The sequence below is a fragment of the Escherichia sp. WS3063 genome, from assembly GCF_046486595.1.
Taxonomy (GTDB): domain Bacteria; phylum Pseudomonadota; class Gammaproteobacteria; order Enterobacterales; family Enterobacteriaceae; genus Escherichia; species Escherichia coli.
The window spans coordinates 171387-229057 of the sequence record NZ_JBJQKY010000001.1; the positions used below are offsets into that span (position 1 = coordinate 171387).

A 57671-nucleotide genomic window follows, 5' to 3' on the forward strand; every position below is an offset into this window, starting at 1 on the left:
GGTGTTTGAGTCTGTTTATATTTATCAGCAAGAGCAGTAATTAACGTGGTGGCTTCCAGAATACCGCCGCCAGCGCCTAACACACAAAGTGTTGCTTCGTCGGGAATATAATTCACCGCTTCCTGTGCCGACAGGACCGGCACTCGTCCATTAATACGAGGTGGTTTTACAGGTTTCATTGTTAATTCCTGATTCAGGTGTGATTTTCCCTACGCCAGATGGAGAATTAGCGCACAGAGACTCACGAAATATTTTTATTAAATACGGTTAAAAATACTTTTTTTAGTTCGGCGGGGGAGGGTATTCCCGCCGAAATATTATTGCTTATGCCTGATGTAAAATAGTTAATACCGTACGCAAATCATTTACCGAGATTTGCCCTGGCGCAGAGGCTTTTTTTACCGCACCAAAAGTTGCCGCCGACCCAAATACTTCACCAGCCAGACGAGAAATTACGCCAGTTTTTGCCATCGACATCGTGATGATTGGACGATCGGCATACTGCTCCTGCATCTCCAGGGTCGCGGCAAGCAACGTCAGCACATCGCTGGTACTTTGCGGCATCAGCGCAATCTTAGGAATATCGGCGTCGAAGGACTGCATTTTGCGCAGACGGGCAATGATTTCTTCGGCTTCCGGCGTTTTATGGAAGTCATGGTTGGACATGACAACTTTCACATCATGCGCGTGGGCGTAGGCGACGGTTTCTTTAACCTGATCATCGCCGGTAAATAACTCCAGATCGATCATATCAACCAGGCCACTGTCGATGGCTGCACGATTGAGTGCAATATAAGCCTCGGTGGAAATCGCCTGCTCGCCGCCTTCTTTGGCACTGCGGAAGGTAAACAGCAGCGGTTTTTCTGGCATGGTTTCACGGAGAATTTTTGCTGCCGCCATGACAGACTCCACATTGGAGAGGTCGGCATAGTGGTCCACACGCCATTCCAGAATATCAAAGTCCGCTTCACGATAGGCGAGAGCTTCGGATTTCACGCTGGCGATATCTTTCGCCATCAGCGAGACGATGATTTTAGGTGCGCCCGTACCAATGACGAGATCTTTTACAGTTACGGTTTTCATTTTTTACCCTTTCTGCACGCGGTCAGCCTGTCAGGCACCGAACCCCATGACCTGTTTAACATATTCCAGAGGGAAATCTTTGCCAGTCCATAACGTGAACTGTTCAGCCCCTTGCCACAACAACATGCCGTATCCATCAATCGTTTTGCAACCCGCTTGTTGCGCCTGCTGCAATAACTTCGTCATATGCGGGTTATACACGCATTCAGTGACCAGAAGTCCCGGATGTAACAGACTGATATCATTAACCAATGATTCATTCTCAAGGGGTTTCATACCCACTTTGGTGCCATTGGTTAAAATGTCGGCGGAAGCCAGGGCTTCAGCAAAGGCTTGCTGATCGGCGAGATCGGTGACTGTCACGACGCAATCGGTGTTTTCGTTAACCCGCTGCGCGAAGGCGAGGGCTTTATCGAAGAACTCATCCCGACGGTTAAAGAGTTTAATTTCTTTTAAACCTTCAATTGCCCCCTGCGCGCCAATTGCCGTTGAGGCACCACCGGCCCCTAATAGCACCATCGTTTTGCCTTTGATATCAAAACCGCTCTCTTTAATGGCGCGAATATGACCCGTGCCGTCGGTGTTATAGCCACGCAGATAGCCATCATCATTAACGATGGTGTTGATTGCACCCACCAGTTTGGCCGCTGGCGTTAATTCATCAACATATTCACACGCCAGTTGTTTGTTCGGCATCGACACACCAGTTCCACGCATTTTGAGGGCTTTTAATCCTTCAATTGCTGCGGGAAAAGTATCGTTATCCACTTCAAAGGCCATATAGGTAAATGGCAATCCCGCTTTTTCTAAGGCTTTATTCTGCATTTCAGGCGATAAACTGTGGCGGATGGGATAGGCCATCAACCCAATCAATTCGTATTTTGCGGTAACATCCATAATTAACTCCTTTAACCTCTATGCTTAATTGTGTTTAACCGGGTGCTAAATTTATGCTCGCCAAACCGCACATCATTTTCAGGAATAATGAAAACGCGGTAATAGCGGATAAAAACAATAATTGCGGTAATCAGGGCCAGCAGCGCGAAAGTAAAATCGAGAACAATGATATATTGCAGGCCGATGTTCGACAGATAACCGGTAATCAGCGGAATAACAAAGTTAGCCAGTCCACCCATCATCATATATATACTGGTGACTTTGGCTTTGCTTTTGGGGAAAAACTCTGACATGACCGAAACGCCGAGCTGTAAAATGCCGCCAGCTGCTGAGAAACCGATAACAAAGGCTCCGGCATTACACACCAATGGAGAAGGGTACAGGTAGATAATGGCAGCTGTTATTGTTGCCAGTGCAGAGTTAAATACATTAGCCCAGATGGGCCGGACCATTTTTTTCAGCAGTGCGGCAAAAATAAAGACACAGACCAGCGAACCCATACTGTAATAAGAGATGGTTTTTAATGCCTCAGCTTCTGACATACCAGCAAAAGCCATCGCATATTTGGGCATCCACACCACAATCACATAAAAGGTCGAGAATGCGGCTACACCGAACAGTACTGATGAAACACCTTCCAGCCAGACTAACGGTTTGCTGTTCATTTGCGGTAATTCATTAGCTACGCTGGCGTCCACCAACTGGCTGGGGAATTTGCTTTTCAACAGCATCAGTGTGATCAGTACAAACAGAATACCCGGAATAATCAGCCCATAGCCGTACCAGATGTTATTGAGCAACATATAGCTCACCAGCATTGGGTAGAACATTTGCCCGAATGACACCATCGCTTTAACCAGTATGACCGCCGAACCAGAGGCTTTCGGAAAGCATTCCATGAGCGCGGGGTAGCCACCCGTATCCAGCGCTGAGTTAGCGATACCTACGCACACTGCCAGACAGTAGGCGAGAGTTAAATTCGGGCAAGCAGGGATACCAAAGAAGAATAGCAGATACATTATTACTGCCATTAATATCACCGCCCGACGACCAAACTTATCGGAGATCACACCGAAGAATAAAATACTGATCAATCGCCCCAAACCGATACCGGAAATTAAATAGGCAATGCCCGCGTTGTCAGTGGAAAACTTTTCTGCCAGAGATGTCATATTTTGGGCAAGCGTAATAACACTAATACCGTGCAGGAAATAGCTGAAGTAAATACAAAGAACAGCCAGGATAAATGGCGTGCTGAAAGCCTTATTTTGAGACATTTTCACAGCTCCTTGCTGAAAGATAATTTCGTTACCGTACGTATTGTTCTCCGACGGTTTACATAATTACTATACTGAAGATGATTTTCCCTGGGTACATGGCATAAAGTTTATGTTTCCAGGAATATTGCATGTCATAGTTTGTTTTTGATCGCGATTTTCCTTAGTTAGCGCAGAAAGAGTTATTTATCCATAAGATCTTACATGACCTGAAAAGAATATTGCATTACCCACCCGGAGCGATATTTTCCTTTAGCGTGTGATGCCGCGTTTCTTTGCGACTGCGTAAGCCAATAAACAGTGCCAGTATAAAGCCGATAGCCGCGATGGCGGTATCGAACCACATAATATCGGCAATACTTCTTTGCGAAAGATGAGCCGTAATCAACGGAATGGTAAATGTTGCAATGCTGCCCGCACTGTAATAGATCCCCGTTGCTTTTCCTTTAGCGTAGGGAAAACGTTCCGCCATTAATGTCAGGCCAATTTGTACAACACCGCCTGCGGAGGTAAAACCGATGACGAAAGCAAATATTATCACCACATAAAATGTGGGATGCAGGCAGACGGTGAGCAGGGCGATAAATGAGATAAAGGTGTACAGCATCAGTAATGTTGTTGGGCGAACGGTATTACGAATGAGTGGAGCAGTAATAAATACACACAGCAGCGAACCCACGGTGTAGATACTGAGTAATTTGATCGACATGGTGTATGACATGCCAGCGACAAATTGTCCGTATTGTGCCAGCCACTGGCTAACCAGATAAAACGTTGCCATTGAGATATAGCCATATAGGGAATAACTGGCTAAATCGATAATTGAACAGCGATGTTCCGTAGAGCTGGTGGTTTTCTTTATGACAGGTAAGTGACGACCCGGATGGGGTGGGAACGTACAACGGTATAAAAACAGAGCGTTAATAAACATAATGCCTGCGGCAATCATAAAGGACCAACCGAACCACAGTTCAGCCCACACTAACAGGCTGATAATTAGCGGTAATAAAAATTGTCCGCTGGAAACAAATGCTTTAATTAAAATATTGGCTGTACCCGGTGAGCGTGGAAAAGCTTCCATCAAACTGGGATAGGTGCCTGCATCGAGAAAACTGTTTGCCATTCCCGCCAGAAAGCCAAAAACATAAGCGATAATGATGTTATTGGTGTGCAGGATGCCAAAAAAGAAGGCCATATAGCAGCACATCCCGAGCATGATAAAAGGGCGGCGACCAAAGCGATCGGATAATAATCCTGCAAAAAGCAAGACACTTAATCGACCAATGCCCAGTGATGAGATAACTATCGAGACGCCCGCGGCATTAGTCTGCCAAAGCGTCTCCAGCGAGGCCATATTCAGGCTCATCAAAATGACGCCCATACCATGCACCAGGTAATTAAAATACAACCCAAGTGCGGTAGGGTAATAGGGATTTTTCATAGGTTCTACTTAGCAAAGGTGCTTTAAAAAGTGTAGCGATGTTGTGTCAGTATCCGTTCATTATTGTTGTAACAACGACAATTCCTTTCTGTGGAGAAATTAACAAAGCCGCTCCAGATCGTGTGCATATAATTCAGCGGCTACCGATTGATAGATCTTCCAGTCAATAAAATTGCCATCAGGGTAGACTTGTTGAAACGCGGTTAAGTCGGGGAAAAAACGCATGGTGTTGTTGCCGATGCGGTTATTTATTTTCTCTATGATGGCATGAAGATGTTTTTTTCGTTGCTGACGCATAGCCAACAGTTGCTCGACTACACAATCAGGAATGGCGCATTTGCCATTTTCCCACTGACGCCAGCTTTCACTGTTACCGGTCTGGGCAATCCAGGTAGCGCATTCATCAATAGTCATGGCAAAAATATGGCGAAGTGCCTGGAGTTCATAAGCGTTCATCGTGTAATGGCTGCATGAAATAAACAATAAAATATAAATAACATTATCAGCCTGCTGACGGCTTGAAGAGAGTCACAGTATCTTGTGCAACATTATTGGAAAGAGTGAGGGGCGAGATAGCAAAGCGGAAAAATGTTAAAAAAAAGCCCATCGTGGGAGATGGGCAAAGACTACACACAGCAATTCGTTGTTTCACTCAGGGGATTTCCATGCTTATAAATCAATATGTTGATTTATAACCGTGAGCTAATAGTAGGCATACGGACTTTTTGCGTCGATCAGATTCGTCTCATTAGTTTAAAAACTGTAAAGAATTTGCGACAGGTACTACCAGCTGAATGGCGGTAAGCAGGAAAATATGGGGAAGAGCAAGCAAATATCAATTAGCAGGGGTTAACAATCAGGCGGCAGAGCCGCCTGATGAGAAATTACTTATTCGATTTCTCGATTTCGCCAAGTTCTTCGAGAATTTCTTCCGGTTGGTCCGTCGGCGGTGGGACTTCTTCCACCCACGCGGCAAAAAGACGCCAGGAAACGGCTAACAGAACCGGACCAATAAACAGGCCGATCATCCCGAAAGCAATCAAACCACCAATAACACCAGAGAGGATCAGGATCAGCGGTAAATCGGCACCCATGCGAATTAACATTGGGCGGATGACGTTATCCAGCGTGCCAACCACACCGCTCCACACTAACAATACCGTTCCCCAGGTGGTATCACCGGTCCAGTAGAGCCAGATAATCGCCGGAATCAGTACCGGCAACGGTCCAAGCTGGACAAGGCAGGAGAGGATCATTAACACCGTGAGCAAAGTTGCATAAGGTACGCCGGATACGGCGAGGCCGATACCGCCAAGCACTGCCTGTACTAACGCCGTCACCACCACACCCAGCGCCACCGCGCGGATAGCCTGTGCCGCCAGTAGCACAGCAGCATCACCGCGAACGCCTGCCAGACGGGTTGCAAAATGGCGAATGCCTTGTGCCACCTGTTCACCGCGCCAGTACAGCAGGGCACTGAAGAGAAGCATCAGCGCACAATGCACCATAAAGCGCCCGATATGCGCCGCCTGCCCAACGAACCAGGTGGTGGTGGTGCCAATATAAGGACGGACTTTCGCCATGATCGCCGTCCCCCCCATATCCAGCAAGTTGTGCCAGCCTGCATACAGCTTCGCGCCAATCACCGGAATGGTATTAAGCCACGCCAGATCGGGTAACGTCATGTCACCGCTGGAAATGGCTTTAATTAGCGGGCCGCTGCCGTCGACGATACTGTTAACCAGCAAGGCAATAGGGATGATAAACACCATCACTAATAACAGCGTCATCACCAGAACGGCGAGAGAGCGGCGACCAAACATGAACTTTTGCAAACGTAACAATACCGGCCAGGTGGCGATAACCACCGTACCAGCCCATGCAAAGCCGAGAATAAAGGGTTGTACAATCCACAGACATGCCACAATCATGATGGCTAAAAAGAGCACCGAAAGCAGAATTTGTGCGACATCCCTGGGCTGACGAACATTTACCATAACTACTTTTCACCTTTTTTGTGCGTCAAATCGTCGACGCGACGTGAACACGCGAAACTCACCTGCATAATGATGAGCAATTTCAGCGGTTTTTAACAGGCCGATTCTGCCCTTAATTCTGATGGGCGTGTTAGAAAAAAATGTGGTACAACAACTCAGGCAACACGCAAACGATTTACTCGTCGTATTTCAAATTGCATGTGCTGCGGCTACGTTCGTTCACCCCAGTCACTTACTATTGTAAGCTCCTGGAGTTCACTCGCTTGCCGCCTTCCTGCAACACGAAATCCATAGAGTAAACAAACATCACCTTTCAGTGCGCTATTGCAGCAGCCTGAAAGAACAGTGTATCGACCTACATCACAGACCGCAGGAAAGGGTCAATATAATGATTCCACAGATTTCCCAGGCACCCGGCGTCGTTCAACTGGTGCTTAATTTTTTGCAAGAGCTGGAGCAACAAGGTTTTACCGGCGATACGGCGACAAGTTATGCCGATCGTTTGACAATGTCGACCGACAACAGTATTTACCAACTTCTCCCCGATGCGGTGGTATTTCCGCGTTCAACCGCAGATGTGGCGCTGATCGCCCGTCTTGCCGCGCAGGAACGCTATTCATCGCTGATCTTTACCCCCCGAGGCGGCGGCACCGGCACTAACGGTCAGGCGCTCAACCAGGGGATTATTGTTGATATGTCCCGCCATATGAACCGCATCATCGAAATTAACCCTGAAGAGGGCTGGGTGCGCGTTGAGGCAGGGGTGATAAAAGACCAACTCAATCAGTACCTGAAACCGTTCGGCTACTTTTTTGCGCCGGAGCTTTCGACCAGCAACCGGGCAACGCTCGGCGGGATGATCAATACCGATGCATCCGGTCAGGGATCGCTGGTCTATGGCAAAACGTCAGATCACGTACTTGGCGTACGCGCGGTGTTGTTGGGGGGCGATATTCTCGATACGCAACCTTTACCCGTCGAACTGGCGGAAACGCTGGGTAAATCCAATACCACAATCGGGCGAATTTATAACACGGTTTATCAACGTTGCCGTCAGCAACGCCAGTTAATCATCGACAACTTCCCCAAACTTAACCGCTTTCTTACCGGTTACGATCTGCGTCATGTCTTTAACGATGAGATGACCGAGTTCGATCTGACGCGCATTCTGACGGGTTCAGAAGGGACGCTGGCCTTTATTACCGAAGCGCGGCTGGATATTACGCGCTTGCCTAAAGTGCGGCGTCTGGTGAACGTCAAATATGACTCTTTTGACTCTGCGCTGCGTAACGCGCCGTTTATGGTTGAGGCGCGGGCGCTTTCGGTAGAGACGGTGGACTCAAAAGTGCTGAATCTGGCGCGGGAAGATATTGTCTGGCATTCCGTCAGCGAGTTGATTACCGATGTACCTGACAAAGAAATGCTCGGGCTGAACATTGTGGAATTTGCTGGTGATGATGAGGCGCTGATTGACGAGCGAGTTAATGCACTCTGTGTGCGGCTTGATGAGCTGATTGCCAGCCAACAGGCAGGTGTGATCGGCTGGCAGGTATGCAGTGAGCTGGCAGGTGTTGAACGTATCTATGCGATGCGCAAAAAAGCTGTCGGCCTGCTCGGTAATGCCAAAGGAGCAGCCAAGCCAATTCCGTTTGCTGAGGATACCTGCGTACCGCCGGAACATCTGGCCGATTATATTGCTGAATTTCGCGCGCTGCTCGACAGCCACGGCTTAAGCTACGGTATGTTCGGTCACGTCGATGCAGGTGTCTTGCACGTCCGTCCGGCGCTGGATATGTGCGATCCACAACAAGAGATTTTGATGAAGCAAATCTCTGATGATGTAGTGGCGTTGACTGCGAAATACGGTGGTTTGTTGTGGGGCGAGCACGGCAAAGGTTTTCGCGCCGAATACAGCCCGGCGTTTTTCGGTGAGGAACTTTTTGCAGAACTGCGTAAAGTGAAAGCGGCATTTGACCCGCATAACCGACTCAACCCCGGGAAGATTTGCCCGCCAGAAGGTCTCGATGCGCCGATGATGAAAGTGGACGCGGTGAAGCGTGGCACATATGACCGACAGATCCCCATCGCGGTACGCCAGCAGTGGCGCGGGGCAATGGAGTGTAACGGCAACGGTTTATGCTTCAACTTTGATGCCCGTAGTCCGATGTGTCCGTCGATGAAGATCACCCAGAACCGGATTCATTCACCGAAAGGGCGCGCAACGCTGGTGCGTGAATGGCTGCGTTTGTTGGCGGATCGCGGCGTTGACCCACTCAAACTGGAACAAGAACTGCCTGAATCCGGCGTCAGTTTACGGACGTTAATTGCCCGCACGCGCAATAGCTGGCATGCGAATAAAGGCGAATACGACTTCTCACACGAAGTCAAAGAGGCAATGTCGGGCTGTCTGGCCTGTAAAGCGTGTTCGACCCAGTGCCCCATCAAAATTGATGTGCCGGAGTTTCGCTCTCGTTTTCTGCAGCTCTATCACACCCGTTATTTACGCCCGCTTCGTGACCACCTCGTTGCTACGGTCGAGAGCTACGCACCGCTGATGGCACGCGCGCCGAAAACCTTTAACTTCTTCATTAACCAGCCGCTGGTGCGCAAACTCTCGGAAAAACATATCGGCATGGTTGATTTGCCACTGCTGTCAGTCCCCTCGCTACAACAACAAATGGTGGGGCATCGCTCGGCGAATATGACGCTGGAACAGCTTGAAGCTCTCAATGCAGAGCAGAAAGCGCGCACAGTGTTGGTGGTGCAGGACCCCTTTACCAGCTATTACGATGCGCAAGTGGTGGCGGATTTTGTCCGTCTGGTTGAAAAATTAGGTTTCCAGCCTGTGTTACTGCCATTTTCGCCAAATGGCAAAGCCCAGCATATCAAAGGCTTTCTTAATCGTTTTGCGAAGACGGCGAAAAAGACGGCGGATTTCCTCAACCGTATGGCGAAGCTGGGGATGCCAATGGTGGGCGTCGATCCGGCGCTGGTACTTTGTTATCGCGATGAATATAAACTGGCGCTGGGCGAGGAACGTGGCGAGTTTAACGTCTTACTGGCGAATGAATGGCTGGCAAGCGCACTTGACTCACAGCCAGTGGCTACAGTCAGCGGTGAATCATGGTATTTCTTTGGTCACTGTACCGAAGTTACCGCTTTGCCGGGCGCGCCAGCACAATGGGCCGCGATATTTGCCCGTTTTGGCGCGAAACTGGAAAATGTCAGCGTGGGTTGCTGTGGCATGGCAGGGACTTACGGACATGAAGCGAAAAACCATAAAAATTCGCTCGGGATCTATGAGTTATCCTGGCATCAGGCGATGCAGCGACTGCCGCGTAATCGCTGTCTGGCGACCGGATATTCCTGCCGTAGCCAGGTAAAACGGGTCGAAGGCACGGGGGTACGCCATCCTGTGCAGGCTTTACTGGAGATTATTAAATGATATGGAAACGAAAAATCACCCTGGAAGCACTGAATGCCATGGGTGAAGGAAACATGGTGGGGTTGCTGGATATTCGCTTTGAACATATTGGTGATGACACCCTTGAAGCGACAATGCCAGTAGACTCGCGGACAAAGCAGCCTTTCGGGTTGCTGCATGGAGGCGCGTCTGTGGTGCTGGCCGAAAGTATCGGTTCCGTTGCCGGTTATTTATGTACCGAAGGTGAGCAAAAGGTGGTTGGTCTGGAAATCAATGCTAACCACGTCCGCTCGGCACGAGAAGGGCGGGTGCGCGGCGTATGCAAACCGTTGCATCTCGGTTCGCGTCACCAGGTCTGGCAGATTGAAATCTTCGATGAGAAAGGGCGTTTGTGCTGTTCGTCACGATTAACGACCGCCATTTTGTGACGTTGTCACCAGAAAAGTGTGACGCATATTGCTTTTGGTCATTATCTGCACAGTAAACGGTGGTATACTGTGCAGGTCTTGTCTAAAAGCGAGGATGCTATGTCTACTCAACTTGATCCCACCCAGCTGGCCATTGAATTTTTACGCCGTGACCAGAGCAATCTTTCACCTGCCCAATATCTCAAACGTCTGAAACAACTAGAACTTGAATTTGCTGACCTGCTTACTCTCTCTTCTGCTGAATTAAAAGAAGAAATCTACTTTGCCTGGCGTCTGGGCGTGCATTGATCCTGACTTAATGCCGCAATTTCGCCAAATCGACCTGGATTAACCTCCGTCCAGGTTCGATAACCTTCTTAATACTGCTTATCTACCCGCCTGATATTGTTCAAAAATAATACTAATCGCAGTTTGTGTTAAAACGGCGGGTTAGCTTTATGAGATTATTCTTATCGCCCCTTCAAGAGCTAAGCCACTGAGAGTGCCGGAGATAAGCGCCGGATGGGGTAGAAACCCTTAAGTCTGTGTCGCACAGACTTAAGGGTTTTCTTATTTCTGAACGCTGCACTTTTTTACCTATCTCTTAAATAGTCATTTTCAATACAACTTTTTCTTTTTCATCACAGCCTTAATGCTCCTTAGATAATAATCATTATCTAACAATGAGATACCTAATTCTTAGCGTGCCTGTTAACCCACACATCAGGGTCTATGCTTATTAAAAGCAGGAAAAAAGCATGTTTTACGGTAAAGCCCCTGCGTTTGCTGGGTTGAAGTGATAATCATTATCACTAACATGCTGTTATACGCTGAAAGCGATGAAGTGAGGTAAATCGATGGACATGCATTCAGGAACCTTTAATCCACAGGATTTCGCCTGGCAGGGCTTAACGCTGACACCCGCAGCCGCTGTCCACATCCGCGAGCTGGTGGCAAAGCAGCCGGGTATGGTCGGCGTGCGCTTAGGCGTGAAGCAAACGGGCTGCGCGGGCTTTGGCTATGTGCTCGACAGTGTTAGCGAGCCGGACAAAGACGATCTGCTGTTTGAACACGACGGCGCGAAGCTGTTTGTCCCGCTGCAAGCGATGCCGTTTATTGATGGCACGGAAGTCGATTTCGTTCGTGAAGGACTTAATCAGATATTCAAATTTCACAACCCTAAAGCCCAGAATGAATGTGGCTGTGGCGAAAGCTTTGGGGTATAGGCGGTACTATGTCTCGTAATACTGAAGCAACTGACGATGTCAAAACCTGGACCGGCGGCCCGCTGAATTATAAAGAAGGATTCTTCACCCAGTTAGCCACCGATGAGCTGGCAAAGGGGATAAACGAAGAGGTGGTGCGCGCAATTTCGGCGAAGCGTAATGAGCCGGAGTGGATGCTGGAGTTTCGTCTCAACGCCTATCGCGCATGGCTGGAGATGGAAGAACCGCACTGGTTGAAAGCGCACTACGACAAGCTGAATTATCAGGATTACAGCTACTACTCAGCACCATCGTGCGGTAATTGTGACGACAACTGCGCGTCTGAACCCGGCGCGGTGCAGCAAACTGGCGCGAACGCCTTTTTAAGTAAAGAGGTGGAGGCGGCGTTTGAGCAGTTGGGCGTTCCCGTGCGGGAAGGCAAAGAGGTGGCGGTGGATGCCATTTTCGACTCTGTTTCGGTTGCCACCACTTATCGCGAAAAACTGGCGGAGCAGGGAATTATTTTCTGTTCCTTTGGCGAGGCGATCCACGATCACCCGGAACTGGTGCGTAAATATCTCGGCACCGTGGTGCCGGGGAATGACAACTTCTTTGCCGCACTTAATGCGGCGGTAGCCTCTGACGGTACGTTTATTTATGTGCCTAAAGGCGTGCGCTGCCCGATGGAACTTTCCACCTATTTTCGTATTAACGCGGAAAAAACCGGGCAGTTTGAGCGCACCATTCTGGTGGCCGACGAAGACAGCTACGTCAGCTACATTGAAGGCTGTTCCGCTCCGGTGCGTGACAGCTATCAGTTACACGCGGCGGTGGTGGAAGTCATCATCCATAAAAACGCCGAGGTGAAATATTCCACGGTACAAAACTGGTTCCCTGGTGATAACAACACCGGCGGTATTCTCAACTTCGTCACCAAGCGTGCTTTGTGCGAAGGCGAAAACAGCAAAATGTCATGGACGCAATCAGAAACCGGGTCAGCGATTACGTGGAAATATCCCAGCTGCATTTTGCGCGGCGATAACTCCATTGGTGAGTTTTACTCAGTGGCACTGACCAGCGGTCATCAGCAAGCGGATACCGGCACCAAGATGATCCACATCGGTAAAAACACCAAATCGACCATTATCTCGAAAGGGATCTCTGCCGGACATAGTCAGAACAGTTATCGCGGCTTAGTGAAAATCATGCCGACGGCAACCAATGCGCGCAATTTCACTCAGTGCGACTCAATGCTGATTGGCGCTAATTGTGGGGCGCATACCTTCCCGTATGTCGAATGTCGCAATAACAGCGCACAACTGGAGCACGAGGCAACGACATCACGTATTGGTGAAGATCAACTGTTTTACTGCCTGCAACGCGGGATCAGCGAAGAAGACGCCATCTCGATGATTGTTAACGGTTTCTGCAAAGACGTGTTCTCAGAACTGCCGCTGGAATTTGCCGTTGAAGCACAAAAACTCCTCGCCATCAGTCTTGAACACAGCGTCGGATAAGGAATAAACATGTTAAGTATTAAAGATTTACACGTCAGCGTGGAAGATAAAGCTATCCTGCGTGGATTAAGCCTCGACGTTCGTCCCGGCGAAGTTCACGCCATTATGGGGCCAAACGGTTCTGGCAAAAGTACCTTATCGGCAACGCTTGCCGGGCGAGAAGATTATGAGGTGACGGGCGGCACGGTTGAGTTCAAAGGCAAAGATTTGCTTGCGCTGTCGCCGGAAGATCGTGCAGGTGAAGGCATCTTTATGGCCTTCCAGTATCCGGTGGAAATTCCCGGCGTCAGTAACCAGTTTTTCCTGCAAACGGCACTTAATGCGGTGCGCAGCTATCGCGGCCAGGAAACGCTCGACCGCTTTGATTTTCAGGATTTGATGGAAGAGAAAATCGCTCTCCTGAAGATGCCGGAGGATTTATTAACCCGTTCGGTAAACGTTGGTTTTTCCGGCGGCGAGAAAAAGCGCAACGATATTTTGCAAATGGCGGTGCTGGAACCGGAGTTATGCATTCTTGATGAGTCGGACTCCGGGCTGGATATTGACGCATTAAAAGTGGTTGCCGATGGCGTGAACTCGCTGCGTGACGGCAAGCGTTCATTCATCATTGTTACGCACTACCAACGCATTCTCGACTACATCAAGCCTGATTACGTCCATGTGCTGTATCAGGGACGAATTGTGAAATCCGGTGATTTCACGTTGGTCAAACAACTGGAGGAGCAGGGTTATGGCTGGCTTACCGAACAGCAGTAACGCGCTGCAACAGTGGCATCATTTGTTTGAAGCCGAGGGTGCAAAACGCTCCCCGCAAGCACAGCAGCATTTACAACAATTGCTGCGTACCGGACTGCCGACACGTAAACATGAAAACTGGAAATATACGCCGCTGGAAGGGCTGACCAATAGCCGGTTTGTCAGCAATGCGGGAGAGATATCCCCACAGCAGCGTGATGCCTTAGCGTTAACGTTAGACGCCGTGCGGCTGGTGTTTGTCGATGGACGTTACGTGCCTGCGCTGAGCGATGCAACTGAAGGCAGCGGATATGAAGTGAGCATTAACGACGACCGTCAGGGGTTACCCGACGCTATTCAGGCGGAAGTGTTTCTGCATTTGACGGAAAGCCTGGCACAAAGCGTGACGCATATCGCCGTGAAGCGCGGTCAACGGCCGGCAAAGCCATTGCTGTTAATGCATATCACCCAGGGCGTGGCAGGTGAAGAGGTGAACACAGCTCATTACCGGCATCATCTGGATCTGGCGGAAGGTGCCGAAGCGACGGTGATTGAGCATTTCGTTAGCCTGAATGACGCTCGTCACTTCACCGGCGCACGGTTCACTATCAACGTCGCAGCGAACGCCCACTTGCAGCATATCAAGCTGGCGTTTGAAAACCCGGTCAGTCACCACTTTGCCCATAACGATTTGTTGCTGGCTGACGATGCCACCGCATTTAGCCACAGTTTCCTGCTGGGTGGCGCAGTGTTACGACACAACACCAGTACGCAACTCAATGGCGAAAACAGCACGCTGCGGATCAATAGCCTGGCGATGCCGGTGAAAAACGAGGTGTGTGATACCCGTACCTGGCTGGAACACAATAAAGGTTTTTGTAACAGTCGACAGTTGCATAAAACTATCGTCAGCGACAAAGGCCGCGCGGTATTTAACGGTTTGATCAACGTCGCGCAGCACGCCATCAAAACGGATGGTCAGATGACCAACAATAATCTGCTGATGGGCAAACTGGCGGAAGTGGATACGAAACCGCAGCTGGAAATCTATGCAGATGATGTGAAATGCAGCCACGGCGCGACGGTGGGGCGTATTGATGATGAACAGATGTTCTATCTGCGCTCGCGCGGGATCAATCAGCAGGATGCCCAGCAGATGATCATTTACGCCTTTGCTGCTGAACTGACGGAAGCACTGCGTGATGAGGGGCTTAAACAGCAGGTGCTGGCCCGAATCGGTCAACGGCTGCCAGGAGGTGCAAGATGACTTATTCCGTCGACAAAGTGCGGGCCGACTTTCCGGTGCTTTCGCGTGAGGTAAACGGTTTGCCGCTGGCTTATCTCGACAGCGCCGCCAGTGCGCAGAAACCGAGCCAGGTGATTGATGCCGAGGCTGAGTTTTATCGTCATGGCTACGCGGCGGTGCATCGCGGTATTCATACCTTAAGCGCCCAGGCGACCGAGAAAATGGAGAACGTGCGCAAGCGGGCATCGCTGTTTATTAATGCCCGTTCGGCGGAAGAGCTGGTGTTCGTCCGCGGCACGACGGAAGGGATCAATCTGGTCGCCAATAGCTGGGGTAACAGCAATGTGCGGGCGGGCGATAACATCATCATCAGTCAGATGGAGCACCACGCTAACATTGTCCCCTGGCAGATGCTTTGCGCACGGGTTGGCGCAGAGCTGCGTGTGATCCCTCTCAACCCCGACGGTACGCTGCAACTGGAGATGCTACCTAATCTGTTCGATGAGAAAACTCGCCTGCTGGCAATTACTCATGTCTCCAACGTGCTGGGAACGGAAAATCCGCTGGCGGAAATGATCACACTTGCGCATCAACATGGCGCAAAAGTGCTGGTGGATGGCGCTCAGGCGGTGATGCATCATCCGGTGGATGTTCAGGCGCTGGATTGCGATTTTTACGTGTTTTCCGGGCATAAACTGTATGGCCCTACCGGAATTGGCATTCTTTATGTCAAAGAAGCCTTGTTGCAGGAGATGCCGCCGTGGGAAGGGGGCGGTTCTATGATCGCCACCGTCAGCCTGAGTGAAGGGACTACCTGGACCAAAGCACCATGGCGGTTTGAAGCCGGCACACCCAATACCGGGGGCATCATTGGTCTTGGCGCGGCGCTGGAGTATGTGTCGGCGCTGGGGCTTAATAATATAGCCGAGTATGAACAGAATCTGATGCACTACGCGCTATCACAGCTGGAATCTGTACCGGATCTCACTCTCTATGGCCCGCAGAACAGGCTTGGCGTTATTGCTTTTAATCTCGGTAAACACCACGCCTATGATGTTGGCAGTTTTCTCGATAACTACGGCATTGCTGTGCGTACCGGACATCACTGCGCAATGCCATTGATGGCCTATTACAACGTCCCTGCTATGTGTCGGGCGTCGCTGGCCATGTATAACACCCATGAAGAAGTGGATCGTCTGGTGACCGGCCTGCAACGTATTCACCGTTTGCTGGGATAACAGGGAGGCACTATGGCTTTATTGCCGGATAAAGAAAAATTGCTGCGTAATTTTTTACGCTGCGCCAACTGGGAAGAGAAATATCTCTACATTATTGAGCTGGGCCAGCGTCTGCCAGAATTACGCGACGAAGACCGAAGCCCACAAAATAGCATTCAGGGCTGCCAGAGTCAGGTGTGGATTGTCATGCGCCAGAATGCGCAGGGAATTATTGAATTGCAGGGTGACAGCGATGCGGCGATTGTGAAAGGGCTTATTGCGGTCGTCTTTATTCTCTACGATCAGATGACGCCGCAGGATATTGTCAATTTCGATGTGCGTCCGTGGTTTGAAAAAATGGCGCTCACCCAACATCTCACCCCATCTCGTTCACAAGGTCTGGAAGCGATGATTCGCGCAATTCGCGCCAAAGCCGCTGCACTTAGCTAAACTAAAGGGACAGCTTTCATCCGGTTGGCTCACATTGCCGGATGGTCAATGTTTACACTGACCTGCACAGGAGTGTTTTGGTTTCAGGTGAACATAAGCACCATCCGACGTTTCAGCGTGAGTCTCCGGCAAATACAGGAGGTTTACAATGAAACGCGCGTCTTTGCTTACACTCACGCTTATCGGCGCTTTTAGCGCCATCCAGGCAGCCTGGGCGGTTGATTATCCGCTACCTCCAACCGGAAGCCGACTGGTTGGGCAAAATCAAACGTATACGGTGCAAGAAGGGGATAAAAACCTTCAGGCCATCGCCCGACGTTTTGATACTGCGGCAATGTTGATCCTTGAAGCTAATAACACTATCGCTCCGGTGCCAAAACCCGGTACGACGATAACTATTCCTTCGCAACTGTTATTACCTGATGCGCCGCGTCAGGGGATTATCGTTAACCTTGCAGAGCTGCGCCTTTATTATTATCCGCCGGGAGAAAATATCGTGCAGGTTTATCCGATTGGTATTGGTTTGCAGGGGCTGGAAACGCCGGTGATGGAAACGCGTGTGGGGCAGAAAATCCCTAACCCAACCTGGACGCCTACGGCGGGCATTCGTCAGCGTTCGCTGGAGCGTGGCATTAAATTACCGCCAGTCGTTCCTGCCGGGCCAAATAACCCACTAGGACGTTACGCACTGCGCCTCGCGCATGGTAATGGCGAATACCTCATTCATGGCACCAGTGCGCCGGACAGCGTCGGTTTGCGCGTCAGTTCGGGCTGTATTCGCATGAATGCGCCGGATATTAAAGCCTTATTCTCCAGCGTGCGGACGGGAACGCCGGTGAAAGTGATCAACGAACCGGTGAAATATTCCGTGGAACCGAACGGGATGCGTTATGTTGAAGTACATCGACCACTATCAGCAGAAGAACAGCAGAACGTTCAGACAATGCCATACACGCTGCCAGCAGGCTTTACGCAATTTAAAGACAATAAGGCTGTAGATCAGAAGTTAGTCGATAAAGCGTTGTATCGTCGGGCAGGGTATCCGGTTGCGGTGAGCAGTGGAGCAACTCCCGCAGCCAGCAATACGCCTTCAGTAGAGTCAGCGCAGAATGGTGAACCAGAGCAAGGGAATATGTTACGCGCGACGCAGTAGCGGTAAATGGCAGGCAAAAAAAATGGCGCACAATGTGCGCCATTTTTCACTTCACAGGTACTATTACTTGCGGTATTTAGTAGCCATGTTGTCCAGACGCTGGTTAGCACGAGCTGCGTCATCTTTAGCAGCCTGAACGTCGGAACGCATTGCGTTCACGTCGTTGCTCAGCTGGTCAACTTTAGCGTTCAGAGTCTGAACGTCAGAAGACAGCTGATCGATTTTAGCGTTGCTGGAGCAACCTGCCAGCAGAGTAGAACCCAGGATTACCGCGCCCAGTACCAGTTTAGTAGCTTTCATTATTAATACCCTCTAGATTGAGTTAATCTCCATGTAGCGTTACAAGTATTACACAAAGTTTTTTATGTTGAGAATATTTTTTTGATGGGAAGGCACTTATTTTTGATCGTTCGCTCAAAGAAGCATCGAACGCTGGGTTTTAGATAAAAAAATTGAGAGAAAACAGGATGCTTCCATCGGATTCATCTTAGATAAAGTGAGATTATATAGTGAAATCCGATTTGATTTTTTATTGCTTCTGGTTATCGATTAAATAAAAAAAGCGCCCATCAGGGCGCTTCGATATACAAATTAATTCACAAAAGCAATATTACAGGACGTGAACAGATGCGGTGTTAGTAGTGCCGCTCGGTACCAGTGCACCAGAAACCATAACTACAACGTCACCTTTGTGTGCCAGACCGCTCTGCAGAGCCAGTTCTTTACCCAGACGGTAGAAATCATCAGTAGAAGTGATCTCTTTAACCAGCTGCGGCACAACGCCTTTGCTCAGTACCAACTGATGAGCCGTTTTTTCGTTGGTGGTCAGTGCCAGGATGGTGGCATCCGGGAAGTATTTACGTACTGCTCGAGCAGATTTACCGCCCTGGGTGGCAACCACGATCAGCGGAGCATCCAGTTTTTCAGCAGTTTCAACGGCACCACGGCATACCGCTTCGGTAATGCGCAGTTTACGGTTGTCATTGTTGAACTCGAGACGGCTGTTCATCACGCGGTCGGTACGTTCGCAGATGGTCGCCATGATAGAAACCGCTTCCAGCGGGTATTTACCTTTTGCGGATTCACCAGACAGCATCACTGCGTCAGTACCGTCGAGGATGGCGTTTGCAACGTCACCGGCTTCTGCGCGAGTCGGGCGTGGGTTTTTGATCATGGAATCCAGCATCTGGGTCGCAGTGATAACGACTTTACGTGCACGGATACATTTTTCGATCATCATCTTCTGGGCGAAGATAACTTCTTCTACCGGGATTTCTACACCCAGGTCGCCACGCGCAACCATGATGCCGTCAGAGGCTTCGAGGATTTCGTCGAAGTTGTTGAGGCCTTCCTGGTTTTCGATTTTGGAGATGATGTGGATGTTTTCGCCGCCGTGCGCTTTCAGGTGCTCACGGATTTCGATAACGTCAGAACGCTTACGAATAAAGGAAGCAGCGACAAAGTCTACGCCTTGTTCGCAACCAAAGATCAGGTCCTGTTTGTCTTTTTCAGCCAGTGCTGGCAGGGCAATGGAAACGCCAGGCAGGTTCACACCTTTGTTTTCACCCAGGTCGCCGTTGTTCAGCACTTTACAGATAACTTTGTTACCTTCAATGGCAGTAACTTCCATACCGATCAGACCATCGTCAACCAGTACGGTGTTGCCAACAGACAGGTCAGTTGTGAAACCTTCATACGTTACCGCAACCATTTCGCTGTTGCCGATAACAGATTTATCAGTAGTGAAAGTAAAGGTCTGACCCGCTTTCAGAGAAACGTCGTTACCGCCTTCCAGTTTCATGGTGCGGATTTCCGGACCTTTGGTATCAAGCAGGATAGCGGCGGTTTTACCAGTTTTGCTCATCACGTTGCGCAGATTCTGAATGCGCTGACCGTGTTCTGCATAGTCACCATGAGAGAAGTTCAGACGCATAACGTTCATGCCAGCGTCCAGCATTTTAGCTAACATCTCTTCAGATTCGGTTTTCGGTCCGATGGTGCAAACAATTTTGGTCTTTTTCATGACAGTCTTAGTCTTTAAGTTGAGAAGGATGGGAGAAACTTGCTTTCTGGGCGCACTGCCGGAAAGCGAATCCGGTATTACGAAAGTGGTGGTGCCTCGCTCTAAGGATAGGTGACATCGAAAAAGCGTGCAGAGGAATGTGTGCTTGTGTCTCAGCCCAACGTGAGTGCCTGTTTTTGAGTCGTTGAGTTCTACAGTCCAAAGTGCTGAAACCATTCAAGAGTCAATTGGCGCGCATTATACGCTGAAATTAATCCAAAAGGAAAACAAAAACAGCGTTTCAAAAAATATACAACTTGTTAGACAATAAATTGTTATCAAAGATTTAACGTTCCAGGGAAAAGGTTACGCAAAAACTTCGCTGTTTGCGCAACGTCTGGTGCCGGGGTTGTCACTGTGAAGATAAGTGAAAGTTCATCCGGTGTATAAATACATCATCGCTCAATTGCTACAGTTAAAATAATTTATCGCGTTATTTGTCTGATTTTGTTTGATTTTTGTCTAATTGGTTAGATTGATATATGCTGATAGTTGGCATGATAAATAGGTATAAAGAATGGGAAATCGGACAAAAGAGGATGAACTGTACCGAGAAATGTGCAGAGTTGTCGGTAAAGTTGTGCTGGAAATGCGCGATCTGGGGCAGGAACCAAAGCATATTGTTATCGCAGGCGTATTACGTACAGCATTAGCCAATAAACGCATTCAGCGCAGTGAGCTGGAAAAGCAGGCGATGGAAACCGTCATTAACGCACTGGTAAAATGACCATTCAGGATGAGGCGATAAGCTTCATCCTGATATTCTTGCTTCAGTTGCGGTCGAGTTAATCATTCTAAATAACAACTGCTGAAATTATACGAATTTCGATATGTGTTTTAATTTATAACGATAATATTATTTTTGTTTTCTGCAATGACCGTCACAAATAATTGTCGCTTAAGTTAAATTTATTTCAAATGATAATAAATATCAGTTCACTTATAATTTCTTGCTTTGTGATTTTAATTGATAACGATCAATGTTAAGGGCTCAGAATAATCACATTATTTTTTCTCCTAACCATAAAGGATTAGTTTATCGGCGTTAAATCTTTTCTCATACACTATCAGGTTAGGGAAAATATCTGGTGTTGAGGACAGAGTCAGCAGCGTATTAGTTGAATGCTTAATATCAATCTGCTGAATTGTCAGCACTGTGTTTGCGAAGAGGATGCGAAATAAATGAACCCGGTTGATCGTCCACTATTAGATATTGGCTTAACGCGATTAGAATTCTTGCGTATATCAGGAAAAGGCCTTGCTGGTTTAACAATTGCCCCTGCGTTACTGTCACTTTTGGGTTGCAAACAGGAAGATATTGATAGCGGCACAGTAGGGTTGATAAATACACCCAAAGGAGTGCTGGTGACCCAACGTGCTCGATGCACGGGTTGCCACCGCTGTGAAATCTCTTGTACCAACTTCAACGATGGCTCAGTAGGGACATTCTTCTCCCGTATCAAAATCCATCGCAATTATTTCTTTGGCGATAACGGGGTTGGCTCTGGTGGTGGCCTGTATGGCGATCTCAACTATACCGCGGACACCTGCCGTCAATGCAAAGAACCGCAATGCATGAATGTCTGCCCGATTGGTGCGATTACCTGGCAACAGAAAGAAGGCTGTATTACCGTCGATCATAAACGTTGTATTGGCTGTAGCGCCTGTACGACGGCGTGCCCGTGGATGATGGCCACCGTAAATACCGAAAGTAAAAAATCCTCGAAATGTGTGTTATGCGGTGAATGCGCAAACGCCTGCCCAACAGGGGCGTTAAAAATAATCGAGTGGAAAGATATTACTGTGTGAATCTTGCAAAGGAAAAAATCATGGCTAACGGTTGGACAGGTAATATATTAAGAGTCAATCTCACGACAGGAAATATTACCCTCGAAGATTCCAGTAAGTTTAAAAGTTTTGTCGGTGGTATGGGCTTCGGCTACAAAATTATGTATGACGAAGTACCGCCAGGCACGAAACCTTTCGATGAAGCGAATAAATTAGTCTTTGCTACCGGCCCATTAACTGGATCTGGTGCCCCCTGTAGTTCTCGTGTAAATATCACCTCACTTTCTACTTTTACCAAAGGAAATTTAGTCGTCGATGCCCATATGGGTGGCTTTTTTGCAGCGCAAATGAAATTCGCTGGCTACGACGTCATTATTATCGAAGGGAAAGCGAAATCACCGGTATGGCTGAAGATTAAAGATGACAAAGTTAGCCTGGAAAAAGCCGATTTCTTATGGGGAAAAGGGACGCGCGCAACGACGGAAGAAATTTGTCGCTTGACCAGTCCGGAAACCTGTGTGGCGGCTATTGGTCAGGCTGGAGAAAACCTTGTTCCTCTCTCTGGCATGTTGAATAGCCGTAACCACAGCGGTGGTGCGGGAACTGGCGCAATAATGGGTTCGAAAAACCTTAAAGCGATTGCGATTGAGGGGACGAAAGGGGTCAACATTGCCGATCGTCAGGAGATGAAGCGTCTCAACGATTACATGATGACTGAACTTATCGGTGCGAATAACAACCATGTCGTGCCAAGTACGCCGCAATCGTGGGCAGAGTATTCAGATCCCAAGTCACGTTGGACAGCACGTAAAGGGCTGTTTTGGGGCGCGGCTGAAGGTGGTCCGATTGAAACGGGTGAGATTCCGCCAGGCAATCAGAACACGGTCGGCTTTCGTACCTATAAATCCGTTTTTGACTTAGGTCCGGCGGCAGAGAAATACACAGTAAAAATGAGCGGCTGCCACTCTTGCCCGATCCGTTGTATGACCCAAATGAATATTCCTCGGGTGAAAGAGTTTGGCGTGCCTGGCACCGGTGGTAACACTTGTGTAGCAAACTTTGTCCATACCACTATCTTCCCAAACGGGCCGAAAGATTTTGAAGATAAAGACGATGGTCGTGTGATTGGTAACCTGGTTGGTCTGAATCTGTTCGATGACTACGGCCTATGGTGTAACTATGGTCAGCTTCATCGCGACTTTACCTATTGTTACAGCAAAGGGGTGTTCAAGCGTGTTCTGCCTGCTGAAGAGTATGCGGAAATTCGCTGGGATCAACTGGAAGCGGGTGACGTTAACTTCATTAAAGATTTTTACTACCGTCTGGCGCATCGTGTGGGTGAGCTGAGTCACCTGGCTGATGGTTCATATGCCATCGCAGAACGCTGGAATTTGGGTGAAGAGTACTGGGGCTACGCGAAAAATAAACTCTGGTCGCCGTTTGGCTATCCGGTTCACCATGCCAATGAAGCGTCAGCGCAGGTCGGTTCCATTGTTAACTGTATGTTCAACCGTGACTGCATGACGCATACCCATATCAACTTTATTGGTTCCGGCTTGCCATTGAAACTGCAACGTGAAGTGGCGAAAGAACTTTTTGGTTCTGAAGATGCTTACGACGAAACCAAAAACTACACGCCAATCAATGACGCAAAAATTAAATATGCTAAGTGGTCGCTGCTGAGGGTCTGTTTGCATAACGCCGTCACCCTGTGCAACTGGGTCTGGCCAATGACCGTTTCGCCGCTGAAAAGCCGTAATTATCGGGGCGATCTGGCGCTTGAAGCCAAATTCTTCAAAGCGATCACTGGCGAAGATATGACTCAGGAAAAATTAGATTTAGCTGCAGAGCGTATCTTTACGTTGCATCGCGCCTACACGGTAAAACTGATGCAAACCAAAGATATGCGTAATGAACACGATCTTATCTGTTCCTGGGTATTCGACAAGGATCCGCAGATCCCGGTCTTTACTGAAGGTACTGACAAAATGGATCGTGACGATATGCATGCTTCGCTCACGATGTTCTACAAAGAAATGGGCTGGGACCCACAGCTTGGTTGTCCGACCCGCGAAACATTGCAGCGTCTGGGGCTGGAAGATATTGCCGCCGATCTGGCAGCACACAATCTACTGCCTGCGTAAGGAATGGGTGAGATGAACCATCAGGATGAATTGCCGTTAGCGGAAGTCAGCGAAATTGACGAGGCGAAGCGGCAATGGTTGCAGGGGATGCGTCACCCCGTTGATACGGTAACCGAACCAGAACCTGCTGAAATCCTGGCAGGGTTCATTCGCCAGCATTCTGCGGCTGGGCAGCTGGTGGCGCGCGCCGTGTTTCTCTCGCCGCCCTATTCGGTTGCAGAAGAGGAACTGTCAGTTTTGCTGGAAAACATTAAGCAGAACGGAGACTACGCGGATATCGCGTGTATGACGGGAAGCCAGGATGATTACTATTACTCAACGCAGGCCATGAGTGAAAACTACGCGGCGATGTCTTTGCAAGTTGTGGAGCAGGACATTTGTCGCGCTATTGCACACGCCGTTCGTTTTGAGTGCCAGACGTATCCTCGTCCTTACAAAGTCGCCATGCTGATGCAAGCGCCATATTACTTCCAGGAAGCGCAGATTGAAGCCGCGATCGCCGCGATGGATGTTGCACCTGAATATGCCGATATACGGCAGGTGGAGTCATCGACGGCGGTGTTGTACTTGTTTAGCGAGCGATTTATGACCTATGGCAAGGCGTATGGCTTATGCGAATGGTTCGAGGTAGAGCAGTTTCAGAACCCCTGAAATTTCAGGGAGATGTCATGGATAGGGTGGACAGTTGCAGCCACTGCATTAGGGGATAATCAGATGTCCTTCACTCGACGCAAATTTGTTCTGGGGATGGGAACAGTAATCTTTTTTACTGGTTCTGCGTCTTCTCTGTTAGCGAACACGAGGCAAGAAAAGAAAGTTCGGTATGCCATGATTCATGACGAGTCACGGTGCAATGGCTGTAATATTTGCGCCCGCGCATGCCGTAAAACCAATCACGTCCCCGCTCAGGGAAGCCGTTTATCGATAGCACACATTCCAGTCACCGATAACGACAACGAAACGCAGTATCACTTTTTTCGCCAGTCATGTCAGCACTGCGAAGATGCTCCGTGCATCGACGTTTGTCCGACAGCGGCATCGTGGCGTGATGAGCAGGGGATCGTACGGGTAGAAAAATCGCAGTGCATCGGCTGCAGTTATTGCATTGGCGCTTGTCCTTACCAGGTTCGCTACCTTAACCCTGTCACTAAAGTGGCAGATAAATGTGATTTCTGCGCTGAGTCCCGACTGGCAAAAGGCTTTCCGCCCATTTGCGTCAGCGCCTGCCCGGAACACGCCTTGATCTTTGGTCGCGAAGATAGCCCAGAAATTCAGGCGTGGTTGCAGGAAAATAAATACTATCAATATCAGCTACCTGGTGCCGGGAAACCGCACCTGTATCGCCGGTTCGGTCAACATTTGATTAAAAAGGAAAATGTATGAACCCGTCGCAACATGCTGAACAGTTTCAGAGCCAGTTGGCGAACTATGTGCCACAGTTCACTCCCCAATTTTGGCCGGTGTGGTTGATCATTGCCGGACTATTGCTGGTAGGGATGTGGTTGGTGCTGGGGCTGCATGCCTTGCTTCGTGCTCGTGGCGTGAAGAAATCAGCCACCGACCATGGTGAGAAGGTTTATCTTTACAGCAAAGCGGTCAGATTATGGCACTGGTCGAATGCGTTACTCTTTGTATTGTTGCTGGCAAGTGGGCTGATAAATCACTTTGCGCTGGTGGGCGCAACTGCGGTTAAAAGTCTGGTTGCGGTGCATGAAGTTTGCGGATTTTTGTTACTGGCATGCTGGCTCGGCTTTGTTCTGATCAATGCCGTTGGGGGTAATGGTCACCACTATCGCATTCGTCGTCAGGGGTGGCTGGAGCGAGCGGCAAAACAAACGCGATTCTATTTGTTTGGCATTATGCAGGGGGAAGAACATCCTTTCCCGGCAACAACCCAGTCTAAATTTAATCCCTTACAGCAGGTCGCCTATGTTGGTGTCATGTATGGATTGCTGCCGTTGTTACTATTGACGGGGCTGCTGTGTCTCTATCCGCAAGCCGTGGGAGATATGTTTCCTGGCGTAAGATACTGGTTATTGCAGGCGCATTTTGCTCTGGCATTTATAAGCCTCTTTTTTATCTTCGGTCATCTTTATCTTTGCACCACGGGGCGTACGCCACACGAAACCTTTAAAAGCATGGTCGATGGCTATCACCGGCACTAACGAATGATCATTACACGAGCAGACCTGCGAGAATGGCGTATCGGAGCGGTGATGTATCGCTGGTTTCTGCGCCATTTCCCACGCGGCGGTAGTTATGCCGATATTCATCATGCACTGATTGAGGAAGGATATACGGACTGGGCGGAGAGTCTGGTTGAGTATGCGTGGAAAAAATGGCTGGCGGATGAAAACTTCGCGCATCAGGAAGTTTCTTCTATGCAAAAACTGGCCACACATCCCGGAGAGAGACCATTTTGCAGTCAGTTTGCCCGCAGCGACGATCATGCTCGCATCGGCTGTTGTGAGGATAACGCCAGAATCGCAACCGCTGGGTATGCTGCACAAATTGCCAGTATGGGTTATAGCGTGCGGATTGGAAGTGTCGGCTTTAACAGTCACATTGGCAGCTCCGGTGAACGCGCACGGGTTGCTGTAACCGGTAATTCTTCGCGGATAAGCAGCGCTGGAGATAGCAGTCGGATTGCGAATACCGGAATGCGAGTACGCGTTTGTACATTGGGTGAACGGTGTCATGTCGCCAGTAATGGTGACCTGGTGCAAATCGCCAGCTTTGGCGCAAACGCCAGAATTGCCAACAGCGGCGACAATGTACACATCATTGCCAGCGGTGAAAATTCAACGGTAGTGAGCACGGGCGTGGTCGACTCAATTATTCTCGGGCCAGGAGGAAGCGCCGCACTGGCATATCATGACGGTGAAAGAGTTCGCTTCGCCGTCGCCATTGAAGGTGAAAACAATATTCGAGCCGGAGTCCGCTATCGTCTTAATGAACAGCATCAGTTTGTTGAGTGCTGATAGCTTTACATTTGATCAAACGAAAGACGCCTACGTGCACGGGAGGCAGGTTTTACGACAGCCCGAGCCATCGCCTCACCAATTTCTGCACATGCCGTAAGTCCCTGTACGAATGGCTGGTCGTGCATCAACCAGGGCAACGCGCCGAACGCTACGCGCCCACGAATATCTTCGGGTTGCTGTAACGTATAATCTTCGCCAACATCAGGGATTTCATCCCCTGTTTTCTGTAATTGTTCGCGTAGTCCAGGGAAAGGAATATCTTTCACTTTAAGCGGACGCTGCCCACGGGCATCAATAAAAACGTCAAACGAGTAGCTGTTGTCTTCCGTTTTCAGGACGGTGCGCGACTCATTAATTTCCATTTCGTAGTCTTCACCGAGGGCGAGTATATGAATGATTCCCGCTTCACGTAAGGCCAGCAGCCGACGAATAGACTCTGAAGGGATTGCGGCATAATTATCTATGAAAACTCGGGCAAGGCCTTTACTGAACCGTTTTTGGTCGTGTTCATTCAGATGTGGAACAATTTCCTGTACTGCTTCATGCAGGCGCAGAATGACATAACGCCAGGGAACAGTATGTTTTTCTCGTTTATTGCGTTCGACTTCCTGGAGATTTTTTTCTGCCCAGTCAAATGGGTCGCGTTGTTTGCGCTCGGCAAACCAGGCTTGAGCAAAGGAATCGACATTCAGGCTCTCTAAGGCTATGCATTGGCTCCAGCCTGGATCAGCAAACTTGATTTCCTCTACTATCAATCTAAATACCCGATCCAAAAGGCCATATTCGCCTTTTTGAATCTCAGCATTTAATGCCTGATCAGTGACGATGTGTAAGGGCTCGTAGGGAATAGGGCAATAGAAATCGGCTTCGGGTAAAATACCCGTGCGCGACATTAACGTAATATTTAGCTTTTCACTTGCGTTATCGCGGTGAAAAACGACGTGTTGTTTATCATCTTCAATGAACGAACCATGCTGAATAGCCACTGCCATTGCCGCATCCAGTCCGCTCAAGGATGTTCCCATAATACCCACGTTACACGCATCGACCTTTGCTTCCATCAGGCCTGACCACGGGCTGGGAAAATACGTTCTGGTTGCTTCTTCTTCATCAGGCCAGACGTGACCCGTGGCAATCACCGCTAAATCAAACGTCTCGCTGGGTAAATCCTGATTTGTAGCGATCATGACGCCAGCATTTGTAATTTGCAGATCGGTAACCTGGCATGATTCATAAACAGCCACTGCAAATTTTTGCTGTCGTGCCTGGTCTACTAATCGTAAAAATTGATCGCGGAAATATTCGCCCAGCAGAATTCGCGGTAAAAACTGACGATCGTGCAAAGTTTCTTTTTTAACGCCATAACGTTGGAGATGGCTGGCTTCTTGCTTTTGTAGCCATTCGAGATACGTACAATAAATCGGCGGTATTTCAATACTGGCAATATTTGCCAGCATCAGTTTTGAGTTTTCCTCATCACTGTATGGCATCCCGACACCGGCTTCATCAGCCTGCTCGAAGATAGAAATAGAAAGTGGCGTTTGTTGCTGTAGAAGCGAGAATAAGGTGTAGATCCCCGTAGGCCCGGCACCCACAATAGCAATTTTTTTCATTGTTACTTACCTGTACGCATTCTTTCGAATTTAGTGTTATCAGATAAGTTTGGTTGAGATTTTTAGAATTTGAGAAATTTCAGACAGGGATGAAAAGGGCGCTAACCGCCCTTGATTAAATTCTGTCAGGCGAGTTTTGCCTGATTGATTTGACTCAGTGGCTCATTGACATCGAAAACTTTGGCGACAACTTCCTCAACGCCGAGATTTTTCAGTCGGGCAGTATGTTTTTCCAGATAGGCAAGGGCGCTTTTTTCATCAGTAAAAAGGTAGATCCCACCGGCTTCGTGGTTCTTTTCACTTTCTGTCCATACCTTCCACAGAAAACCAGGTTCCTGATTAATCGACTCAGCAAGAGGTTTAAGCTGCTCAGCCATTGCGTCGCCAAATGGGCCATTGAAAGAAAAATGAAGTTGTAACAAAGTTGCCATAGCGATTCTCCTTCTGATAACGCATACGAAGACAGTGTAAATCTTTTAACGTATTGGATACAGAGAAGAAACAGAGGGAAAAAAGAGAAGACCAGATTAAGAAAATCTGGTGCGTCCGAGTGGACTCGAACCACCGACCCCCACCATGTCAAGGTGGTGCTCTAACCAACTGAGCTACGGACGCAGGATGGTGCGTTCAATTGGACTCGAACCAACGACCCCCACCATGTCAAGGTGGTGCTCTAACCAACTGAGCTATGAACGCAACGTTGTAGGTGACAACGGGGACGAATATTAGCGGCAGAGTGGGAAGGTGGCAAGAGGCAAAACGTAATTTTCTGCGCTATTTCGACCGTTTGCAGAGCTTTTAAGCAAATTGGCTATATTTTGTTGATTTGCAAGGGCAATTTTTATTCAGGATCGCATTTACATCTGATACAACCCAATAATCCGTGTATCAGAGTTTAAACAGAGTTGTTTGCCACCATCTCAAATCTGTCGTGGATAAATCCTTCGTAGCCTTTACACTTAGGTAGCAATAAAGGCACACAGATGCAGCAAAGGAATAAATCATGGGATCTGATGCGAAAAACTTGATGAGCGACGGGAACGTGCAAATTGTTAAGACCGGCGAGGTCATTGGCGCGACGCAACTTACTGAAGGCGAGTTAATTGTTGAGGCTGGCGGAAGAGCCGAAAATACCGTGGTCACGGGGGCTGGCTGGTTGAAAGTGGCAACCGGTGGGATCGCCAAATGCACACAGTACAGCAACAATGGCACGCTATCGGTCAGCGACGGTGCCATTGCCACTGATATTGTTCAGTCCGAGGGAGGCGCAATTAGTCTCTCTACGCTCGCTACGGTTAATGGCCGCCATCCCGAAGGTGAATTCAGCGTTGATAAAGGTTATGCCTGCGGTTTGTTGCTGGAAAATGGCGGTAACCTGCGTGTACTGGAAGGTCATCGCGCGGAAAAAATTATTCTCGATCAAGAGGGTGGCTTGTTGGTCAATGGGACAACCTCAGCGGTCGTGGTAGATGAAGGTGGTGAATTGTTGGTGTATCCAGGTGGGGAAGCCAGCAATTGTGAGATTAATCAGGGCGGCGTTTTTATGCTGGCGGGGAAAGCCAATGATACGTTGCTTGCTGGTGGCACCATGAATAATCTCGGTGGTGAAGACTCTGAAACTATTGTTGAGAATGGAGCCATCTATCGTCTGGGGACGGATGGTCTTCAGCTCTACAGTTCCGGTAAGACGCAAAACCTGTCCGTTAATGTGGGTGGTCGGGCTGAAGTGCATGCCGGTACGCTGGAAAATGCGGTAATACAAGGTGGGACAGTGATCCTGTTGTCACCCACCAGCGCGGACGAAAATTTTGTCGTAGAGGAAGATCGCGCACCGGTTGAACTGACCGGTAGTGTTGCATTACTGGACGGCGCTTCAATGATTATTGGCTATGGCGCAGATCTGCAACAATCAACGATTACTGTACAGCAGGGCGGTGTATTGATTCTCGACGGCAGTACGGTAAAAGGTGACAGTGTCACTTTCAGTGTTGGTAACATCAATCTCAATGGCGGAAAACTGTGGCTGATCACTGGTGCGGCAACGCATGTGCAACTGAAAGTGAAACGCCTGCGCGGAGAGGGTGCGATTTGCCTGCAAACCAGTGCGAAAGAAATTTCACCTGACTTCATCAATGTGAAAGGGGAAGTTACTGGTGATATACACGTTGAGATAACAGATGCCAGTCGGCAAACTCTGTGTAACGCACTGAAACTACAGCCAGACGAAGACGGGATTGGCGCAACGCTCCAGCCTGCGTAAAAACACAGGCGCAACCCGTGAAGGTTGCGCCTTGTCTTTATTAGCGGGATGCTCGTTGCAGAATGATAACTGACGGCAGACGTTGCAGGAACCGCATACGCAGCATCATCATAATGGCTGCCGACGTCAGGCCAATAATAAAGCCTATCCAGAAGCCTGCTGGCCCCATAGGTTCAACGACCAGATCGGTCAGTGCCAGAATATAGCCGCTTGGCAAGCCCAGCACCCAGTAAGCCGTAAAGGTGATATAGAAAATGGAACGCGTATCTTTATAACCACGCAAAATCCCACTGCCAATCACCTGGATAGAATCAGAAATCTGATATACCGCCGCCAGCAACATCAAATGCGCAGCCAGCGTTACAACCTCGGGATTGTCGTTGTACAACAGGGCGATTTGCTCCCGCAGTGAAACCGTGAAAATGGCCGTCAGGGTTGCCATACAGACACCCACCATAAGCCCGGTCCGCGCAGCGGTTTGCGCATCCAGCGTTGAGCCCTGACCCAGACGATAACCTACGCGGATAGTTACCGCTGCCGCCAGCGACATGGGAAGCACAAACATTAGTGAACTAAAGTTCAGGGCAATCTGATGTCCTGCGACATCAACAATACCGAGCGGAGACACTAACAGAGCCACGACGGCAAACAGCGTTACTTCAAAGAACAGTGCCAGCGCAATTGGCAAACCGAGTTGAATCAGTCGTTTCATAACCGCAGGATCGGGCTTCGCGGTGCCTTTTTCGTTACGAATATCGCGCATCGAGCGGGCGCGTTTAATGTAAGAAACCATGGCAAGGAACATGACCCAATACACCGCCGCAGTAGCCACGCCACAACCAACGCCACCGAGCTCAGGCATACCGAAATGACCATAAATAAAGATATAGTTCACCGGAATGTTCACCAGCAGGCCGATAAAGCCCATCACCATACCCGGCTTGGTTTTTGCCAGACCTTCACACTGGTTACGGGCAACCTGGAAGAAAAGATAGCCCGGCGCGCCCCATAGCAACGCACGCAGATAACCCACGGCTTTGTCCGCCAGAGCCGGATCGATGTTTTCCATGGAGCGGATAATGTAGCCTGCATTCCACAGCACCAGCATAATGAGAACGGAAACAAAACCTGCCAGCCAGAAACCTTGTCGCACCTGATGCGCAATGCGCTCACGTCGACCGGAGCCATTTAATTGCGCGATAACCGGCGTTAATGCCAGCAGCAGTCCGTGACCAAAGAGGATCGCCGGAAGCCAGATAGAAGTACCGATAGCGACCGCCGCCATGTCGGTGGCACTATAGCCGCCCGCCATTACGGTATCGACAAAACCCATCGCAGTTTGGGCGATTTGCGCGAGAATCACCGGGATTGCTAATGCTAATAACAGACGCGCTTCACTGATATACTTCTGCACGTGAACACCTTTTATTTGTAGTTATATGAGAGACTAAAAAGCCGCCTGAATGGGCAGCAAAAAGAAGAAGCAGGGGAAATTCAGTCTATTGTAGCGAGGATTTATTAATTCTCCAGTGAAAAAATAGCCATTCTTACCCCTTCACTGGTAAGGGCGTTTTCCACCTGCTATTGTGCTGAACAGAATGTCTTAACTGATTTCAGGAGTTGTAAGTATGTTTACGGGGATTGTACAGGGCACCGCAAAACTGGTGTCGATTGACGAGAAACCAAATTTTCGCACGCATGTGGTGGAGTTACCCGACCACATGCTGGACGGTCTGGAAACCGGTGCTTCCGTGGCGCATAACGGTTGCTGCCTGACCGTGACGGAAATTAACGGCAACCATGTCAGTTTTGACCTGATGAAAGAAACGTTACGCATTACTAATCTTGGCGATTTAAAAGTGGGGGATTGGGTAAACGTTGAGCGTGCGGCGAAATTCAGCGATGAAATTGGCGGACACTTAATGTCAGGTCATATTATGACCACCGCTGAAGTAGCGAAAATATTAACCTCGGAAAATAATCGTCAGATCTGGTTTAAAGTCCAGGATAGTCAGTTGATGAAATATATCCTGTACAAAGGATTTATTGGCATCGACGGTATTAGCCTGACCGTCGGCGAAGTCACGCCAACGCGTTTTTGCGTCCATTTAATTCCGGAAACACTGGAACGCACGACTCTTGGGAAGAAAAAACTTGGCGCACGCGTCAACATTGAAATCGATCCACAAACTCAGGCAGTGGTTGATACGGTAGAACGTGTGCTGGCGGCACGAGAAAATGCCATGAATCAACCAGGTACAGAAGCCTGATCTGAAATCGCCCCCGGAGCGGGGGCGATAGAATAGCCTCTAGCGAGCGACTCGAAGGCCGTTTTCGACTCCGCGAGAGAACACCACCTGCCAGAGCTGAATATCACGGGCGCGGAAAGCACCTGCACAGGCATTCAGATAATAGGTAAACATCCGTTTAAAGCGTTCACTGTAGTTATCCGCAATTTCTGGCCATGCGGCGAGGAAACGTTCATACCACGCCATCAACGTAGTATCGTAATCAGCACCGAAGTTATGCCAGTCTTCCATCACAAAGTGGGGTTCGCTGGACTGAGCAATCTGGCGTACAGAGGGCAGGCAACCGTTCGGAAAAATATATTTATTAATCCAGGGATCAACATTCAGATCGGTTTTTTTCGAACCGATGGTATGGAGCAGGAATATACCTTCCGGTTTCAAATTACGATCCACCACCGCAAAATAGGTATCGTAATTTTTCGGTCCGACGTGTTCGAACATCCCCACAGAAACAATACGGTCAAACTGGTCGTTCAGGTCACGATAATCTTGCAGCAAAATGGTGACATCCAGGCCTTCACAGCGTTCCTGAGCCATTTTTTGCTGTTCGGCAGAAATGGTTACGCCGACCACGCTTACGTCATAATTAGACGCCATGTAGTGCGCCAGTCCGCCCCAGCCACAGCCAATATCCAGTACGCGCATCCCTGGTTTTAACTGCAATTTTTCACAAATCATTTTGAGCTTCGCCTGCTGGGCAGATTCCAGATTATCGGCATCTTTCCAGTAAGCACAGGAATATTGCATGAAGGGATCAAGCATGCGGCTGAACAAGTCATTACCCAAATCGTAATGCTCTTTGCCGACTATCCAGGCACGTTTTTTACTCTGCAGATTGAAGAGACGAGCGCCGGCAATACGCAGCGTGTCTTTGAAATGATGGGGGAGTTGGTTCTCGAGACCTGCGCGTAAGACTTTGCTAAAAAACATATCCAGTCGGTCACATTCCCACCAGCCATCCATATAACTTTCGCCTAACCCCAACGATCCTTCCTGCAGAACGCGTTTAAAAAAATCGGGGTTTTTGACACGAATATCCGCCGGGGCAGAACCGTTAATGGCTATACCGGCACGGCTAAGTAATTCGTTGGCGATACGGTACCAGTTGTCATCCGGTACACTGACTTCTTCTATACACGATGAACTCATAGTTTCTCCATCACTGGTCGGTGATCAGAACCTTAAAACAGCGTAGACGCTTTTTGGGCTTTGTGAGAAATCTCGCAGAAAAAACCGCGAGTCTATAATCCGACGTAGAACAGAGGGAAAGGAGGAACCCTTGCCGAAATGACCATCCATAGTGAGTCGGGAACGATCCTGTCCCCGTAATAACATAATATTTATCGTAGTTTTAACAACTCGAAATTAGTATAGGCCGCTAATTTCAATCATACAACAAAATTTTGTTAGCAGCCTAAGTATAAGTATATCGATATAGATCAGTGTGATTCGCTATGAGCGACTTCGGCATTGCCATGATTCTGGCAGCCAACTTCTTCACAACGTTGCATCATGTAACCCAGAGCGACCAGCACTACTGTTGATAACATCACGCTGGTGGTGGTGAGCAATGGCGTGCTGATACTGATAAGCCAGGAAACTACCAGACTTGCGAGGAAGCACAGACCCAGTTGCAGAGTGTTCTGCAACGCTGCGGCGCGACCGGTTGCATGTGGGAAGGGACGCAGCGCCTGGGCGACAACAATCGGGTAGATCGCACCGTTGGCAATCGCCATCACACAGAATGGGATCAGGATTTCGACCAGCGACACATGGCTAATGAAGCCCGCAGCCCAGGTCGCAATGACGCTGACAGCAAACAGTACCAGCAACCACGGTAATAACTGCTTGCCTTGCCATTTCTGCAGCGCGGCGCGACAGCCATAACCACCAATCAGAAACGCGATAGTTTGCGGGACATAACTTAAACCAATAACTGCCGGGCTGTAGCCCATTTCACTAAGGATGAACGGTGAGCCGGTCAGCCATGCAAAAAAACTGGCTGAACAGGCCGCATATATCAGCACGTTGCCGCGATAGGTTTTAGAACGTAGCAGGTCGGTAAAGGTCAGACCATCCTGACTATTGTTACGGGCCTTCGTCGTGGGTTTGAGCCAGAAAATAGGCAGAATCAGCACCACGGTAATGGCAAACAGGGTGGCGAAAATCGCCTGCCAGGAAAAATGGACCAGCAGCCAGCTTCCTAACAGAGGAGCCAGTGCCGGAGATAGACCCACCAGCGGCATGATGGTCGCAAAAATACGGTTAACTTTCTGTGAAGGATAATAATCCGTCACTAACGCTTGCCAGATAACCGCCGCGGCGCAGACACCCACAGCCTGTACAAAACGCAATACCAGCAGCGTAGCGGCGTTTTCTACCCACAGCATCCCCAGACTACCTAACGCAAAAATTGTCAGGCCGATTAATAATACCGGTTTACGACCATAACGGTCGGAGAGCGGCCCCCACAGAAGCTGGGCTGCGGCAAAACCGGCAAGGAACAGACTAAGGCTGGCACTGACAGCAGACGCAGGCGTTTGCAGGTCGGCCTGTATGGCGGCGAAAGCAGGCAGATACATATCGGTTGCCAGAAAACCGAGTACGCTCAAACCCGCCAGCCAGACTAAAAATCTTTTCCCAGGTTGCATGTATATTCTCTAAATCTCTCAATTAAACACCGCCGCAAAGTGTAGGGAGTGAAATTAGTGTTGTGAAACGGTAATATTTGATGACTGGTTTCAAAAATTTTGCAGGCAGACTATGTGGTCAGAATATTCACTCGAAGTTGTTGATGCGGTAGCGCGTAATGGTAGTTTTAGCGCTGCAGCCCAGGAGTTGCATCGCGTTCCTTCTGCGGTCAGCTATACCGTGCGTCAGCTGGAAGAGTGGCTGGCGGTGCCGCTGTTTGAACGACGTCACCGTGATGTGGAACTGACCGCTGCCGGGGCGTGGTTTCTCAAAGAAGGGCGCTCTGTTGTCAAAAAAATGCAGATCACCCGGCAGCAATGTCAGCAGATAGCGAACGGCTGGCGCGGTCAGTTAGCTATCGCAGTGGATAATATTGTCAGGCCAGAACGTACACGGCAGATGATCGTTGATTTTTATCGCCATTTTGATGATGTCGAACTTCTTGTCTTTCAGGAAGTGTTCAACGGTGTCTGGGATGCGCTTTCCGACGGGCGCGTGGAACTTGCGATTGGCGCAACACGCGCGATTCCGGTAGGTGGTCGTTATGCCTTCCGGGATATGGGGATGCTAAGCTGGAGTTGCGTTGTTGCCAGTCACCACCCGCTGGCGTTGATGGATGGCCCGTTCAGCGATGATACGTTGCGCAACTGGCCGTCGTTGGTGCGCGAAGACACCTCGCGAACGCTACCTAAACGTATTACCTGGTTGCTGGATAACCAAAAAAGAGTTGTCGTGCCTGACTGGGAATCATCGGCAACCTGTATCTCTGCAGGATTATGCATAGGGATGGTGCCAACACATTTCGCCAAACCGTGGCTTAATGAGGGTAAGTGGGTAGCACTAGAACTGGAAAACCCTTTCCCGGATTCGGCATGTTGTCTGACATGGCAGCAAAATGATATGTCGCCTGCGTTAACCTGGTTGCTTGAGTATCTCGGCGATAGTGAGACGCTGAATAAGGAGTGGCTGCGGGAGCCGGAAGAGACTCCCGCAACGGGTGATTAACGACGATAGTCGCGGAACGGGCCGTCAGCCACGGAGCGGCGTTCAATCAACCGCGGATGCACTTCAATGGACTGCGGTTCTTCACGTTTGTTGACGATACGATCCAACAGCATGTTGAACGCTGTTTCACCCAGCGAATCTTTTGGCTGATGGATCGTGGTCAGCGCCGGCGTAAAATAGCGGGCGTTGCGCACGTTATCATAACCGATCAGCGAAACATCCTGCGGCACGCGCAGACCCATTTCATCAGCAGCACAAAGTGCGCCCATTGCCATGATATCGCCACCACAGAAGACGGCAGTAGGGCGATGCGACTGCGACAGGATTTGCTGCATGGCGCGATAACCGGATTCAGGTTCAAAGTCACCCTGCACAATCCAGCTTTCCGGCACTTTGATCATCGCTTCTTCCATCGCCTTCATAAAACCGGCAAGGCGGCCTGCGCCAGTGTTACGTTCCAGCGGGCCGGGGATAACGCCGATTTCGCGGTGACCGCGTTCTATCAGATAACGCCCGGCCATGTAGCCGCCTTCGAACGCGTTATCAATGACCGCATCGGTGAAGTCAGCTTTTGCTTCACCCCAGTCCATCACCACCATTGGGATATGGCGATACTCTTCCAGCATCGCCAGCAATGGCTCTGGGTACTCAGAACACATCACCAGCAGACCATCGACGCGTTTTTGCGCCATCATCGACAGATAAGCCCGCTGTTTCTCAAGATTGTTCCACGCATTGCCCAGAATCAGGGTGTAACCTTTCTGGAAGCAATTTTTTTCAACCGCTTCAATGATCTCGGCAAAATAGGCCGCTTCGCTGCTGGTCGCCAGCAAACCGATAGACTTAGTGTGGTTAACCTTCAGGCTACGCGCCACCGCGCTAGGGGAGTAGTGTAATTCTTTAATCGCTGCCCACACGGCGTTGCGCGTTTCTTCAGCGACGAAACGTGTTTTGTTGATCACGTGTGACACAGTTGTAGTGGAAACGTTTGCTCGTTTCGCTACATCTTTTATTGTTGCCATTCCATTTCACTCCAGACCCTAACTTCAGCTCCTGCAAAATCGCAAGGTAAACGTTTGCCTTTACACACCTTACGCACAACAAAAGTGTTGCGGTACGCCGGAAAAACGACACGGAGCGTCAGGAAGGGGTCAATGGCCAGTACGCAAATAGTGTAAGCGTGGAATTTTGGCCGATCTTGACGAAAAGGGGAAGTGGTAAAAACACTTATCATTATAAATGACGGGAGATTTTTTCATCACAGTGTGTAAAAATGCGTAATATCACTTTTTGTGTGGTAATAAAAAAGGAGAAAACTTGATGAGCACCGACCTTAAATTTTCACTGGTAACAACGATTATCGTCCTCGGTTTGATCGTGGCCGTGGGTTTGACTGCCGCGCTGCACTGATTTCCTCTCGAGGGAGCGCGTTCTCCCTCGCATCTCCTTCCTGTTTGTTAGCAAAATGGCAAAAGTGTTTTCTCTTTTTGTTATTTTCATTTTTTTGTGATTGCTGTCATGCTTTCGCCACTTTAATGAATATCGCGTAATGACGCGAAGAGGTGGAGATAAGGCATGAAAATTAACTATCCGTTGCTGGCGCTGGCGATTGGCGCGTTTGGTATCGGGACAACGGAGTTCTCGCCAATGGGCTTGTTGCCCGTCATTGCGCGCGGTGTGGATGTCTCGATTCCCGCTGCCGGAATGTTAATCAGTGCCTATGCAGTTGGCGTAATGGTGGGCGCGCCGCTGATGACGCTTCTACTTTCTCATCGTGCCCGCCGCAGTGCGTTGATTTTCCTGATGGCGATTTTCACTCTCGGCAACGTACTTTCCGCCATCGCGCCGGATTATATGACCCTGATGCTTTCTCGCATTTTGACCAGCCTGAATCACGGAGCATTTTTTGGTTTGGGTTCAGTCGTGGCCGCAAGCGTGGTGCCAAAACATAAACAGGCCAGCGCAGTTGCCACTATGTTTATGGGGTTAACCCTGGCAAATATCGGTGGCGTGCCGGCGGCGACCTGGTTGGGTGAAACCATCGGCTGGCGGATGTCATTTCTGGCAACGGCGGGGCTGGGAGTGATTTCAATGGTAAGTCTGTTCTTCTCATTACCTAAAGGTGGTGCAGGGGCACGACCTGAAGTGAAAAAAGAGCTGGCGGTATTAATGCGTCCGCAGGTGCTGTCTGCATTGCTGACGACGGTACTGGGAGCTGGTGCAATGTTTACCCTCTACACCTATATCTCTCCGGTACTGCAAAGTATTACCCACGCAACACCGGTGTTCGTCACAGCAATGCTGGTGCTGATTGGTGTCGGATTCTCTATCGGTAACTATCTCGGCGGCAAACTGGCAGATCGTTCAGTTAACGGCACGTTGAAAGGCTTTTTGTTGCTGCTGATGGTGATTATGCTGGCAATCCCGTTCCTGGCCCGCAATGAGTTCGGCGCAGCTATTAGCATGGTGGTGTGGGGCGCTGCAACCTTTGCGGTCGTACCGCCGTTACAGATGCGCGTAATGCGTGTCGCCAGTGAAGCGCCAGGTCTGTCTTCATCAGTCAATATTGGTGCCTTTAATCTTGGAAATGCGCTGGGAGCAGCTGCTGGTGGTGCGGTAATTTCCGCTGGGCTGGGATACAGCTTTGTGCCGGTGATGGGGGCGATTGTCGCGGGACTGGCATTATTGCTGGTGTTTATGTCAGCCAGAAAACAACCTGAAACAGTTTGCGTTGCCAACAGCTAATTAAACAAAAACGCAGAAGGATAACCTTCTGCGTTACAGTTGCTGGCAACGTGCGATTTATCTTGCCGGATGCGGTGTTAACAACTCATCCGTGTTGGCATGGTAAGCGAAGCGCATCAGGCAATGCTGCATTTGCCATCAGTTATTATGCAGCGAGATTTTTCGCTACGAATTCCCAGTTCACCAGCGCCCAGAAGTGCTCCAGATAGCCAGGACGTGCATTGCGATAGTCGATGTAATAAGCGTGTTCCCAGACATCAACGGTCAGCAGCGGAGTTGCATCGGTGGTCAGTGGAGTACCCGCGTTAGAGGTTGAAACGATAGCCAGCTTGCCATCGCTGTTTTTCACCAGCCAGGTCCAGCCAGAACCAAAGTTTTTGATCGCTGCATCAGTAAACTGAGCTTTGAAATCGGCAAAGCTGCCAAAAGATGCGGCGATAGCTTCAGCGACTTTTCCAGTCGGTTCGCCACCCGCGTTCGGTGCCAGGCAGTTCCAGTAGAAAGTATGGTTCCAGACCTGAGCTGCGTTGTTGAATACGCCACCTTCAGAGCTGCGAATAATCTCTTCCAGTGATTTACCTTCAAACGCGGTACCTTTAATCAGGTTGTTCAGGTTAGTCACATAAGTCTGATGATGCTTGCCGTAGTGATACTCGATGGTTTCCGCAGAAATGTGCGGTGCCAGAGCATCTTTAGCATATGGTAGTGCAGGTAATTCGAATGACATTGCTACTCTCCTTTATTATTAATTTGCATACGTACAATAGCCTTATTGTGCGTATGGATAGGGTAGCAAATTAAAAGGTGAGACAAAAGATGAACTTACCCTGTTGCCGTAACAACAGGGTAAAGTTTTAGCGAAGTGTTTTTGGGGTCATTACCCGGCGAGCGCCAACATAGTGGCGCTGCCAGTAGTCTTCACTGAGAGAAGTGATTTGAATTTCCTGACCCGTACGCGGTGACTGAATAAATTTGCCGTTGCCGACATATACGCCGACATGATCGGCTGTACCGCGTCCCTGAGTACGGAAAAAGACCAGGTCGCCGTTTTTCAGTTCACTACGTTCGATTGGCGCTGCATCTCGCAGGTGATACATTTCATTCGCCGTACGCGGAATACGAATTTTCACCAAATCTTTATAAGCGTAATAAACCAGGCCGCTGCAATCAAAACCGGTACGCGGTGAGCTGCCGCCCCAACGATATGGCTTACCAATTTGCTGCATCAGTTTATTCATTGCCACTTTCGTGGCTTTTTGCACCTTCGCTTTGTGCGCGTCGGCAAGGGTTCCTGACGCGGCATTTTTGACTTTCACACAATGCGATTTATAGCCCTTACGTTTGGTACACTTTTCGGTAAAGTTGGCTGAGGCCGTTTTATTGACGGCGTGTTTGCTGCGAGTTTTGGCGTTTTTAGAAGCGGTAATGGAAGATTTTTTAACGGAAGAAGCGGTTTTGCTTTTGATCGTACTTTTACTGGCGGCTTTTTTCGCTGTTTTCTGGCTGGCTTTCTGGGTCTTTTTGGTGGTTGCCGTGCTTTTCTTTTTATCTGCTTTTTTGGTGATATGAGTAGTAGCAGAACTCTCCCTGGCTTGCTTTGAAGCATGGGCCATAGGCGTTAAAGGCAGGGTGGTAAAAAGTAAAGCACAGAGCGTGATCGAAATACGGTTTATCCGCGCCACTGAGCGTCCCTCTGTTAAGGCAGGTCTATCATGCCTGCGTCTGATTTACAAAACTTGATGATTCTAATGCATAGAAGAAGAGAAAGTTAATAGCTTTTATTGTTAAAAAATACGTTTCGTCGGCGAGCGCAAAAAAATGCAGCAGTGAAAGCTAAAAATGGTTATAAACACGCCAGTTTGCCGTGCATAAGGGAAGAAACGAATATTTGAAATGCAACAAATAGAACAAAGGGATAAAATAGCAAAAGCGTGATGAAAATGTTATTTTCCGATGCCGCACTGACCCGCTACAATGTCAGATTACTGCCGTAAAGAAGTTTGAGGAAGCAAGACAATGAGCACCACTATCGAAAAAATCCAACGCCAGATTGCTGAAAACCCGATCCTGCTGTACATGAAAGGTTCACCGAAACTGCCGAGCTGCGGTTTCTCTGCCCAGGCAGTCCAGGCGCTTGCCGCATGTGGCGAACGTTTTGCCTATGTTGATATTCTGCAGAATCCGGACATTCGTGCGGAACTGCCGAAATATGCTAACTGGCCGACTTTCCCGCAACTGTGGGTAGACGGCGAGCTGGTCGGCGGTTGTGATATCGTGATCGAAATGTATCAGCGTGGCGAACTGCAGCAGTTGATCAAAGAAACTGCCGCTAAATACAAGTCTGAAGAGCCGGACGCGGAATAATCCGTCCTGCAATACTGACGGATGCGAACGGGCATCCGTCAGTTCTTTATCTATTCCCAATCCAGCCCTTGTGGCGAACTTGAAAATCCCGCCTCACGCAGCAGCGTAAACATCGGCGTTTGTCGGACTGGTAGATCATTCACTTCTGTCAGCGTAAAGCGCAGCCGTGGTTCGCGACGCAGTGCGGTAGTCAGCGCGTGGAAAATCTCTGGGGCGAGTAATTCCTCTTTTTCCTGCCAGACCAGCATTTTTTTGCCACCTTGCGCCAGATAGAGTAACAATTTGCCGCCAGAAACGACCACCAGCGCACCCGCCCGACGCGTTGGTATCAGCGTTGCCGGATGTGCAGGCCAGGGCAGAAGATTTCCCCATGCATTAGCCGGATCGTTGGCAGAGAGCGCCACTGGTGTATAGTGGCGCGTTTGCGTGGCTTGTGTCGCCAGGTCACGCAATCGGTCAATAGTCAGACGTTCAGCGAATTGCGCGCCACCCAGACCTTCTACAAAACGACCTCGCATAATTCGCCCGGAGTCTTCCATACTTCGACAAAGCGTTTGCATCGATGGAAAACCGCCAGGGATATTTTCGGCTATCACCGCCTGACGACTGATGATGCCGTAGCGGTCGAGCATATTTTCCGCCAGCGCCAGCATCCTTTCGGTATCGTTTAGTGGCTCCACCTGCAATAACGACCAGCGTCCGGCCAGCTTTGGTGTGTTGTAAGATACCCGCGGCGAGACGGGTTGCGCATAGACAGGACGCCCACGACGAGCCCGGTGACTGCGGCGAGTCGAGGTGCGTGCGTTGGAACTGCTACGGGTGAGGGCGCGTAACGGTGCCCAAATGTCGCTGGTAATGACGCCTTGCCAGACCAGCGCCCATAACGCCTCTTGCAGAGCCGAGGGATCAACCGATTCGCCGATTTTATCGCGTATCCGTTGGCTGATTTGTTGTGCAAACCAGGCTCCTCCGTCAGCCAGAACAGCGATTATCGCTTGCTGCAGCGCCGAACGATTCGCCTGATCTGCTTCGGCGGGAGTGAACGATTCTGCGGCATATTCCTGTAGATGCAGTGCCACCAGACCGTCATCTTCACCCAGCTTTTTTTGCCCCGACCAGATAACCGCACCGGTTGCCAGTAATTCATCGAGCATTTCTGGCGAATAGTCGCGTACGCGGGCAGGCAGGATCTGGCTTTCCCAGAGTGAGGCGGGTAAACCGACTCCTGCAAGCTGTTCGATCACCCGCATCACGCCATCCACGCCCTCATAAACGCCTGGCGATGTTGAGGCAAAGAGTGCCGGGCTACCATCGGTGGCGGGTAATACGCCCTGACGTTCCAGCAGCAATCGCGCATAGGTCGTGGCCGCAACGGGACGTGTCGCTTCTCTGGCGGCTTGCAGCGAGCGCAAACGCAGACGACGAAATACTTCATCGCTCACCCAGATGTCTTGTTGCAGATTCATCACCAGACCCTGTTCGCGCAGTTGCTGAAGTTGCTCTTCGACAATGGCAATACCGAGACTAAACTCATGAGCCAGTTGTTCAGCCGTGACCAGAGCATGAGCCCGGAGATAGCGCAGAAAGAGGTCGCGAAGCGGGTAACTGACTCGGTGCAAATAAATCTCTGGCAGTGACTCTGGTAGTCGTACGCCGAGGGCATCGCGCAGCCTGGCGGCATCATCCATACAGGCAAGACGCTCCTGCCCGCTAATCATCGTCGGGAAGATTCGTTTTACTCCAAGAAGATTTTCCAGATACGACGCAATCTCTTCACTGCTGCCTGTATGCCGTTGCGCCAGGTCTTCAACGGTCATTGGCCCCAGTTCGCGCAGCAGGTCGAACAATCCTTCTTCACCTTTCGCTCTTCTGCCAGGAGCCAGTCGTTGCAACTCTTCTTCCACCTGGCGAATGACCTGCGGGTCGAGTAATTCCCCCGGTTCGACCTGTCCGAGTAGATTGCGCAGTAACTCGCTGTCCAGCGACAGTACGGATGCCCGGCGCTCTGCCAGCGGGGCGTCGCTCTGGTACATAAATTCCGCGACATAGCCGAACAATAAACTGGCGGCGAAAGGCGAGGGCGTAGTGGTCGTTACATCGGATATTTGAATTTCGCCACCGTTCAGGCGACGCATCAAACGTTCCAGCGCGGGAAGATCATAAACATCTTGCAGACATTCGCGTAGGGTTTCGAGAATGACCGGAAAATCCGGATATCCCTGAGCGATTTCCAGCAACTGACTGGCGCGCAGTCGTTGTTGCCAGAGCGGGGTGCGATGGCCCGGCGTGCGGCCCGGCATTAATAATGCCCGCGCGGCGCATTCGCGAAAACGGGCGGCGAAAAGTGCCGAGCTGCCTACCGCCTCGCGGACAATTTGCAGCAACTTTTCTGGTTCAAACAAAAAAATCGCGGCATCAGGCAATTTACCATCGGTGTCAGGAATGCGCGCAACAATGCCGTCATCACTGGCAACCACAGACGCGTCAGCGCCCCATAGTGCATGTATTCGCCCGGCAATCGCCAGCGCCCAGGGTTCATGCACCCGTCTTCCATAGGGAGAGTGCAAAATAATACGCCAGTCACCAATTTCATCACGGCACCGTTCGAGGACAAGATGACGACTACCTGGAACGATACCCGTCGCGTTGCGCTGCTCGTCAATCAACCCCTGAATATTGGCGATCGTATTTTCTTCTGCCAACCACGGGGGAATAGTCCCGGAAAAGAACGCGCCATCCGCCAGTAAATGGAGAAAATCGCCGATCATCTCGCCTAATTCTGCCGGACGTCCGTTACCTTCACCACGCCAGAAGGGAAGGCGGGCAGAACGACCTGGAGCAGGAGTCACAATCACCTGATCGCGGGTGATTTGCTGGATCCGCCATGAGGTTGCGCCGAGAGTGATAATGTCGTTCACCCGTGACTCATATACCATCTCCTCATCCAGTTCACCCACCCGCCGCGAACCGGCCTGTTCTTCACCTTCGGGTAATAACACGCTATACATGCCACGATCCGGAATCGTGCCACCACTGGTAACCGCCAACAATTGAGCGCCAGGTCGGGCGGTCAATATCCCGGTCTCCCTGTTCCAGACCAGTTTTGGTCGAAAAGCAGAAAAATCGCCAGAGGGATAGCGCCCGGAAAGCATATCCAGCGTGGCGTCAAAAACACGTCCTGGCAGATCTTTCCACGGTGCGGCACGGCGTACGCGGGAGTACCATTCGTCTGCCTGTAATGCATCCATCGCCGCGGCGGCAACGGTTTGCTGCGCAAGGACGTCGAGTGGATTATGCGGTGGTGTCAGGTTTTCCAGCCTGCCTGCGAACATACACTCAACAATGACTGCGGAATCGACTAAGTCACGCCGGGTTCGGGGGAAAAAAAGCCCTTTGGAGATACCACCTACCTGGTGTCCGGCACGTCCAATGCGTTGTAACCCACTGGCAACAGAAAGCGGCGTTGCCACCTGAATCACCAGATCCACCGCGCCCATATCAATCCCCAGTTCGAGACTGGAGGTTGCGACCACGCAGCGTAATTCACCCGATTTCAGCGCCTGTTCGGTGATTGCTCGTTGTTCTTTAGAGACGGAGCCGTGGTGTGAGCGGGCAATAAAAATGTCGCTACTTTGTACACGGTTAGAGGTTGCGCCGGAGGTCGACTCGAAATGGGCCGCATCAACGGCGATAGACGGGGAACGCTGTAAGCGAGCGGCGTAAAGCTCATTCAATCGTGCCGTCAGTTTTTCCGCCAGCCCGCGCGAATTAGTAAAGATAATGGTCGAGCGATGGCGCAACACTTCATCAAGGATACCCGTTTCAATATATGGCCAGATGGAGCCTTCCCGGCCGGCATGGCTGTCTTCGCCGGTGCCGCTGGCGACTGATGAGACATCATCCATATTGGCGACCGGTACGACAATCCGTATCTGCGGATGGCGCATTGCGGGCGGGTTGACTACCGTAACCGGGCGATCGCCACCAAGAAATGCTGCCACATCGCTCGCTGAGCGCACAGTGGCAGAAAGGCCAATTCGCTGTGCTGAGGTGTGGAGCAGCGCATCGAGCCGCTCCAGACTTAACGCCAGATGCGCACCACGTTTACTGCCTGCTACCGCGTGGACTTCATCAATAATTACCGTTTCGACGCCGCGTAGCGTTTCGCGCGCGCGGGAGGTCAGCATCAGATAGAGTGATTCGGGTGTGGTGATCAGAATATCCGGCGGATTACGGGTGAGTTTGCTGCGTTCCTGTGCAGGCGTATCGCCAGTACGGATCCCCACGCGAAGATTGACTTCCGTTTCGCCGCGCCGCCGCCGTTCATCGGCAATACCCTGTAACGGGATCTGCAAGTTGCGCTGAACGTCGGTGCCCAGAGCTTTGATCGGTGAAATATAGAGAATGCGTGAGGTTTTACGCTTATGCGCCTCGCGGGTATCTTCGCCGCCTTCGCGGAAGAGCTGATCGAGGGCGTAGAGAAATGCTGCCAGCGTTTTCCCGGAGCCAGTCGGTGCAATCACCAGCGCATGTTCGCCTCGCGCCGCCACATGCCAGGTTTGCGACTGGACAGCGGTCGGCTGTTTAAAGGCGCGAAGAAACCAGTCGCGGGTCGCCGGTGAAAACACGTCCGGCAGGGGCGATGAAGGGTTTAGATTATCTGCCATTAACGCTATTCCCCGTGAATATCATGCATGATGCGTGGAATAGCCTCACTATAGATGCCTGAATCATTGCATGTCATCAGGCATCGACTCGATTACACCTCTTCGGCGGCAGGTAGCGGCCAGCCTCCCAGACGTTTCCAGCGGTTGACGATTTCACAAAACAGCACAGCAGTGCGTTCGGTGTCGTACAGCGCGGAGTGCGCCTGGGTGCTGTCGAAGTCCATGCCAGCGGTCTGGCAAGCCTTTGACAATACGGTTTGTCCGAGTGCCAGCCCGGCCAGTGCAGCAGTGTCAAAAGTGGCGAAAGGGTGGAACGGGTTACGTTTCAGTGAGGCTCGTTCTGCGGCGGCCATCATAAAGCTGTGATCGAAATTGGCGTTGTGCGCCACCATAATGGCGCGGTTACAACCGCTCGCTTTAATACCTTTACGCACAACTTTAAAAATTTCGTGCAGCGCCTCGTATTCGCTGACCGCGCCGCGATCGGGATCGTTCGGGTCAATACCGTTGAAGGCGAGGGCCTCTGGCTGCAAATTTGCGCCGACAAATGGTTCGACGTGGAAATGTAATGTGGTGTCCGGCATCAGCCAGCCTTGTTCATCCATTTTCAGGGTGATGGCGGCAATCTCAAGCAGCGCATCGGTTTTGGCATTAAATCCGGCTGTTTCAACATCGATCACAACAGGATAAAAACCACGAAAACGGTCGCACAGACCGGTAAGTTGAGCGTTATCGGACATCTGATTCTCTTAATACGGATAAATTGCAGCGCGCATTATGACAAATATTACTTGTCGATGCAGTAAAGATGCGGGCGCGATGAGTTCACGCCCGGCAGGAGATTAGTTGCCCAGACCGCGACCGGCGTCTTTCTCTTCGATTAACTCAATTTTGTAACCGTCCGGATCTTCCACAAACGCGATAACCGTAGTACCGCCTTTTACCGGACCCGCTTCACGGGTCACGTTACCCCCGTTTTGACGGATTTTTTCGCACGCTTCAGCGGCGTTATCAACGCTAAGCGCGATGTGACCATAAGCAGTGCCGAGTTCGTATTTATCCACGCCCCAGTTGTAGGTCAGTTCAATCACCGCTTCTTCGGTTTCCGGGCCGTAGCCAACAAACGCCAGTGAGTATTTGTATTCCGGGTTTTCGCTGGTACGCAGCAGTTTCATGCCCAGTACTTTGGTATAAAAATCGATGGAGCGTTGCAGATCGCCAACGCGCAGCATGGTATGAAGAAGACGCATCTTTATATCCTCAAAATGGCTAACAGATTCAAAATGTTGTTTTAGTATAGCGGCGGCTTTGCGCCGCTCGCAATGTTGGATTACAGCGTCGGGTAATCCGTGTAGCCTTCCGCGCCGCCACCGTAAAAACTTTCGGCACGCTGTGGGTTAAGCTCAGCTTTGCGCTGCAAGCGGGCGACCAGATCCGGGTTTGCAATCCAGTCACGACCAAATGCCACCGCATCAATTAACCCTTTGCCGATCAGCGTTTCGGCTTTTTCTACCGTGTATGCACCTGCGCCGATAATCGGACCGTGGAAACGGGCGCGTACTTTTTCGCGGAACGCATCAGTATACGGTTCACCCCCCGCCCAATCTGGTTCTGACATATGCAGATAAGCAATGCCGCGTTTACCCAGTTGTTCAATCAGATACAGTGCATCGGCTTCTTCATTCGGGCCGTTATCTGTGTTCTGGAAAGTACCGATTGGCGAAACGCGAATGCCAATGCGATCGGCACCCCATTCTTCAATCCCTGCATCGACCACTTCCAGCACCAGACGTGCGCGATTTTCCACGCTGCCGCCGTACTGATCGGTACGATGGTTTGAAGAAGGGGAAAGGAACTGATGTAGCAAATAACCGTGAGCAGAGTGGAGCTCTACCAGATCAAAACCGGCTTCACGCGCGTTAGCAATGGCCCGACGGAAATCATTGACGATACCCGGAATCTCTTCCAGTTCAAGCGCACGCGGCATGGATGTTTCAACACGGATCGCCTGACCATTTTCATCGCGCAGAGAAGTGCGAGTTCCCGCGCTAAGTGCTGAAGGCGCTACCGGTACCTGACCGCCAGGTTGCAGGCTGGCGTGAGAAATGCGTCCGGTGTGCCACAGCTGTACGGCCATATGACCATTTTCAGCATGAACGCCAGCGGTAATTTTTTTCCATGCGGCAATTTGTTCCGGACTATGGATGCCAGGCGCACCTGCATATCCTTTTGCCTGGGCAGAAATTTGCGTGGCTTCGCTAATAATCAAACCGGCACTGGCACGTTGGCGATAGTATTCCGCCATCAACGGGGTAGGGATGTCACCCGGTTCAATACTGCGCAGACGCGTCAGCGGTGCCATAAAAATACGGTTTGCCGCAGTTATTGCGCCCACTTTCAGTGGGGAATACAGTTTTTCAGATGACATAAAGGCTCCCGGTCGTCTGGTGATAAAAAATGCCTGCTAAACGGCAGGCGTCGCAATAATGGTTTTTACATGTGCCAGCGCGTTTTCCAGTGGCTCGGAATTGCGCGAAATTTTGGCCTGCAGATTCGCGCCAAGCCACAGTGCGTAAAGCACTTGTGCCTGTTGCAGCGGTTCGCCACAAAAGGTTAAACAATGGTTCTCACGGCCATTTTCCAGCGCCTGAGAGAGCAGAACGATCACGCCGCGAGCACCTTTATCCATCGCGCTGCGCATATCTTCTGACAGATCGCACACTTCGGCAGAGAGTTTTACTGTCAGGCAACCACTGATGGTTCCATGTTGGCAAAACTGGTTCAGTGTTTGCTGGTAATAAGCCAGTATGCGGTCGCGGTAGTTACCTTCGCCGGATTGCAGCAACTCAGTCAGTCGCTGGTGATATGTGGCGTAATGGCGCTCAAGCATGGCAACGCCAAACGCTTCTTTAGAGCGAAAGTAGTGATAGAAGGACCCTTTCGGCACTTCAGCGGTTTTTAGTAATTCGCTTAGCCCCATCCCGGTGAATCCACGTTGCAGGCAAAGTTGCTCGCCCGTCGCCAGGAGATGTTCGCGAGTATCATGTTCGGTATGTTTGTTCATGCGTTGGAGTGTAGTAGACCAGTCGGTCCAGTGCAAGCAAAGTTGCTACTTTGGGCATTAACAGCTTCAATAATGGTAATAATCTTATTTGAGGAGGGCGAAGTGGCGGAGCAATTAGAGTTCTTTCCCGTCCAGAGCCCGTGCCGGGGAATTTGCCAGTCTGACGAACGCGGGTTTTGTCGCGGCTGTTTTCGTAGTCGGGATGAGCGTTTTAACTGGAATAAAATGAGCGATGGCGAAAAACAAGAGGTGCTGCGCCTTTGTCGGCAGCGATTAATGCGCAAATTACGCGCAAATAAGCCAGCGTCATCAGACGAACCGGAGCAACCATCACTCTTTTGAGCCTAATCTTGCGTATACTCCTCTCATATCTGATAAGAGGAAGCGATTATGGTTCAGCGTATTACTATTGCGCCGCAAGGCCCGGAGTTTTCCCGTTTTGTGATGGGCTACTGGCGATTGATGGACTGGAATATGTCCGCCCGCCAGCTGGTCAGTTTTATTGAAGAGCATCTGGATCTCGGCGTGACCACCGTGGACCATGCTGATATTTATGGTGGCTATCAGTGCGAAGCGGCGTTTGGCGAGGCGCTGAAACTGGCTCCTCACCTGCGTGAACGGATGGAAATCGTCAGTAAATGCGGTATCGCGACGACCGCGCGTGAAGAAAACGTCATTGGTCATTACATCACTGACCGCGATCACATCATTAAGAGCGCCGAACAGTCGCTAATTAATCTCGCGACCGATCATCTGGATCTGCTGTTAATCCACCGACCAGACCCGTTAATGGATGCCGATGAAGTGGCGGACGCGTTTAAACATCTGCATCAGAGCGGCAAAGTGCGCCATTTTGGTGTATCCAACTTCACGCCCGCGCAATTTGCCCTGTTGCAATCACGCCTGCCGTTTACCCTTGCCACTAATCAGGTGGAAATATCCCCGGTGCATCAGCCGTTACTGCTGGATGGCACGCTCGACCAACTGCAACAACTGCGTGTTCGTCCGATGGCGTGGTCCTGCCTTGGTGGTGGTCGTCTGTTTAATGATGATTATTTCCAGCCTCTGCGTGATGAACTGGCTGTGGTGGCGGAGGAGTTAAACGCGGGCTCGATTGAACAGGTGGTTTACGCCTGGGTATTACGTTTACCGTCGCAGCCGCTGCCAATTATCGGCTCAGGTAAAATTGAGCGCGTACGGGCAGCTGTCGAAGCTGAAACACTGAAAATGACCCGTCAACAATGGTTCCGTATCCGTAAAGCGGCATTGGGTTACGACGTACCGTAAGCACTTTTAGGAATAGCCGCCGTTCAAAAATGTGTCACTGGTTTACACTTATTCAGGAATGCACAATGAACGGAGGTCCTATGAAACGTTTTAGTCTGGCCATTCTGGCGCTGGTTGTTGCGACCGGCGCACAAGCTGCCAGTGAAAAAGTCGAGATGAACCTCGTCACGTCGCAAGGGGTTGGGCAGTCAATTGGTAGCGTTACCATTACTGAAACCGATAAAGGTCTGGAGTTTTCGCCCGATCTGAAAGCATTACCTCCCGGTGAACATGGCTTCCATATTCATGCCAAAGGAAGCTGCCAGCCAGCCACCAAAGATGGCAAAGCCAGCGCCGCGGAATCCGCAGGCGGGCATCTTGATCCACAAAATACCGGTAAACATGAAGGGCCAGAAGGTGCCGGGCATTTAGGCGATCTGCCTGCACTGGTCGTCAATAATGACGGCAAAGCCACCGATGCCGTCATCGCGCCTCGTCTGAAATCACTGGATGAAATCAAAGACAAGGCGTTGATGGTCCACGTTGGCGGCGATAATATGTCCGATCAACCTAAACCGCTGGGTGGTGGCGGTGGACGCTATGCCTGTGGTGTGATTAAGTAATTAAGAGGCCAGCGTACCTTGCGGCGGTGCTTGCTCAAGTTGCGAAAGCGAGCAGTACAGCCGCCAGACAATTGCCGCCAGCTCACGGGCGGCAGGTTGATGATGACGGGCAAGGCTGTCGCAAATTCGCTGTAATTCTTCAAGTGTGGCCGCCAGAGATTTTTGCTGAACGCCACGCTCACTCATCACTCCCCGCAACAGTGAAATACAGTTATCTCGTACTCGCGATAACGGATCGGAACGCGATTCCCAGTCGCGCAATTGCCAGACAACATGAGAACAGTTCAGCAGCACTACACCCCAGCGTAATAACCAACGGCGAGCCAGCGCATCCTGGCTGTTACTCAACTGACTGACGTGATGATAAGTAAGCGATTCAAATTCGCTTTCACTCAGTGTTGGATGGCGGCTTAGCTGATCGACAAAATCCCGGCGCAGTGCGCGAATATGACGACGGCTTTTACGAGCGTCAGACCCAGGTCGCAGAATGGCGAACGCTAGCCACGCCAACGCGACGCCAACAATTTTTGCCAGATTATCGTTAAGAAAATCAGCAAAATCATACACCGGAGGATTAGTGACAGCGATAAACGAACCCATAAAAACAATCAGTTGCCCCCACAGTGCGGCAAATTTGGGCATCTGCAATTTAAGAAGCTGCATCGTCGCCAGTAGTGGGAAGAGAAACAGTAAAAATTGCCACAGATCGCTAATCTGCACCATCAGGCCAAATTTGACCACAAAGCTGAATAGCGAAAGTAACACCAGCGTGCGCATTAGCAGTGACAAGGACTTAAACGGTGCCGCGACGGCGGAGTAGAGTACGCAGCTAATTGCGGCCAGCGTTAATGCATTGGCACCGGCATCCCATTGCGAAGCAATACTCCATGCGCCAATCATCATCAACGTACAAAATGTACGCAGTCCGCTCCACATAGCTTCGGCGTTATCGGTATGACGAGCCAGGCCGGATGTCCGTGGGAGTCTGGTATGATCATCCACACCGCTTTGCAGATGATGTAATTCCTGACTACTTTGCAGATAAAGGCGGCAAAAATAACGTAGTCGCTGCCAGAAGGCGACGTGCCGATAGTCGGCGACGTTGGTCGGGCGTAGCGGGGCGATAATACGTGCGACGGTGTAAACATCTGTTTGCGAACTGGCGAGCGCCGTCAGCAGCTGTTCGAGAATTTCTCGTGTGGCACCTGGCGGTGAGGGCCAGTTGAGCAACATACGTCGCAGGCTGGAGATGACACTGGTCATACGTAATTGCTGGTGGAGCAGCGCATTAAGGCGTGCGTTTTGCTGGCGAAAACGATAGTGGCTCCAGAAAGCCTGGATACGGAGCAAATTCATGGTCAGTATCTGCCCAATCACCCCTTCATGTGCTGCACGAATGGCATCGGTTGTTTCAGGCTGCCAGAGTAAACTGGCATGTTCCAGCAATCGGGCGTGCATGTTTTTCAATGCGGTTAAAAGGGCTGTAGCATCGGAATTGCTCGGCAGGATCATCATCATCATGCCGCCGCACAAAATACCGACAATCACCTCGCAAACGCGCGCCTGAGCGATATCCCACAGCTGGCTGGCCTCAGTAATATTAACCATCGGAAAGGCGATGATGGCAGCCGTGTAGCCCGCCAGTTGAAATGCATACGCGACATTATTCGTGAAGTGCGCACAGGCCCAGGTACAAAAGCCAAGCCACGCCGCCATGCTCAAAAGAAAAAACCACGGCTCATTAAGTGTATGTCCGGCAAGAAGCAGTGCCGCAATGGCTCCGAGCAAACTGCCAGCGATGCGTCCGAGGCTTTTGCTGATGACACCGCCAACGGTGGGAAAGCTAACCACGGCAGCCGAGGTCATCGCCCAATAGGGTTCATCCAGATTTAAATAATAGGCAACCGTCAGCGCCAGACACATGGCAATAGTATTGCGTAACGCATAACGCCATTGCGCCAGCGTGGCCCTGAACCAGGGCAAATTGCGCAAGGACCATGACGATGTGTTCATTATTGACCTACGGCAATGCTACAGGTGGTGCCCGACACCAGCGTGACATCGCCTGGAACTTTATCCAGCGCAAAGCGGACGGGAACGCGTTGGGCGAGACGAACCCAGGGGACGTTAGGTTTCACATCCGGAATAAGGCTTGAGTCACTTTCAACGCTCTGATCATAAATCGCCCGACCGATACTGGAAACGTGACCCTGTAACGTTTTGTTATCACTATAGAGGGTAATTTGTGCTGGTGCACCTTCGCGGATATGGCGCAACTTGGTTTCTTCAAAATAACCAATGACGTAAAACGAGTGGCTGTCGACAAGGGCAAACAGCGGTTTCCCGGTGTCAGCGTAATCGCCGATGCGGGTAGTGAGGTTAGTCACCCATCCACTCACCGGGGCGCGAATTTCCGTTTGCGCCAGTTGCCATTGTGCCTGTTTCAGCGTCGCCTGTGCGGCATCAACACTGGCCTGCATCGCTTTAACATTGAGGTTAGCGGTATCGAGTTCTTCGGCAGAAATAAAATTTTGTGAGAGATGACGACGACGATTCGCTTCGTTATTGGCTTTTGCGAGGTCAGATTGCGCTTTCGCCAGCTGAGCCTGTGCGTTCAGCTCGGCGATCTGAAAGGGCGTTTTATCGATCGTGAGCAGAAGATCCCCCGCGTTAACCAGTTGGTTGTCTTTTATATTCAACTCAACAATACGTCCCGACACCTGAGGGGTGATAGAAACCTGTTCTGCGCGTATTTTCCCGTCGCGTGTCCACGGAGATTGCATGTAATAATTCCACAGCCACCATCCGGCAAGAACCGCAACTACCGCTACAATGATTGTTGAGAAATACTTAATTGTTTTAATTGACATAGTTACCACGCAATCAGTATTGCCAGGGCAAGGCAAACGCAAATCGCAAACAGCGATAAATCCATTAACAAGGGATGCCAGATGTCACCGGCGTAGATCCAGCCACGAAGCAGGCGGTGTACGACAAGCCAGATGACGAATCCAAACGCGAAGGCTTTGAAAAACGGAGGAAAGTAGACGGACGCACCGAACACCAGATCTTGTAAGGGCAATCCTGTTGCATTGAGCATAAACTTCACAAAGTAGATTCCTTTACGACCGAATATATTGCGTTAGATTAATAAATATTCTTTAAGTGCGAAAAATTTACGCGCAATTTCTGAAAAATATGTCTGACGGTAACCAAATGCAGCAATACATTTGTTTTAGCAATACAATTGCTGCACACTATTCTAAAAGCCGCATAATATCTTAGCAAGCTAATTATAAGGAGATGAAATTGGAATCGCCACTAGGTTCTGATCTGGCACGGTTGGTGCGCATATGGCGTGCTCTGATAGACCATCGCCTGAAACCGCTGGAGTTAACACAAACCCATTGGGTTACGTTACACAATATCCATCAGTTACCTCCAGACCAGTCGCAAATTCAACTGGCAAAAGCGATTGGCATCGAGCAGCCATCACTGGTCCGTACTCTGGACCAACTGGAAGAAAAAGGGTTAATTTCGCGTCAAACTTGTGCCAGCGATCGTCGGGCTAAACGTATTAAACTGACGGAAAAGGCAGAGCCACTGATCAGCGAAATGGAAGCTGTTATTAACAAAACCCGCGCGGAAATTTTACATGGCATCTCCGCAGAGGAACTGGAACAACTGATTAAGCTCATCGCAAAACTTGAGCATAATATCATTGAGTTACAGGCCAAAGGGTGAAATGAAGGGGGCGTGTGGTCAGTAACCTGACCACACGCAAACTTATTTAGCGCGGGGAAACGGTCACCTGACTGCCATTGCTGGCCAGTACGACACGTTGGCCCGGAGAGAAACGAGTGTTGCCTTGTTTCTGTACCACCATGATGGTATTACCATCGTCTTTACGAATTTCCAGCTCGACACCCTGCGTTTTGTTCATTGCACTCTGTACGCCCTGACCGGCTACGCCACCTGCAACAGCGCCTGCTGCAGTAGCCAGAGAACGCCCGGTTCCGCCGCCAACAGTATTTCCCAGGAAACCACCAAGAACAGCACCGCCAATTGCGCCGATAACGTTGGAATCATCACCGCCCTGAATCTGTACCGGACGTACGTTAACGATGGTGCCATAGCTGACATTCTGTACTTGTTTCGCTTCAGAAGCGGTATAAACATCCCCTGACAGGGTGTCGTTATTAACACAACCGACAAGAGACAGACCTACCATTGAAACAACCAATACGCGTTTAATCATTGAAAAATCTCCTGTTCACCATGAAACGCCACGCAAGCATCCCTCATGGTCAAAGTATATGGCATATGTGAATCCATGGTTACATATTCTACCAAATATGAGCAAATCATAATGAAAGTAGGATCAACCAATTATAAACAAAACATTCATGATGATTATTGATTTGAAGATAATGTTTTACTACCAACGGTAAAAATCGGTCATTCCGCATGGTATTCACGAAAAGTTTATGTTTGAGTGGTGCGCAAACGTCAGATTGAAAAAGGATGAACTATGAAATCGGGCCGCTTTATTGGCGTTATGTCAGGCACCAGCCTTGATGGTGTTGATGTTGTGTTGGCGACAATTGATGAACACCGGGTCGCACAGCTGGCAAGTTTGAGCTGGCCGATCCCGGTGTCTCTGAAACAGGCTGTACTGGATATTTGCCAGGGCCAGCAGCTTACACTTTCGCAGTTTGGACAGCTTGATACTCAACTCGGGCGACTTTTTGCTGATGCGGTCAATGCCTTGCTTAAGGAACAAAACCTGCAGGCGAGAGATATCGTTGCGATCGGCTGTCACGGTCAAACCGTCTGGCATGAACCGACGGGCGTGGCACCACACACTTTACAGATTGGCGATAACAATCAAATTGTGGCGCGCACCGGAATTACGGTTGTCGGTGATTTTCGCCGTCGCGATATTGCCTTGGGAGGACAAGGCGCACCGCTGGTACCTGCGTTCCATCATGCGCTGCTGGCTCACCCAACCGAGCGACGAATGGTGCTCAATATTGGCGGCATCGCCAATCTGTCACTGCTCATTCCTGGGCAGCCGGTAGGGGGCTACGATACCGGCCCTGGTAACATGCTGATGGATGCCTGGATCTGGCGTCAGGCCGGTAAACCTTACGATAAAGATTCCGAGTGGGCACGGGCGGGTAAAGTCATTCTCCCACTGCTGCAAAATATGCTCAGCGACCCATATTTCTCGCAACCTGCACCGAAAAGTACCGGACGCGAATACTTTAACTACGGCTGGCTGGAGCGCCATTTGCGCCATTTTCCGGGGGTTGATCCCCGAGATGTACAGGCGACACTGGCAGAACTCACCGCCGTGACCATTTCTGAACAAGTTTTGTTGAGCGGTGGCTGCGAACGATTGATGGTATGTGGTGGAGGAAGTCGTAATCCGCTACTCATGGCGCGTCTGGCGGCATTACTGCCAGGCACAGAAGTCACCACCACCGATGCCGTTGGCATTAGTGGCGATGACATGGAAGCATTGGCTTTCGCCTGGCTTGCCTGGCGGACGCTGGCGGGATTACCAGGAAATCTGCCTTCCGTCACTGGCGCAAGCCAGGAGACGGTACTGGGGGCTATTTTCCCCGCTAACCTGTGATATCAGAGTTAACTGAATTTTTCTTACCGCGTCTGCCGTTACACTTGGAACGTTAGGGAGGGCGTATTGCCCTCCAGACCAGGAAAGTCTTCGGGATATGTCTATGAAAAAACTGTTACTGATCTGTTTGCCGGTCCTTCTCACCGGCTGTAGCGCGTTCAATCAACTGGTTGAACGCATGCAAACCGATACGCTGGAATACCAGTGTGATGAAAAACCGTTGACGGTCAAACTGAATAATCCGCGCCAGGAAGTCAGTTTTGTTTATGATAATCAACTATTGCATCTCAAACAGGGCATTTCTGCGTCTGGTGCACGTTACACCGACGGGATCTATGTTTTCTGGTCGAAAGGCGAGGAAGCGACTGTCTATAAACGCGACCGCATCGTCTTGAA

General features: G+C 50.2%; 56 protein-coding genes, 2 tRNA genes and 1 other RNA gene (2 of these 59 cut by a window edge). 29 read left to right on the forward strand and 30 right to left on the reverse strand.

Annotated features, from left to right (window positions below):
• The 8 genes from ACJHYW_RS00870 to ydiK all read right to left on the reverse strand — a co-directional run.
• A protein-coding gene (locus ACJHYW_RS00870) for an acyl CoA:acetate/3-ketoacid CoA transferase (RefSeq protein WP_061092684.1) crosses the window boundary here: on the reverse strand, positions 1–179 show its beginning. It extends 1417 nt beyond the left edge of the window; the window shows 179 of its 1596 coding nt (coding positions 1–179); the start codon lies at positions 177–179; its stop codon lies beyond the left edge, outside the window.
• A 145-nt stretch (positions 180–324) separates the two neighbouring features.
• On the reverse strand, positions 325–1083 hold the full coding sequence (aroD, locus tag ACJHYW_RS00875; RefSeq protein ID WP_000860201.1) for a type I 3-dehydroquinate dehydratase: 759 nt from the start codon (positions 1081–1083) through the stop codon (positions 325–327).
• A 30-nt stretch (positions 1084–1113) separates the two neighbouring features.
• Positions 1114–1980, reverse strand: a complete 867-nt coding sequence (ydiB, locus tag ACJHYW_RS00880; protein WP_000383485.1) for a quinate/shikimate dehydrogenase — start codon at positions 1978–1980, stop codon at positions 1114–1116.
• 11 nt (positions 1981–1991) lie between these two features.
• Positions 1992–3257, reverse strand: coding sequence for an MFS transporter (locus tag ACJHYW_RS00885; RefSeq protein ID WP_001296106.1), 1266 nt, complete (start codon positions 3255–3257; stop codon positions 1992–1994).
• Positions 3258–3483: 226 nt separating this feature from the next.
• Entirely contained in the window at positions 3484–4698 is a 1215-nt protein-coding gene (locus ACJHYW_RS00890; RefSeq protein WP_000795578.1) for an MFS transporter, read from the reverse strand.
• Positions 4699–4797: 99 nt separating this feature from the next.
• A complete protein-coding gene (locus ACJHYW_RS00895) occupies positions 4798–5154 on the reverse strand; it encodes a YdiL family protein (protein ID WP_001298235.1) in 357 nt (118 codons plus the stop codon).
• A 135-nt stretch (positions 5155–5289) separates the two neighbouring features.
• Positions 5290–5397: antisense sRNA RprA (gene rprA / locus ACJHYW_RS00900), an RNA gene on the reverse strand.
• 185 nt (positions 5398–5582) lie between these two features.
• On the reverse strand, positions 5583–6695 hold the full coding sequence (ydiK, locus tag ACJHYW_RS00905) for an AI-2E family transporter YdiK (protein ID WP_000248622.1): 1113 nt from the start codon (positions 6693–6695) through the stop codon (positions 5583–5585).
• Between the two features lie 388 nt (positions 6696–7083).
• Here ydiK and ACJHYW_RS00910 point away from each other — a divergent pair, with 388 nt between their 5' ends.
• The 10 genes from ACJHYW_RS00910 (at position 7084) to ldtE (ending at position 18049) form a co-directional block, all read left to right on the forward strand.
• A complete protein-coding gene (locus ACJHYW_RS00910) occupies positions 7084–10140 on the forward strand; it encodes an FAD-binding and (Fe-S)-binding domain-containing protein (RefSeq protein WP_061092685.1) in 3057 nt (1018 codons plus the stop codon).
• Positions 10137–10547 (forward strand): 1,4-dihydroxy-2-naphthoyl-CoA hydrolase, encoded by a 411-nt coding sequence (gene menI, locus ACJHYW_RS00915; protein ID WP_000637986.1) that lies wholly within the window; start codon positions 10137–10139, stop codon positions 10545–10547. Before ACJHYW_RS00910 ends, menI begins: the two co-directional genes overlap by 4 nt.
• A gap of 99 nt (positions 10548–10646) precedes the next feature.
• Positions 10647–10835: a YdiH family protein gene (locus tag ACJHYW_RS00920; protein ID WP_001296104.1), complete on the forward strand. Its 189-nt coding sequence runs from the start codon at positions 10647–10649 to the stop codon at positions 10833–10835.
• Between the two features lie 548 nt (positions 10836–11383).
• Positions 11384–11752, forward strand: a complete 369-nt coding sequence (sufA, locus tag ACJHYW_RS00925; protein ID WP_000367171.1) for a Fe-S cluster assembly scaffold SufA — start codon at positions 11384–11386, stop codon at positions 11750–11752.
• Between the two features lie 8 nt (positions 11753–11760).
• A complete protein-coding gene (gene sufB / locus ACJHYW_RS00930) occupies positions 11761–13248 on the forward strand; it encodes a Fe-S cluster assembly protein SufB (protein WP_001308677.1) in 1488 nt (495 codons plus the stop codon).
• A gap of 9 nt (positions 13249–13257) precedes the next feature.
• Positions 13258–14004 carry a Fe-S cluster assembly ATPase SufC gene (gene sufC / locus ACJHYW_RS00935; protein WP_000948872.1) on the forward strand — a complete coding sequence of 249 codons (747 nt, stop codon included), beginning with the start codon at positions 13258–13260 and terminating at the stop codon, positions 14002–14004.
• Entirely contained in the window at positions 13979–15250 is a 1272-nt protein-coding gene (sufD, locus tag ACJHYW_RS00940) for a Fe-S cluster assembly protein SufD (RefSeq protein ID WP_000907976.1), read from the forward strand. Before sufC ends, sufD begins: the two co-directional genes overlap by 26 nt.
• A complete protein-coding gene (gene sufS / locus ACJHYW_RS00945; RefSeq protein ID WP_000222526.1) occupies positions 15247–16467 on the forward strand; it encodes a cysteine desulfurase SufS in 1221 nt (406 codons plus the stop codon). The genes sufD and sufS overlap by 4 nt, the downstream gene beginning before the upstream one ends.
• Positions 16468–16479: 12 nt before the next feature.
• Positions 16480–16896 (forward strand): cysteine desulfuration protein SufE, encoded by a 417-nt coding sequence (sufE, locus tag ACJHYW_RS00950; RefSeq protein WP_001196530.1) that lies wholly within the window; start codon positions 16480–16482, stop codon positions 16894–16896.
• Between the two features lie 148 nt (positions 16897–17044).
• Entirely contained in the window at positions 17045–18049 is a 1005-nt protein-coding gene (ldtE, locus tag ACJHYW_RS00955; RefSeq protein WP_000817097.1) for a L,D-transpeptidase LdtE, read from the forward strand.
• A 63-nt stretch (positions 18050–18112) separates the two neighbouring features.
• On the opposite strand, the gene lpp is transcribed toward ldtE, so the two are convergent.
• From lpp to ACJHYW_RS00970, 3 genes are all read right to left on the reverse strand, one after another.
• Positions 18113–18349, reverse strand: coding sequence for a murein lipoprotein Lpp (gene lpp, locus ACJHYW_RS00960; RefSeq protein WP_000648420.1), 237 nt, complete (start codon positions 18347–18349; stop codon positions 18113–18115).
• 310 nt (positions 18350–18659) lie between these two features.
• A complete protein-coding gene (gene pykF / locus ACJHYW_RS00965; RefSeq protein WP_001295403.1) occupies positions 18660–20072 on the reverse strand; it encodes a pyruvate kinase PykF in 1413 nt (470 codons plus the stop codon).
• Between the two features lie 7 nt (positions 20073–20079).
• Positions 20080–20274 carry a protein YnhH gene (locus ACJHYW_RS00970; protein WP_240806354.1) on the reverse strand — a complete coding sequence of 65 codons (195 nt, stop codon included), beginning with the start codon at positions 20272–20274 and terminating at the stop codon, positions 20080–20082.
• Between the two features lie 354 nt (positions 20275–20628).
• Between ACJHYW_RS00970 and fumD the strand changes: the two genes are divergently transcribed.
• The 7 genes from fumD (at position 20629) to ydhT (ending at position 27024) form a co-directional block, all read left to right on the forward strand.
• On the forward strand, positions 20629–20838 hold the full coding sequence (gene fumD / locus ACJHYW_RS00975; protein WP_000528342.1) for a fumarate hydratase FumD: 210 nt from the start codon (positions 20629–20631) through the stop codon (positions 20836–20838).
• 455 nt (positions 20839–21293) lie between these two features.
• Positions 21294–21920, forward strand: coding sequence for a ferredoxin-like protein (locus tag ACJHYW_RS00980; protein WP_001070230.1), 627 nt, complete (start codon positions 21294–21296; stop codon positions 21918–21920).
• Positions 21921–21940: 20 nt separating this feature from the next.
• Positions 21941–24043: an aldehyde ferredoxin oxidoreductase gene (locus tag ACJHYW_RS00985; protein WP_061092687.1), complete on the forward strand. Its 2103-nt coding sequence runs from the start codon at positions 21941–21943 to the stop codon at positions 24041–24043.
• A gap of 12 nt (positions 24044–24055) precedes the next feature.
• Positions 24056–24694 (forward strand): YdhW family putative oxidoreductase system protein, encoded by a 639-nt coding sequence (locus tag ACJHYW_RS00990; protein ID WP_001361449.1) that lies wholly within the window; start codon positions 24056–24058, stop codon positions 24692–24694.
• 63 nt (positions 24695–24757) lie between these two features.
• The gene (locus tag ACJHYW_RS00995) at positions 24758–25426 is read left to right on the forward strand and encodes a 4Fe-4S dicluster domain-containing protein (protein ID WP_001361451.1); all 669 of its coding nucleotides are present in this window, start codon (positions 24758–24760) and stop codon (positions 25424–25426) included.
• On the forward strand, positions 25423–26208 hold the full coding sequence (gene phsC, locus ACJHYW_RS01000; RefSeq protein ID WP_001070010.1) for a thiosulfate reductase cytochrome B subunit: 786 nt from the start codon (positions 25423–25425) through the stop codon (positions 26206–26208). The genes ACJHYW_RS00995 and phsC overlap by 4 nt, the downstream gene beginning before the upstream one ends.
• 3 nt (positions 26209–26211) lie before the next feature.
• Positions 26212–27024 (forward strand): protein YdhT, encoded by an 813-nt coding sequence (ydhT, locus tag ACJHYW_RS01005; RefSeq protein ID WP_000587589.1) that lies wholly within the window; start codon positions 26212–26214, stop codon positions 27022–27024.
• A gap of 5 nt (positions 27025–27029) precedes the next feature.
• Here the strand turns inward: ydhT and ACJHYW_RS01010 are convergent, their stop codons facing one another.
• The 4 genes from ACJHYW_RS01010 to ACJHYW_RS01025 all read right to left on the reverse strand — a co-directional run bounded on the left by ACJHYW_RS01010 (position 27030) and on the right by ACJHYW_RS01025 (position 29336).
• Entirely contained in the window at positions 27030–28640 is a 1611-nt protein-coding gene (locus tag ACJHYW_RS01010; protein ID WP_061092688.1) for an FAD-NAD(P)-binding protein, read from the reverse strand.
• A 125-nt stretch (positions 28641–28765) separates the two neighbouring features.
• Positions 28766–29071: a monooxygenase gene (locus ACJHYW_RS01015; RefSeq protein WP_000212678.1), complete on the reverse strand. Its 306-nt coding sequence runs from the start codon at positions 29069–29071 to the stop codon at positions 28766–28768.
• 107 nt (positions 29072–29178) lie between these two features.
• Positions 29179–29255, reverse strand: a tRNA-Val gene (locus ACJHYW_RS01020).
• Between the two features lie 4 nt (positions 29256–29259).
• Positions 29260–29336, reverse strand: a tRNA-Val gene (locus ACJHYW_RS01025).
• Between the two features lie 307 nt (positions 29337–29643).
• Between ACJHYW_RS01025 and ACJHYW_RS01030 the strand changes: the two genes are divergently transcribed.
• A complete protein-coding gene (locus tag ACJHYW_RS01030; protein WP_000534305.1) occupies positions 29644–30900 on the forward strand; it encodes an AIDA repeat-containing protein in 1257 nt (418 codons plus the stop codon).
• Positions 30901–30940: 40 nt separating this feature from the next.
• Here ACJHYW_RS01030 and mdtK read toward each other — a convergent pair whose 3' ends face one another.
• Entirely contained in the window at positions 30941–32314 is a 1374-nt protein-coding gene (gene mdtK / locus ACJHYW_RS01035; protein ID WP_001174942.1) for a multidrug efflux MATE transporter MdtK, read from the reverse strand.
• 214 nt (positions 32315–32528) lie between these two features.
• Here mdtK and ribE point away from each other — a divergent pair, with 214 nt between their 5' ends.
• Complete coding sequence (ribE, locus tag ACJHYW_RS01040; RefSeq protein ID WP_000493947.1) at positions 32529–33170, forward strand: riboflavin synthase; 642 nt, start codon at positions 32529–32531, stop codon at positions 33168–33170.
• Positions 33171–33209: 39 nt separating this feature from the next.
• Here the strand turns inward: ribE and cfa are convergent, their stop codons facing one another.
• Both cfa and punC read right to left on the reverse strand, forming a co-directional pair.
• The gene (cfa, locus tag ACJHYW_RS01045) at positions 33210–34358 is read right to left on the reverse strand and encodes a cyclopropane fatty acyl phospholipid synthase (protein ID WP_000098896.1); all 1149 of its coding nucleotides are present in this window, start codon (positions 34356–34358) and stop codon (positions 33210–33212) included.
• Between the two features lie 290 nt (positions 34359–34648).
• On the reverse strand, positions 34649–35860 hold the full coding sequence (punC, locus tag ACJHYW_RS01050) for a purine nucleoside transporter PunC (protein ID WP_001182363.1): 1212 nt from the start codon (positions 35858–35860) through the stop codon (positions 34649–34651).
• Between the two features lie 112 nt (positions 35861–35972).
• On the opposite strand from punC, the gene punR reads away from it, so the two are divergent.
• A complete protein-coding gene (gene punR / locus ACJHYW_RS01055) occupies positions 35973–36905 on the forward strand; it encodes a DNA-binding transcriptional activator PunR (RefSeq protein WP_000269501.1) in 933 nt (310 codons plus the stop codon).
• Here punR and purR read toward each other — a convergent pair.
• Positions 36902–37927 (reverse strand): HTH-type transcriptional repressor PurR, encoded by a 1026-nt coding sequence (purR, locus tag ACJHYW_RS01060; protein WP_000190985.1) that lies wholly within the window; start codon positions 37925–37927, stop codon positions 36902–36904. The two genes, punR and purR, sit on opposite strands and share 4 nt — an antisense overlap.
• Before the next feature lie 298 nt (positions 37928–38225).
• Here purR and cydH point away from each other — a divergent pair, with 298 nt between their 5' ends.
• Together cydH and ACJHYW_RS01070 are read left to right on the forward strand one after the other, a co-directional pair.
• A complete protein-coding gene (gene cydH / locus ACJHYW_RS01065) occupies positions 38226–38315 on the forward strand; it encodes a cytochrome bd-I accessory subunit CydH (RefSeq protein WP_000102278.1) in 90 nt (29 codons plus the stop codon).
• Positions 38316–38480: 165 nt separating this feature from the next.
• Complete coding sequence (locus ACJHYW_RS01070) at positions 38481–39650, forward strand: MFS transporter (RefSeq protein WP_000701040.1); 1170 nt, start codon at positions 38481–38483, stop codon at positions 39648–39650.
• A 145-nt stretch (positions 39651–39795) separates the two neighbouring features.
• Here ACJHYW_RS01070 and sodB read toward each other — a convergent pair whose 3' ends face one another.
• Both sodB and mepH read right to left on the reverse strand, forming a co-directional pair.
• Positions 39796–40377 (reverse strand): superoxide dismutase [Fe], encoded by a 582-nt coding sequence (gene sodB / locus ACJHYW_RS01075; protein WP_000007283.1) that lies wholly within the window; start codon positions 40375–40377, stop codon positions 39796–39798.
• A gap of 127 nt (positions 40378–40504) precedes the next feature.
• Complete coding sequence (mepH, locus tag ACJHYW_RS01080) at positions 40505–41332, reverse strand: peptidoglycan DD-endopeptidase MepH (RefSeq protein WP_000101179.1); 828 nt, start codon at positions 41330–41332, stop codon at positions 40505–40507.
• A gap of 334 nt (positions 41333–41666) precedes the next feature.
• Here mepH and grxD point away from each other — a divergent pair, with 334 nt between their 5' ends.
• Entirely contained in the window at positions 41667–42014 is a 348-nt protein-coding gene (gene grxD / locus ACJHYW_RS01085) for a monothiol glutaredoxin 4 (protein WP_000108172.1), read from the forward strand.
• Between the two features lie 50 nt (positions 42015–42064).
• Here the strand turns inward: grxD and ACJHYW_RS01090 are convergent, their stop codons facing one another.
• The 5 genes from ACJHYW_RS01090 to nemR form a co-directional block, all read right to left on the reverse strand.
• A complete protein-coding gene (locus ACJHYW_RS01090; protein WP_001361457.1) occupies positions 42065–46681 on the reverse strand; it encodes an ATP-dependent helicase in 4617 nt (1538 codons plus the stop codon).
• Positions 46682–46773: 92 nt separating this feature from the next.
• The gene (gene rnt, locus ACJHYW_RS01095) at positions 46774–47421 is read right to left on the reverse strand and encodes a ribonuclease T (RefSeq protein WP_001282281.1); all 648 of its coding nucleotides are present in this window, start codon (positions 47419–47421) and stop codon (positions 46774–46776) included.
• A gap of 102 nt (positions 47422–47523) precedes the next feature.
• Positions 47524–47931 carry a lactoylglutathione lyase gene (gene gloA, locus ACJHYW_RS01100; RefSeq protein ID WP_001237796.1) on the reverse strand — a complete coding sequence of 136 codons (408 nt, stop codon included), beginning with the start codon at positions 47929–47931 and terminating at the stop codon, positions 47524–47526.
• Positions 47932–48011: 80 nt separating this feature from the next.
• Entirely contained in the window at positions 48012–49109 is a 1098-nt protein-coding gene (gene nemA / locus ACJHYW_RS01105) for an N-ethylmaleimide reductase (RefSeq protein WP_000093611.1), read from the reverse strand.
• 36 nt (positions 49110–49145) lie between these two features.
• Complete coding sequence (gene nemR / locus ACJHYW_RS01110) at positions 49146–49745, reverse strand: DNA-binding transcriptional regulator NemR (RefSeq protein WP_001032950.1); 600 nt, start codon at positions 49743–49745, stop codon at positions 49146–49148.
• A 102-nt stretch (positions 49746–49847) separates the two neighbouring features.
• Between nemR and ACJHYW_RS01115 the strand changes: the two genes are divergently transcribed.
• The 3 genes from ACJHYW_RS01115 to sodC all read left to right on the forward strand — a co-directional run bounded on the left by ACJHYW_RS01115 (position 49848) and on the right by sodC (position 51634).
• Positions 49848–50087 (forward strand): DUF1289 domain-containing protein, encoded by a 240-nt coding sequence (locus tag ACJHYW_RS01115; protein ID WP_000840481.1) that lies wholly within the window; start codon positions 49848–49850, stop codon positions 50085–50087.
• A gap of 48 nt (positions 50088–50135) precedes the next feature.
• Positions 50136–51032 (forward strand): aldo/keto reductase family oxidoreductase, encoded by an 897-nt coding sequence (locus ACJHYW_RS01120; protein WP_000250656.1) that lies wholly within the window; start codon positions 50136–50138, stop codon positions 51030–51032.
• Positions 51033–51112: 80 nt separating this feature from the next.
• Positions 51113–51634, forward strand: a complete 522-nt coding sequence (gene sodC, locus ACJHYW_RS01125) for a superoxide dismutase [Cu-Zn] SodC (protein WP_001361459.1) — start codon at positions 51113–51115, stop codon at positions 51632–51634.
• On the opposite strand, the gene ACJHYW_RS01130 is transcribed toward sodC, so the two are convergent.
• From ACJHYW_RS01130 to ACJHYW_RS01140, 3 genes are read right to left on the reverse strand one after another with little or no spacing between them, the layout of a single operon-like run.
• On the reverse strand, positions 51635–53647 hold the full coding sequence (locus ACJHYW_RS01130) for an FUSC family protein (RefSeq protein WP_001098133.1): 2013 nt from the start codon (positions 53645–53647) through the stop codon (positions 51635–51637). It lies immediately after the preceding gene.
• On the reverse strand, positions 53647–54504 hold the full coding sequence (locus ACJHYW_RS01135; RefSeq protein WP_001300356.1) for an HlyD family secretion protein: 858 nt from the start codon (positions 54502–54504) through the stop codon (positions 53647–53649). The genes ACJHYW_RS01130 and ACJHYW_RS01135 overlap by 1 nt, the downstream gene beginning before the upstream one ends.
• 2 nt (positions 54505–54506) lie before the next feature.
• Positions 54507–54743 (reverse strand): DUF1656 domain-containing protein, encoded by a 237-nt coding sequence (locus tag ACJHYW_RS01140; RefSeq protein ID WP_000670998.1) that lies wholly within the window; start codon positions 54741–54743, stop codon positions 54507–54509.
• Positions 54744–54943: 200 nt separating this feature from the next.
• On the opposite strand from ACJHYW_RS01140, the gene slyA reads away from it, so the two are divergent.
• Positions 54944–55378 carry a transcriptional regulator SlyA gene (slyA, locus tag ACJHYW_RS01145; RefSeq protein ID WP_000445640.1) on the forward strand — a complete coding sequence of 145 codons (435 nt, stop codon included), beginning with the start codon at positions 54944–54946 and terminating at the stop codon, positions 55376–55378.
• A gap of 46 nt (positions 55379–55424) precedes the next feature.
• On the opposite strand, the gene slyB is transcribed toward slyA, so the two are convergent.
• Positions 55425–55892 carry an outer membrane lipoprotein SlyB gene (gene slyB, locus ACJHYW_RS01150; protein ID WP_000597196.1) on the reverse strand — a complete coding sequence of 156 codons (468 nt, stop codon included), beginning with the start codon at positions 55890–55892 and terminating at the stop codon, positions 55425–55427.
• A 273-nt stretch (positions 55893–56165) separates the two neighbouring features.
• Here slyB and anmK point away from each other — a divergent pair, with 273 nt between their 5' ends.
• Together anmK and mliC are read left to right on the forward strand one after the other, a co-directional pair.
• Positions 56166–57275: an anhydro-N-acetylmuramic acid kinase gene (gene anmK / locus ACJHYW_RS01155; protein ID WP_000835085.1), complete on the forward strand. Its 1110-nt coding sequence runs from the start codon at positions 56166–56168 to the stop codon at positions 57273–57275.
• Between the two features lie 97 nt (positions 57276–57372).
• A protein-coding gene (mliC, locus tag ACJHYW_RS01160) for a C-type lysozyme inhibitor (protein ID WP_000061974.1) crosses the window boundary here: on the forward strand, positions 57373–57671 show its 5' portion. 31 nt of this gene lie beyond the right edge of the window; 299 of the gene's 330 nt are visible here — the first part of the coding sequence; its start codon is at positions 57373–57375; the stop codon falls past the right edge of the window.

Excerpts from the sequence above, each read along its gene's own strand:
- aroD (WP_000860201.1), bottom strand. The coding sequence starts at position 1,083 with ATGAAAACCGTAACTGTAAAAGATCTCGTCATTGGTACGGGCGCACCT.
- ydiB (WP_000383485.1), bottom strand. The coding sequence starts at position 1,980 with ATGGATGTTACCGCAAAATACGAATTGATTGGGTTGATGGCCTATCCC.
- ACJHYW_RS00885 (WP_001296106.1), bottom strand. The coding sequence starts at position 3,257 with ATGTCTCAAAATAAGGCTTTCAGCACGCCATTTATCCTGGCTGTTCTT.
- ACJHYW_RS00890 (WP_000795578.1), bottom strand. The coding sequence starts at position 4,698 with ATGAAAAATCCCTATTACCCTACCGCACTTGGGTTGTATTTTAATTAC.
- ACJHYW_RS00895 (WP_001298235.1), bottom strand. The coding sequence starts at position 5,154 with ATGAACGCTTATGAACTCCAGGCACTTCGCCATATTTTTGCCATGACT.
- ydiK (WP_000248622.1), bottom strand. The coding sequence starts at position 6,695 with ATGGTAAATGTTCGTCAGCCCAGGGATGTCGCACAAATTCTGCTTTCG.
- ACJHYW_RS00910 (WP_061092685.1), top strand. The coding sequence starts at position 7,084 with ATGATTCCACAGATTTCCCAGGCACCCGGCGTCGTTCAACTGGTGCTT.
- menI (WP_000637986.1), top strand. The coding sequence starts at position 10,137 with ATGATATGGAAACGAAAAATCACCCTGGAAGCACTGAATGCCATGGGT.
- ACJHYW_RS00920 (WP_001296104.1), top strand. The coding sequence starts at position 10,647 with ATGTCTACTCAACTTGATCCCACCCAGCTGGCCATTGAATTTTTACGC.
- sufA (WP_000367171.1), top strand. The coding sequence starts at position 11,384 with ATGGACATGCATTCAGGAACCTTTAATCCACAGGATTTCGCCTGGCAG.
- sufB (WP_001308677.1), top strand. The coding sequence starts at position 11,761 with ATGTCTCGTAATACTGAAGCAACTGACGATGTCAAAACCTGGACCGGC.
- sufC (WP_000948872.1), top strand. The coding sequence starts at position 13,258 with ATGTTAAGTATTAAAGATTTACACGTCAGCGTGGAAGATAAAGCTATC.
- sufD (WP_000907976.1), top strand. The coding sequence starts at position 13,979 with ATGGCTGGCTTACCGAACAGCAGTAACGCGCTGCAACAGTGGCATCAT.
- sufS (WP_000222526.1), top strand. The coding sequence starts at position 15,247 with ATGACTTATTCCGTCGACAAAGTGCGGGCCGACTTTCCGGTGCTTTCG.
- sufE (WP_001196530.1), top strand. The coding sequence starts at position 16,480 with ATGGCTTTATTGCCGGATAAAGAAAAATTGCTGCGTAATTTTTTACGC.
- ldtE (WP_000817097.1), top strand. The coding sequence starts at position 17,045 with ATGAAACGCGCGTCTTTGCTTACACTCACGCTTATCGGCGCTTTTAGC.
- lpp (WP_000648420.1), bottom strand. The coding sequence starts at position 18,349 with ATGAAAGCTACTAAACTGGTACTGGGCGCGGTAATCCTGGGTTCTACT.
- pykF (WP_001295403.1), bottom strand. The coding sequence starts at position 20,072 with ATGAAAAAGACCAAAATTGTTTGCACCATCGGACCGAAAACCGAATCT.
- fumD (WP_000528342.1), top strand. The coding sequence starts at position 20,629 with ATGGGAAATCGGACAAAAGAGGATGAACTGTACCGAGAAATGTGCAGA.
- ACJHYW_RS00980 (WP_001070230.1), top strand. The coding sequence starts at position 21,294 with ATGAACCCGGTTGATCGTCCACTATTAGATATTGGCTTAACGCGATTA.
- ACJHYW_RS00985 (WP_061092687.1), top strand. The coding sequence starts at position 21,941 with ATGGCTAACGGTTGGACAGGTAATATATTAAGAGTCAATCTCACGACA.
- ACJHYW_RS00990 (WP_001361449.1), top strand. The coding sequence starts at position 24,056 with ATGAACCATCAGGATGAATTGCCGTTAGCGGAAGTCAGCGAAATTGAC.
- ACJHYW_RS00995 (WP_001361451.1), top strand. The coding sequence starts at position 24,758 with ATGTCCTTCACTCGACGCAAATTTGTTCTGGGGATGGGAACAGTAATC.
- phsC (WP_001070010.1), top strand. The coding sequence starts at position 25,423 with ATGAACCCGTCGCAACATGCTGAACAGTTTCAGAGCCAGTTGGCGAAC.
- ydhT (WP_000587589.1), top strand. The coding sequence starts at position 26,212 with ATGATCATTACACGAGCAGACCTGCGAGAATGGCGTATCGGAGCGGTG.
- ACJHYW_RS01010 (WP_061092688.1), bottom strand. The coding sequence starts at position 28,640 with ATGAAAAAAATTGCTATTGTGGGTGCCGGGCCTACGGGGATCTACACC.
- ACJHYW_RS01015 (WP_000212678.1), bottom strand. The coding sequence starts at position 29,071 with ATGGCAACTTTGTTACAACTTCATTTTTCTTTCAATGGCCCATTTGGC.
- ACJHYW_RS01030 (WP_000534305.1), top strand. The coding sequence starts at position 29,644 with ATGGGATCTGATGCGAAAAACTTGATGAGCGACGGGAACGTGCAAATT.
- ribE (WP_000493947.1), top strand. The coding sequence starts at position 32,529 with ATGTTTACGGGGATTGTACAGGGCACCGCAAAACTGGTGTCGATTGAC.
- cfa (WP_000098896.1), bottom strand. The coding sequence starts at position 34,358 with ATGAGTTCATCGTGTATAGAAGAAGTCAGTGTACCGGATGACAACTGG.
- punC (WP_001182363.1), bottom strand. The coding sequence starts at position 35,860 with ATGCAACCTGGGAAAAGATTTTTAGTCTGGCTGGCGGGTTTGAGCGTA.
- punR (WP_000269501.1), top strand. The coding sequence starts at position 35,973 with ATGTGGTCAGAATATTCACTCGAAGTTGTTGATGCGGTAGCGCGTAAT.
- purR (WP_000190985.1), bottom strand. The coding sequence starts at position 37,927 with ATGGCAACAATAAAAGATGTAGCGAAACGAGCAAACGTTTCCACTACA.
- cydH (WP_000102278.1), top strand. The coding sequence starts at position 38,226 with ATGAGCACCGACCTTAAATTTTCACTGGTAACAACGATTATCGTCCTC.
- ACJHYW_RS01070 (WP_000701040.1), top strand. The coding sequence starts at position 38,481 with ATGAAAATTAACTATCCGTTGCTGGCGCTGGCGATTGGCGCGTTTGGT.
- sodB (WP_000007283.1), bottom strand. The coding sequence starts at position 40,377 with ATGTCATTCGAATTACCTGCACTACCATATGCTAAAGATGCTCTGGCA.
- grxD (WP_000108172.1), top strand. The coding sequence starts at position 41,667 with ATGAGCACCACTATCGAAAAAATCCAACGCCAGATTGCTGAAAACCCG.
- ACJHYW_RS01090 (WP_001361457.1), bottom strand. The coding sequence starts at position 46,681 with ATGGCAGATAATCTAAACCCTTCATCGCCCCTGCCGGACGTGTTTTCA.
- rnt (WP_001282281.1), bottom strand. The coding sequence starts at position 47,421 with ATGTCCGATAACGCTCAACTTACCGGTCTGTGCGACCGTTTTCGTGGT.
- gloA (WP_001237796.1), bottom strand. The coding sequence starts at position 47,931 with ATGCGTCTTCTTCATACCATGCTGCGCGTTGGCGATCTGCAACGCTCC.
- nemA (WP_000093611.1), bottom strand. The coding sequence starts at position 49,109 with ATGTCATCTGAAAAACTGTATTCCCCACTGAAAGTGGGCGCAATAACT.
- nemR (WP_001032950.1), bottom strand. The coding sequence starts at position 49,745 with ATGAACAAACATACCGAACATGATACTCGCGAACATCTCCTGGCGACG.
- ACJHYW_RS01120 (WP_000250656.1), top strand. The coding sequence starts at position 50,136 with ATGGTTCAGCGTATTACTATTGCGCCGCAAGGCCCGGAGTTTTCCCGT.
- sodC (WP_001361459.1), top strand. The coding sequence starts at position 51,113 with ATGAAACGTTTTAGTCTGGCCATTCTGGCGCTGGTTGTTGCGACCGGC.
- ACJHYW_RS01130 (WP_001098133.1), bottom strand. The coding sequence starts at position 53,647 with ATGAACACATCGTCATGGTCCTTGCGCAATTTGCCCTGGTTCAGGGCC.
- ACJHYW_RS01135 (WP_001300356.1), bottom strand. The coding sequence starts at position 54,504 with ATGTCAATTAAAACAATTAAGTATTTCTCAACAATCATTGTAGCGGTA.
- slyB (WP_000597196.1), bottom strand. The coding sequence starts at position 55,892 with ATGATTAAACGCGTATTGGTTGTTTCAATGGTAGGTCTGTCTCTTGTC.
- anmK (WP_000835085.1), top strand. The coding sequence starts at position 56,166 with ATGAAATCGGGCCGCTTTATTGGCGTTATGTCAGGCACCAGCCTTGAT.